The sequence below is a fragment of the Flexivirga aerilata genome, from assembly GCF_013002715.1.
Taxonomy (GTDB): Bacteria; Actinomycetota; Actinomycetes; order Actinomycetales; family Dermatophilaceae; genus Flexivirga; species Flexivirga aerilata.
In genome coordinates, this window is sequence record NZ_JABENB010000001.1 from 566,056 (window position 1) to 622,082 (window position 56,027).

Here is a 56,027-nt window from a genome sequence, read left to right on the forward strand (position 1 = left end):
CACATGATGAACTTCGCAGAAACCCGGCGGTCGATCACAACCAGGGAACGTGCACCCACCATCCCGTATGACGACAGCCGCGCGTAAACCCTTGGTGACCAGGCGTTCTCGCCGGCCCACATCCATCGGTTGGCTGGGTCCGCCGAGGACAGCGGGGATCAGGTCCGCGTCACAGGCGGCGCGGCGGGCGGCTCCGGCATCGAGCACGTCACCGCCCGGGGTGGTCGCCCCGCCGATGCCGTCGGTCAGCGACGTGAAGTCCATGGTCAGCAGGATCGTTGCCGCCGACCCGACCGGTGCCACCTCACCGGCGGCCACTTTCGCGCCCGCAGTGACCAGCTCCATCAACGCATCCGCGCGGCGTTTGCCCGGAGTGCGTTCATCACGGACGGTTTCGCCGGTGCCGGTGCCGGTGCCGACGCCGACGCTGCCGCCGGTGTCGTTGCCGGCCGCCAGGGTCGGCTCTCCAGTGCCAGGGTCCTCTACCGCAGCGCCTGAGCCGTTCGCTGTCGCGCCTTCGGCATCGGACCACGCTGGCGCGGCAGCTGGCCGCGGTGCGGACCCGGCCGTGATCGCCGCCTTCAACACCGCAGCATTCGCGGGCGCCAGCTCGGCGACCAACCTGGTCATCCCGGTAGCGGTCGTGCCCCACGTCAGCGTTTCGACCTGTTCGAGTTTCGCGTCCTGCGCGGAGAGTGCTTCGGTGGCGTAAGTGGCGAGGATCTTCCGGGTCAACGCCTGCACACCCTTGACCCCGAGCGCAGGGTCCAACTGCAGGAACCACGCCAGCACCTCACCCCGGTCGGCGGTCGGGATCACCGGCGTCACCTTGTCGGCATTGGTCAACGCGGCCCTTGCGGTCGAGACTGTGCACGACCCTCGTGCGACTGCTGTGGCGATGACCGCGTTCTTCCGCTCCCGGCACGCCTCCGCGACAATCGCGATCGACTTCGCCTCGACCGGTTCGATCGGCACCCCGGATGCTTCGGCGTGACGACATACCCATTGGGTGGTGTTCGCAGCGGTCGAGTCCGCGACCGTCCCACGGTCCACCGCATCAGCGGTGACCACCGCAGCCACCTGCGCCGACCGCCCGTGCAGGCGCAATAGCACCTGCGTCAGTGACTCCACCTGTCCGTCGCCGAGTTGGTGCACCACCTCCGGCACCTCATCCAGCAACACCGCGACCGCCTGCAACTGCTCCAGCACCTCCGGCCCGCGCCCCGGCTCAACCGGCACCCGCACCGCCCCAGCAGGCATATCCGGACGCCCGGGTAACGGCACAGCAGAATCGAGAGACATGGGCACGAATCTCCTTCCGCTGCAGTGGCTTTCGTCGTACATCGATCATACCTTCGATGCCTGACAGGTGGAAGGGATTTCGAACAGATTTTCGAGAAAGCTGCAGGCTCTCCGGGCCGTCCCTCAGCAATCCGAGAGCGCAGCGCGGCGCCGTGCGCGGAGCCGCGCGAAGCTCCCAGGGAGAGGGCCAGCCAGCCCACGGTGCGAAGCGCTACGCGCTACCCCACCGAGGACGGCGAGCGCAGCACACTCACCGTGGCACCTTCTCCAGGTCCGCGAGCCACACCGTGGCGTTGCCGTCACCCGGCGCGCGCCAGTCACCGCGGGGCGACAGCGAACCACCGGCGACGACCTTCGGCCCGTTCGGCATCGCCGACCGCTTGAACTGGCTGAAGCCGAAGAACCGTTTGATGAAAACCTCCAGCCACGAACGGATTTCGGCCAGGTCGTAGGCGACGTGTTCGTCGTCGGGGTAACCCGGCGGCCACTCACCGGCTGCCGCGTCGCTCCACGCGTGCTCGGCCAGGAAGGCGATCTTGCTGGGCCGCATGCCGTAGCGCAGCGTGTGGAAGAGGTTGAAGTCCTGGAGCGCGTAGGGCCCGATGCTGGCCTCGGTCGACTGCGGCTTCTCGTCCTCGCCGGCCGGCACCAGCTCGGGACTGATCTCGGCGTCGAGGATGGTCTGGAGCGTCGAGGACGCCTCGGCCGGGAAAAGCTTCGCGGCGATCACCCACCGGATCAGGTGCTGGATCATCGTCTTCGGGATGCCGGAGTTGACGCCGTAGTGCGACATCTGGTCACCGACGCCGTAGGTGTTCCAGCCGAGCGCGATCTCGGACAGGTCACCCGTGCCGAGCACGATGCCGCCGTCCTTGTTCGCGATCCGGAAGAGGTAGTCGTAACGCAGCCCGGCCTGGACGTTCTCGAAGGTCACGTCGTAGACCGGCTCCCCATCACCCGCAGGGTGCCCCATGTCCTTCAACATCTGGGTCGCGGCGGGCCGAATGTCCAACTCGTGGAAGGTGACTCCCATGTCGGCGGCGAGTTTGGTCGCCGCCGACTTGCTCGCGTCGCCGGTGGCGAAACCCGGCATCGTGTAGGCCAGGATGTCGGTGCGCGGCCGGCCCAGCTCGTCCATCGCGCGGGCTGCCACGAGCAGGGCGTGGGTCGAGTCGAGCCCGCCGGAAAGACCGAGCACGATCTTGGGCTGGCCGATAGCCCGCAGCCGCTGCTTGAGGGCGGACACCTGGATGTTGTAGGCCTCGTAACAGTCTTGCGCGAGGTGCTCCGGGTCGTCCGGGACGAACGGGAAACGGTCGATCTTGCGCATCAGCCCGATGTCGGTGCGCGGCGGATCGAGCGTGAAATTGACTGTGCGGAACTGGGTTTCGCCGGCAAACGTGCGCTCGTTGTCCGCGATCGACCCGTCCCGCAGGCGCTCCTGACGGATCCGGTCGAGGTCGACGTCGACCGTCGTGCGCTGCGCGGTGTCGGGGAAGCGCTCGGTCTGGCCGAGCAGCCCGCCGCACTCGTAGACCATCGTCATACCGTCCCAGGACAGGTCGGTGGTCGACTCGCCCTGACCCGCCGCCGAATAGACGTATGCCGCAAGGCATCTCGCGCTCTGGGCCTGCGCGAGCAGGTGCCGGTCGGCGGCTCGGCCGACCGTGATCGGACTGCCGGAGATGTTCACCAGCACGTTGGCACCGGCCAGGGCGGCGAGCGACGACGGCGGGATCGGCACCCACATGTCCTCGCAGATCTCCGCGTGCACGGTGAGGTCCGGCAGATCGTCGGCCCGGAAGATCAGGTCCGGACCAAACGGAATCTCGTTGCCGCCCAAGGTGATCGACTCACCATGCTGGTCGTCGCCCGGCGCGAAGTAGCGCTTGTCGTAGAACTCCCGGTAGTTGGGCAGGTAACTCTTCGGGGCGACGCCGATGACCTCGCCGCCGTGGATCGCGACCGCACAGTTGTAGAGGCGCAGGCCCTTGCGCAACGGCGCGCCGACGATCACCAACGGCAGCAGGTCGGTCGTGGCACGGGCGATGTCGGCGATACCGGCCTCCACCGCGTCGAGCAGCGCGTCCTGCATCACCAGGTCGTCGATCGCGTAACCGGTCAGGCTCATCTCGGGGAAGACCGCGAGCGCGACCGCGTCCTCGTGGCACTCCCGCACTTGGCGCACGATCGTCGCGGCATTGGTCGCCGGATCGGCGATCGCGGTCGGGAGCGTGCACGCCGCAACCCGGGCGAACCCCTGGTCGTAGGCCGAGTGGAAATTCATGCCGTCATACTCTCAGCACGCACTCCCACCCGGCCGGAGGTCTAGCCCTCGACCGCCTTGACCAGGGCTTCGTCGAAGGCCTGCAGGTCGTCCGGCTTGCGGCTGGTGATCAGGTTGCCGTCGACGACGACCTGCTCGTCGACCCAGTCGCCGCCGGCGTTGCGGATGTCGGTCTGCAGGCTCGGCCAGGAGGTGAGCCGCTTGTCACGCAGGACGTCGGCCTCGATCAGCGTCCACGGCGCGTGACAGATCGCGGCCACCGGCTTGCCGGAGTCGACGAACGTCTTGACGAAGAACACCGCGTCCTTGTCGGTGCGCAGCGCGTCGGGGTTGGCGACGCCGCCCGGCAGCACGAGCGCCGCGAAGTCGTCGACGGACGCGTCCTTGACCTGCTCGTCGACCTTCTGCGTGGTGGATTTGTCGAGGTGATCGAAGGTCTGCACCTCACCGGACTCGGGGCTGAGCAGGACCGGCTCGAAGCCCGCGTCCTGCACCGCCTTCCACGGCTCGGTGAGTTCGACGCGCTCGATGCCTTCGCCTGCGGTCAGAAAGGCGATCTTCTTGCTGTCGGCCATGGTTGTTCCCTACCTTCTCGCGATGGGCGGGCGCCGCGCACGGGCGGCTTCGTCCCTCCACGTATAGCTCCGGCGGGCCACTCGCGTCGAGTCAGATCGCCTGACAATGCGGCAAGTTCACCCGTTCGAGTGAGGCCGGCCGGCTGTCCTGCTCGTCGGTGCCGCCGGTGCCGTCGATGTCGCCGATGTCGCCAATGTCGCCGGAGCTTCAGGTGCGACCCGTGCCCTCGGCGCCCGTCTCATCGGCAGCTCCGCCCGTCTCCGGGCACAGCCCGGCGGCGATCTTGCCCATCGCCCGCCGCAGCGCGCGCTGCTCGGCCTCGGTCAGGTTGTCGAAGACCAGCTCCCGCACCCGCTCGACATGGCCAGGCGCTGCGTCGACGAGCGCGTCGTACCCGGCGTCGGTGAGCACCGCCCGCATCACCCGGCCGTCGTCCGGATCGCGCCTGCGTCGTACCAACCCGCGCGCCTCAAGGCGGCGCATCAGGTGTGACAGCCGGGACTGCTCCGAGTTGGCGAACGCGGCGAGGTCGCCCATGCGCATGGTGCGGTCCGGCCGGTCGGCGAGACCGGCCAGCACGTAGTACTCCAGGAAGCTCAGACCGGAGTCGGACTGCAGTTGCCGCCCGAGTGCACCGGGCAGGGTGGCGAGCACCAGGTGGAGGGACCACCAGGTCTGCAGTTCCTCCGGGCTGAGCCAGCGCGGCGGATCGGCGGGGGACGGTGCGGGCATACCACGAGCATACCCATTGTTTGAAAGTTCATATATAGTCGCATGAACATTCAACTGATTGGACGGAGAATCTCGTGAACCTCGCAGTGTGGATCGTGAGCGGCGTGCTCGCAGCGGTCTTCCTGATGGCCGGGGCGGCGAAGCTGCCGGTGACCGCGCAGAAGCTGGCCACCGACCCCAAGCTCGCGTGGGCGACCGGCAAACCCGTGGCCCTGGTCCGCTTCATCGGCCTCGCCGAGGTCGCCGGCGCCCTGGGTCTCATCCTGCCCGGCGCCTTCGACATCGCCACCTGGCTCGTGCCGGTCGCCGCCGTCGGGCTGGCCGTGGTGATGGTCGGCGCGATCGTGACCCACGCGCAACGCAAGGAATGGCCCAACGTCGCGGTCAACCTGGTGCTGCTCGCGATGGCGGTCTTCGTGGCGATCGAACGCTTCGGGCCGCAGAGCTTCTGAGCCGCATATCGACAACTGCCCCGGCACACTTCGGCCGGGGCAGAACCGTCTTGCTGACATGCTGGCGGCATGCGCCTGCAACCGTGGATGAGAGTGAGTCTCGCGCTCTTCGTCGTCGGCTGGGGGGCCAACGAGTTCGCACCACTGCTGATCGTCTACCGACGCACCGACCACCTGTCGGAGACGCTGGTGACGGCGATGTTCGCCGCCTACGTGCTCGGCCTCGTGCCCGCACTGATCGTCGCGGCCCGGCTCGCCGGGCGCTTCGGGCACCGCGCGGTCATGCGGCCGGTGATGGTCACCGCCGGGCTGTCCTCGCTGCTCCTCGCCGTCGGTGAGTCGTCGCCGCCCCTGCTCTTCGCCGGCCGGGTCCTGTATGGCGTGTGCACCGGCGCCGCGATGGCTCCGGGCACGACCTGGGTGAAGGAACTATCGGCCGGAGCCCCCACCGGCACCGGCGCGCGACGGGCCGCGATGTCGCTGTCCGCCGGCTTCGGCGGCGGACCGCTCGTCACCGGCTTCCTCGCCCAATGGCTGCCCGCACCGAAGGTGCTGCCCTACCTGGTGCACATCGGCCTGACGATCGTCGCGGGCGCCCTGGTATGGCGCGCCCCGCAGACGGCGACCGTCGAGGAGGAGCACGTCGTCTCGTCCGGAGAGCCGTCGGTGGTGCCGGCCGCGCCGGTGCGCGGCTCCCGTCATACGGCTTTGAGGGGGCACTTCTGGTCGCGGGTCGCGCCGATGGCTCCATGGGTATTCACCTGCGCCACAGTCGGTTTGGTCATCCTGCCCAGTCTCATGCAGACCTCGATCGCAGGGTTTGCGGTGGCGTTCACCGGGATCATGGCCGGCATCACCCTCGGCGTCGGCGTGGTCGTGCAACAGCCGGCCCGCGGGATCGAGGCGGCGCACCCCGGTCTGGTCAGCGTGCTCGGCATGGCGTGCGCGGTGGCAGGAGTGCTGCTCACCGTCGTCGTGGTCGACCACCGGTCGGTGCCACTGGTGATCGTCGCCGGCGTGGTCCTCGGCTGCGGCTACGGCATGACGCTCGTCGGGGGCCTCACTCGCATCGAACACCTCACTCCCGCAAGCGATCTCGCGATGACCAACGCGGTGTTCTACTCCCTCACCTACCTCGGCTTCTTCGTGCCCACGATCGTGTCGATGCTGGTCGAGCGGTGGCCCGAGCAATGGGTGCTGCTCGGGCTCGCCGGCCTCGGCGTGCTCTCGCTCGCCGCCGCCGCGCTCGCCCAGCGCGCCGCGCGGCCGGCACCGACACGTGCGGCCGAGCTAGTCGAGTAGGCCGGAGCCACGCTGGTCGAGTTGAATGCTGGTCGAGTAGGCCGAGCCCCAGGGGCGAGGCCGTATCGAGACCAGCCCACCGGCGCTGGTTTCGATACGCGCTCCCCCGCTTCGCTCCTCCGCGCTACTCAACCAGCATGCGTTCGCTACGCACGCCACACCCGCTGGTCGAGTAGGCCGAGCCCCCAGGGGCGAGGCCGTATCGAGACCAGCGCCACCGATACGCTCGATCCATGGAGGAGCACCTCACCCACCCCGACGGGATCGTCGTGACCCCGCAGAAGCATTGCGGCACAGGGGTGCTCACGCTCGGCGGATCCAGCGGGCGCATCGACGACGGACGCGCGCGGGTCTTCGCCGAGCACGGCGCGCTGGCGATGTCGATCCGGTGGTTCGGCGGCGAGGGTCAACCGCAGGGCCCGCGCCTCATCCCGCTCGAGACCTTCACCACGGCGCTCGACCGACTCGCCCCGCACTGCGACCGGCTCGTCGTCGCGGGCACGTCATTCGGCGCGGAGGCAGCCCTCCTCACTGCTGCGTATGACGAAAGGGTCTCCGCCGCAATCGGTTTCGCACCGAGCAATGTGGCCTGGTCCTACATCGACCCGGACGACACGCAGGTGTCGCACTGGACCTGGGACGACGAGCCGGTGCCCGCGGCGCCCTTCGACACCTCCTGGCAGCCGGACACCGACCCGCCGGCATTCGTCGGCGGCTATCGGCGCAGCCTGGCGGCGGCCGACCCGGAAACCGTTGCGGCAGCGACGATCCCGGTCGAGCACATCGACGACGTGCTGCTGGTCGCAGGCGGGGACGACCACGTCTGGCCGGCGGTCGACTTCTCCGCCGCGATCGCCGAACGACGTCGAGCACACGGCCGCGACACCACGGTCGTCACGCTCCCCGCGGCCGGACACCGGACCGTCCTGCCGGGAGAGTCGGTGATCAACGCCGGCATGGCCCTCCAGCGCGGCGGCACCGAGCAGGCCGACCGCGCACTCGGCGAACAGGCGTGGCCGGCCGTGCGCGACATCCTGCGGCTGCCGGCGCGCGGCTGACGCTGCGACTGGCGGCGGCCGCCCGGCTGACCGACCGCCTCAGCGCGACCGAGGCGCGAAAACCGGCTGTTCGCGCTGCAATCCGGCCTTCCGGGCGATCTTGGCATTGCGACCCATGAGCAGCTTGGTCTGCTCCCAGCGCTCCTTGGCGAAGGTGCGACGAGGGGAAGAACCCCACCGGCTGTCGAAGAGCTTCTTGGCGGCCGCGAGTGCGTCCGGCGACCGCTGCGCGAGTTGCCCGGCCAGATCGCGAGCTGCGGCATACGGCTCGGGGTCGACCTGGCCGACCAGCCCGAGTCGCGCGGCTTCCTCGCCGCTGATGATCTCAGCGGTCATCGTCAGTCGCTTCGCGGTCTCGATGCCGACGAGTTCGGCGAGTGCACGGACCCCGGTCATGTCCGGGATCAGACCCCACTTGCCTTCCAGCACAGACCATTTCGCGTCCGGGGCGGTGACGCGCAGGTCCGCGCCGAGAGCGATCTGCACACCGCCGCCATAGCAGTGGCCATGCACGGCGGCGATCACCGGCACCGGCACCCGGCGCCAGGCCCAGCACGCCTCCTGGAAGACGTTGGTGCCGCGCCACGGCCGGGGCACCATGCCGAGCGGCAGCTGCTTGGGGTCGGCGCTCACCGTCTTGAAGTCCAGCCCCGCACAGAACGAGTCGCCCGTCCCGGACAGGATCACCGCGCGCAGCGACCGATCCGCACGCAGCCGGTGCGCCGCCGACGCGAGGCCGCGCAGCATCGGCATCGTGAGGCCGTTGAGCTTGTCGGGCCGGTCCAGCCGTACGTCCGCGGTGCCGTCACTGACCGCGACGTCGATGTGTGCACTCATGGCCCCGATAGTAGGGCCGTGGCTCACGAGGCCTCGTCGACCATGCGCTGCAGCATGCGCGCCTGATGCCGGTAGGCACCGAGTTCGTGACTGACGACGGTCACGAACGGCGCCAGCATGATGAGGATCAGGCTGACCGCGAGCGGCATGCCCGCCATCGCCACGACCACTGCCGCCACCAGGAAGAGAGCAGTCACCCCCAGCTGCAGGAAGTGCAGGGCGTCACCGGCGCTCAGCAGCGCGTCGTGCAGCACGAAGACCATGCCGAGGTAGACCGCGACGGGCACCGCGAGCAGCAGCGTCGTGGTGACGTGCCCGATCTTCGCGTGGTGTTCGAGGTAGAGACCCGCCACGTGCAGCCCCGCCCCGGTCGCGGCGATCGCGATGAAGATCGGGATGTGCCCGTAGCCGAAGAGGTAACCGCGCCGCGGCCGGTACTGCAGGATCGTGCCGAACGGGGTGATGAAGTAGACCCACCAGATGCCGAAAGGTGAGCCCGACCCCGGCGACCACGACCGCGACCGCGTTGCCGCTCCACTGAGCGCCGGACTCGCCGCCGAGCAGCCCCTGCGACGAGGCGACCGTGCCGACGACCCCCTCGCCGAGGGTGATGATCGCAAAGAGGCTGTAGCGCTCGGCGATGTGGTGCGGGTGCCACGGCGTGCCGTTGGCCTGCCCCTGGGACAGCACCGGCAGGAGCAGTTCGACGATGCCGAGCACGAGCGCGCACACGAAGGTGACGGGCAGCGACATCGGCGACCAGGCGACGATCACCCAGCCGACCTGCGCGACCAGCACCCACCGGATGTGCCGCATCGCGACCCCGCTGTATGACGACTGGCGCGCCGCCCGCCACCACTGCGCGGCCATCGCGACGCGCATCACGATGTAGCCGATCACCATCAGCCGGTTGTCGAGGTGCTGCCCCTCCGCGACCGAGTTGAACATCGGTGGCAGACCGAGTGCGAAGACGACGACGCCGACCATCGACACCATCGTCAGGGCCCGGTAGAGCCAGTCGTCGGTGTCGAAAGCCGACGCGAACCAGGTGAAGTTGATCCAGGCGACGCAGATCGCGAACATCGCGAACAGGAAGGCCAGCAGGGCATTTGCGATGTGCCCCTCGGCACTGAGCTCGGCGAAGTGCGACGCCGCCGTGCCGACGGCGACCACGAAGGTGAGGTCGAGGAGCAACTCCAGCGGCGTCGACGCGCGATCGCCCTCGTCGGGGTCCCGGCCCCGCATCGGCGTCAGCCGGTGCACCAGGTCGGTCGGCGACTGGGGATTGCTCATACCCCGGATCCTTCCAAACGGTGTCCCGTCAGGTGGCGCTTCGCTGCGGCCGATCGCGTCAGGCGGGTTTCACCGCGACCGGCTTGCCGTCGACCCATTCGTAGGGCGTCATCTCGGTCAGGCCCGGTGAGTAGGCGTGGATCGTCACCGCGTAGTCGTCGCCGAGGTTGGTGACGTTGTGGAGCTGCCCGGCTGCGATCACGTGCTCGTCGCCGGGTGCGAGATCGCGCACCTGCACCGAGCCGCCCTTCCAGAGCTCGTCGCCGAGGTCGCCCTCGACGACGACCATCGCGCCGCTCGCGTCGCCGTGGTCGTGCCACCCCGTCGTGCTACCGGGCGGCCAGGTCATCACCCACACCTCCAGGTGCGGGGTCTGCGCCAGCGGGTGCCTCGTGCGCTCGTCGCCGGACCGGTCGACTGCGCTGGCGGCGCCGGAGTCACCGGCGAAAAGCTTTGCGACCCGGAGCAATTGGGCTCGGGTGAAATTGCGAACACCGGGAGAGGTGGTGGTCATCGAGGTCTCCGTAGGGAAGTGGCGCGCCATGCGGCGTCGGTGGTCTGTTGCGGGTGAGCGGGTTGGGCTCAATAGCGACAGACATGCCACGTGACGGGTCGCCGGTCGGCGATCCGCGTCTGCTGCGTGGCAATCGAAGACATGCCCCCAGCAGAACACGGCCGACGACCGATCTCCAAGCGGATTACCCGCAGTCTTGTCATCCGAAACGATCGTCCCGAAAGGTGGACCACCATCGCCGGCGTATGACGGCAGTCCCGCCTGCCGCGGCTGCGTCGCCCCCGGCCGGCGGCTCCCGCTCCGTCTACTCGGGCAGCTCCAGACGCAGCGGATCGCCGAACTGCCCGGCGAAGGCGAGCCGGTCGAGCGGCCGGCGCTTGCGGGGTCGCTCCTCGCGCTCGACGTTCGCCGGGTCGACGTCGGTGCGTTCGGCGGGCGGCAGCCAGCGGCCGACGGCGATGCCGCTCAGCACCTGCCACTCGGCGGGCACCGCGAAGCTGGCGGCGACGGCGTCGTGGTCGAAACCGCCGAACTGGTGCACCGACAGGCCCATGCTGACCGCCTGCACGCACAGGTGCGCGGCGGACTGGCCGAGGTCGTAGGCGGTGTAGTCGTAGGTGCGCAGACCGCCCTTGGGGTCGTCCGGTTCGGCACCGACCTGCCGCAGGCCGATCAGGATCGCGCTGGCGGCCGGCACCCACTGGGCATTGCCCCGGCTGAGCGCTGCCACGATCCGCTGGTGAGTGGCGTCCCCGCGCCGGCCGACCAGAAACCGCCACGGCTGGGTGTTGCCCCACGACGGCGACCAGCGTGCCGCCTCGAGCAGCGCAGCGAGGGCGGCGTCGTCGAGTGTGTGCGCCGGGTCGAAGACCGACGGCGAACGCCGGTCGCGCAGCAACGGATCGATCTGCGGGATCGTCATCTGCGCCATTCAACTCCTCGTCCCGGAAGGATCGGCACCCGCCATACGTTGCGGAAGATGACAACGGCGGGCGGGACCTCGCTCGCCACCCTTCCTAGGAGCTGACTCACGTGGCCACCACGACTTTGACGACCGACACCTTCACCCAGGGAGTGACCGGCGACGACATCGTGCTCGTCGACTTCTGGGCCGACTGGTGCGGTCCGTGCAAGATGTTCGCCCCCGTCTTCGAGGAGGCGTCCGAGCAGCACCCGGACATCACCTTCGCGAAGGTCGACACCGACGCCGAGCCCGCGCTCGGCCAGGCGCTCAACATCACCTCGATCCCGACGCTCATGGCCTTCCGCGAGGGCATCCTCGTCTTCGCCCAGCCCGGCGCCCTCCCGGCGCGCGAGTTGAACTCGCTCATCGACCAGGTGCGCCAGCTGCCGATGGACGAGGTGCGGGCCAAGCTCGCCGAGGCCGAGAAGGAAGACGGCGCGAGCCCCGACCCGCAGTGATCCCAGGCTGACGATCCGGGCGGTCAGACCTCCGGGCCGCCCGGGTTGCACCTAGTCTCATAGAGCGTCCGGCCCGGGACGACCGGACGCCACGGCTCGAGATTCCAACTCGTCTTCGCCGGTTCGGCGACCCGCGCCAACTCCCAGTGGCAGTCGAATTGTGCTCGCATCCCTGGAGTTTCGGCATCCGGAGCCATCCGCACGACCTCGGCCCAGGCGGCGTCCTCGGCTGCTGCCCCGCTCGTCGCCCGGCGGCCGCTCGGTGTCGGGTGCACCTGCAGGCTCCGCCCGCTCGGCAGGCTGACCCACACCACCTTCCCGATGTATGGCGGGGGCGCGTCCTCCGGCGCGCTTCCGGTGCCGGCTGGGCTACTCACCGCCGGACTGCTCACCGTCGGGGCCCCGTCCGACCCAGCGCGATGCCGCTGAGACGGGCCCGCTCGGCGATGTGTGCCGAGCCGTCCCGCACCCCGCGGTCGCCAGCACCAGCACCGCGACCCCGATCCCCCGCATGCCCGTCATTGTCCGGCACCTGATGTCCGGCACCTGGCGTCGGGCTCCCGCGTCCGGCACCCATGCGGGAGAATGCCGGCAAGTCGCCAAGTTTCGGGGAAGGAACAGCCCGTCGTGACCCTGCTCCGGGGGCCGGACGCCCCAGCCGCACGCACGTTGGTGGACATCTTCACCGAGACCGTCGAGGAGTGCCCCGACGCGCCCGCGATCGACAGCGGCCAGACGGTGCTGACCTACTCCGAGTTGCACGAGGAGGCGCTGGAGGTCGCCACCGAACTCGCCGGCCTCGGCATCGGGCCGGGCCACAAGGTCGGGGTCCGGATCAACTCGGGCACCACTGACCTCTATGTCGCGATCCTCGGCACTCTGCTCGCCGGCGCGGCATACGTGCCGGTCGACGCCGACGACCCCGACGAGCGCGCCCGCACCGTCTTCGGCGAGGCACACGTCTCCGCTGTGATCACCGGTGACCTGGACATCAAGCAACCAGCGGGCTTTTCGGCGACCGACGCCGAAACCGAGGGTGCCGAGCCCACTGCGCCGGAGGTGACCGACGACGCGTGGGTGATCTTCACCAGCGGCTCCACCGGCAAGCCGAAGGGCGTCGCGGTCACCCACCGCAACGCGGCCGCGTTCGTCGACGCGGAGTCGCGGCTCTTCCTGCAGAGTGACCCGATCGGCCCCGACGACCGGGTGATGGCCGGTCTCTCGGTGGCGTTCGACGCCAGCTGCGAGGAGATGTGGCTGGCCTGGCGCTACGGCGCGTGCCTCGTGCCGGCGCCGCGGTCGCTGGTCAAGAGCGGCATGGACCTCGGGCCCTGGTTGGTTGCCAACGACATCACGGTCGTTTCGACCGTGCCGACGCTGCTCGGCATGTGGCCGGCCGACGCCCTCGCCAAGGTGCGCCTCCTGATCCTCGGCGGCGAGGCCTGCCCGCCGGAGGTCGGCGTGCGCTACGCGACCGACACCCGGGAGGTCTGGAACACCTACGGACCGACCGAGGCCACGGTCGTCGCGTGTGCGGCGCGACTGGACGGCAGCGACCCGGTGCGCATCGGGCTGCCCCTCCCCGGCTGGGACCTGGAGGTGGTCGACACGGAGGGGCGACCGGTGCCCGAAGGCGCCTCCGGCGAGCTCATCATCGGCGGCGTCGGGCTCGCGCGTTATCTCGACCCGGAGAAGGACGCCGAGAAGTACGCCCCGATGCCGACGCTCGGTTGGACGCGCGCCTACCGGTCCGGCGATGTCGTGGTGAAGGACGAGGTGGGCCTGATCTTCGCCGGCCGGGCCGACGAGCAGATCAAACTCGGCGGCCGCCGCATCGAGCTCGGCGAGATCGACGCCGCGCTCAGTGCGCTGCCGGCGGTGTCGGGTGGTGCGGCCGCCATCCGGGCGACCGGTGCGGGCAACAAGATCCTGGTCGGATATCTGCTGACCGAGCCGGGATTCGAGCTCGAACCCGCCCTCCAGCAGCTGCGCGACGAGCTGCCCGCCACGATGGTGCCCCGACTCGCCGCGGTCGACCACCTGCCCACGCGCACCTCCGGCAAGATCGACCGGGACGCCCTGCCCTGGCCGATCGCGACTCTCCGCGCGGGCGGGCCCGACACCGCCGACCCGCTCACCGGCACCGCCGCACACGTCGCGGAGCTCTGGCTCGACCTGCTCGGCGCGGTCGTCACCTCCTGCAAGGACAACTTCTTCGACCTCGGCGGCGGCAGCCTCACCGCGGCACAACTGGTCTCGCGGCTGCGCGAGACCCAGCCCGAGGTGACCGTCGCGGATGTCTACGAGTTTCCGACCGTCGAAGGCCTTGCGGCACAACTCGATTCGATGTCAAGCCCGGCCAACCTGCGCGAACGCGACGTGCCGCCGACGCCGCTCAAGACTCAGTTCGCCCAGCACGCCGGCCTGATCGGCACCCGCTGGCTCGCCGGATTGCGTTGGGGCACGTGGCTGCTCATCGGACTGCGCCTGGCCGACCCCTTCACCTCGCGCGATCTTCCGGTCGCGCCGTGGTGGGTGCTCGGCCTGCTGTGGCTGGTCTTCCTGACCCCGCCGGGCCGCATCCTGCTCTCGGCAGCTCTGGTGCGCGTGGTCCTCGCGGGGCTCCGACCGGGCAACTACCCGCGGGGCGGCAAGGTGCACCTGCGGCTCTGGCTCGCCGAGCGCATCGTCGACGAGGTCGGCGCCACCCGGCTCAGCGCAGCGCCCTGGATGCGGCTCTACGCCCGCCTGCTCGGCGCCCGCATCGGGCGGGACGCCGACCTGCATACGATCCCGCCGGTGACCGGCATGCTGCGGGTCGGGGCCGCCGCGTCGATCGAGCCCGAGGTCGACCTTGCCGGCCACTGGCTCGACGGCGACCGGCTGCTCGTCGGGCCCATCGTCGTGCGTGGTGGGGCACGCGTCGGCACGCGTTCGATGCTGACACCCGGCGCGGTTGTCGGCCGGCGCAGCGAAATCTCTCCCGGGTCAGCGGTTTTCGGGGAGGTGCCCGACGACCAGGCCTGGAGCGGCGCGCCCGCGGCGAGGGTGCGCAAGGCGCGCGGGCCGTGGTCCGACACCCGCCCGCCGCACCGGCCTGCCTTCTCGTTCCTGTATGGCGCGACAGCCGTCTCGATCACGCTGCTGCCGGTGATCGCCACCGCCGCCGCGGTGGCCGTGGCTCTCGCCATACTCGGTGATCGAAGCCTTGCGCTGATGGCCGTGCCGATGGTGGTCGCGGGAGGTCTGACCGGCATCCTCGTGCTCGCCCTGCTCATCTGGATCCTGGTCCGGTTGCTGGCGATCGGCCTGACTCCCGGGCATCACCCGGTGCACAGCAGGCCCGCGCTGCAGGCGTGGGGCACGCTCCGCGCGCTGGACGAGGCGCGCGGCTGGCTCTTCCCGCTCTACTCCAGCGCGCTCACCCCCGCATGGCTGCGCAGCCTCGGCGCCAAGATCGGCAAGGACGTCGAGGCGTCGACCGTGCTGATGATCCCGGCGCTGGTCAACGTCGGCGACGGCGCCTTCCTTGCCGATGACACCCTCGTCGGCCCCTACGAACTCGGCGGCGGCTGGTTGCGCGTCGAGCGGTCGAAGGTCGGCAAACGCGCCTTCGTCGGCAACTCCGGCATGACCGCCCCCGGCCGCAAGGTGCCGAAACGTGGTCTGGTGGCTGTGCTTTCGGCTGCGCCAGGCCGCACCGACAAGGCGAAGTCCGGCACCTCCTGGCTCGGCAGTCCGCCGGTCAAGCTGCGCCGGCAGTCGAGCAAGAGCGACACCAGCCGCACCTACCAGCCACCGCGCAAGCTCAAGGTCGCGCGTGGCCTGGTCGAGGTGTGCCGGCTCATCCCCTGGCTTGCCGGGTTCGCACTCGCCGGCGGCGCTGCCGCCGCGCTCATCGCGATCGGCAATGCGTGGGGCTGGTGGGCGATCCTGGTCCTCACCGGCCCGGTGCTGCTCGCCGGTGGCGCCGTCGCAGCCGCAGCGGCCACCCTCGCGAAATGGTTGCTGATAGGCAGGATTCGCGACGGCGAGCACCCGCTGTGGAGCTCCTTCGTATGGCGCAACGAACTCGCCGACACGTTCGTGGAGATGCTGGCCGCCCCGTGGCTGGCCCGGCCCGCACTCGGGAGCCCGGTGCTCGTCTGGTGGCTGCGGTCGATGGGCGCCCGCATCGGCAAGGGTGTCTGGTGCGAGACCTACTGGCTGCCCGAGGCTGATCTGATCGAGCTCCAGGACGGTGCGACGGTCGGCCGCGGCTGCGTCGTGCAGACACACCTCTTCCACGATCGTGTGCTTTCGATGGACACTGTGCGACTGTTGCGCGGTGCCACCATCGGCCCCCACGGGGTCATCCTGCCGGCCGCGACCATCGGCCGGCACGCCACCGTCGGACCGGTATCGCTTGTGATGAGAGGAGAATTCGTGCCCGACAAGACGCGCTGGATCGGCAACCCGATCGGCCCGTGGGTCGAGGACGAGACCAGCGAAGTGGGTGCGGGGTGAGCGTCGCGACCGGTGTCACCGCAGACCCCTATCTGCCCGGGCACGGTGACCCGTCATACACGGTCCGGCACTACGACCTCGACCTCGACTACGCCCTGGAGAGCAACTCGCTCAAGGGGCGCGCCCAGCTCACGATCGAGGCGCTCCAACCGATCCGGCAGCTCACCCTCGACCTGCACGCCCTCAACGTCGTCAAGGTCACCGGCCCCGCCGTTGGTCGCCACAACCATCGCGCTGGCCGGCTGAACATCCAACTCAGACAAGAGCTTTCGCCGGGTGAGCTGACGACCATCACGGTCGCCTACCGCGGCGTCCCGCGGACCGTGCCCGACAAGATCGGGGACGCCGGCTGGGAGGAGCTCACCGACGGCGTCATCGTGGCCTCCCAACCGGGCGGCGCGCCGAGCTGGTTCCCGTGCAACGACCGCCCCGACGCGAAGTCGACCTACCGGCTGACGGTCACGGTCGCCAACGACTACCTCGTCGTCGCCGGAGGCGAGCGCACCGGCATGCGGCGACGAGCCGGCCGCACCACCTGGACCTACGAGCAGCGCAGCCCGATGGCCACCTACCTGGCGACCGTCCAGATCGGTCGGTATGACGAGATCCCGCTGCCGGGCCCGGTCCCGCTGACGGCGGCGGTGCCGCCCGCCCGGCGGACGGCGTTCGAGGTGGCGTTCGCCGACCAGGCGGCGATGGTCGACTTCTTCAGCCGCTGCTTCGGGCCCTACCCCTTCGACAGCTATCGAGTCGTCATCACCGACGACGCGCTCGAGATCCCGCTCGAGGCGGGCGGACTGTCGATCTTCGGCAGCAATCTGCTGAGCCGGTCGTGGGACGCCCAGCGGCTCATCGCCCACGAGCTGGCGCATCAGTGGTTCGGCAATGCGGTCACGCTGCGCCAGTTGCACGACATCTGGCTGCACGAGGGTTTCGCCTGCTACAGCGAGTGGCTGTGGTCGGAGGAGATCGGTGGGCCGACCGCCGACGCCCGCGCCCGCGAACACTGGTCGCGACTCATCGGCCGCCGCTTCACCCGCACACTGGCAGATCCGGGCATCGCGCAGGTCTTCGACGACTGGGTCTACAAGCGAGGCGCGCTCACCCTGCACGCCATCCGCCGCGCGATCGGAGACGGCCCGTTCTTCGAACTGCTGCAGACCTGGGTGGCCCGCAACCGGGGCGGCAATGTCACCACGGCCGAATTCGTCGCGTTGGCAGCCGAACTCGGGCATCTGCAGGTCGAGGCGATCGTCGACACCTGGGTGTACGAGCGCGCCCTGCCGGCACTCGCCTGAGCCGTCGGGCCGGTGGCGGGCCGCTCAGTCCCACGGGGTGTCCGTCCACAGCGCCCACGCGGACCGCAGACCGGTCGCCCGGTGCGCGATTAGGCTTGAGCGCATGCGCCCCGTCATACGTCTGACAGCTGCGGCCGGTGGGCTGCTGCTCGCCGGCTCACTGGCCGCCTGTGGCAGCTCGCCGACGGTCAGCGTGACGTCGGTCAGCGCCGGTGCGACGCGGCCGAGCTCGGCGGCCTCGAGCGAGGCGGCTTCGAGCCAGGCGACGGCGGCGCCGACCGCGAAAACCGTGGTGCACCAAGCGCGTTCGTCAGCGGCGACCGCCACCTCGGCGCACCTGCACGCGGTCATCGCGGTCGAGACCGGCGACGAGACGGTCGATCTCAAGGGCACGATGGACGGCTCCAACCAGGAGTTGACGATCACCTACCCGCGCGAAGGCACCGCCACCGTGCGCACCGTCGACGGCAAGTACTACATCAAGGGTGACCGCACCTTCTGGCGCACGGCCGCGGCCGCCGACGCCACGTCCGCGGCCCGCATCGCCGGCAAGTGGGTGCAGACGCCGGCCGAGACCGCCCGCCGGCTCAACGGCCTGACGCTGCGCAGTTTCATCGACGAACTCATCGGGCCGCAGACGATCAGCGAGAGCGACCTGGAGCAGGCGACGACCACGCGCTCCAGCGGCGGGAGCACCCCGGCCTGGCTGGTCGACTCCGGCCAGGGCGACACGCTCAAGGTCAGCGCGGACAGTGCGCATCACCTGCTGGAGGCGGCCGGGCCGACCGACGGTGGTCGCGGCACGGCGACCATCGACGGCTGGGACTCCCAGCCCCGGATCACCGCGCCGGCCGGAGCCATCACGCTGCCGGGGGTCGGCGGCGGGGGCGGGGGAGGCAGCGGCAAGGGCGGCTCCGACACCAGCACCGAGGACGGCCGCACCACCTGACCCGTCCCCGCTCCCGACCCCGCCCGACCCCGCCCGGATCGAGCGGCACAACAACGCACTGACAGGCCCACGAAATCGGGGTGATTTCGTGGGCCTGTCAGTGCGGTTGTGTGCCTGTCGGTCAGACGCCGGCGAGCACCGGGTCGTCCTTGTCGCCACCGTCGCCGTCACCGTCGCTGCCGCTGTCGGCGGCTGCGTGCCGGCCCCGGCCGGGACCGGAGGCCAGGCCCTCGCCCTCGACGTCGACCTTCGGCAGGATCTTGTCCAGCCACTTCGGCAGCCACCAGGCCTTGTCACCGAGCAGGTACATGACGGCGGGGATCAGCGTCATACGCACGATGAAGGCGTCGAAGAAGACCGCTGCGGCGAGCGCGAAGCCCATCGACTGGATCAGCGCGTTGTCCTGCAGCATGAACGCGGCGAACACCGAGATCATGATCGTCGCCGCGGCGGCGACCACGCGTGCTCCGTGCCGGAACCCGTCGATGATCGACTCCCGCGCGTCGGCGCCGTGGACGTAGGCCTCGCGCATCCGGGTGACCAGGAAGACCTGGTAGTCCATCGCGAGCCCGAAGACGATCCCGATCAGGATCACCGGCATGAAGCTGACGATCGGTTGTCCCTCGACGATCCCGAACATGCCGTTCTGGAAGACCGCGACCGTCGCGCCGAGAGTCGCCAGCACCGACAGCAGGAAGCCCAGGGTCGCGGTGAGCGGCACCAGCACCGAGCGGAACACGATCATCAGCAGGATGAACGCCAGCCCGATCACGATCGCCAGGTATGGCGGGAGCGCGTCGGTCAGCCGCTGCGACACGTCGGTCTGGATCGCGGTCTGACCGGTGACCCCGACCGTGGTGTTGGTGCGCTTCTCTATGGTCGACTGCCCGTCGCGCAGCGCGTTCAGCAGGTCGACGGTCGACGTGTCGTCGGCACCGCCCTTGGGCGTGACGAGGATCTGCGCACCGGTCTGGTCCTTGTTCATCCCGACGATCTGGGCGTTGGCGACATTCTTCTGCGCGCCGGCCCACTGCAGCACCGAGCCGAACGCGGCCGGACGCTGCTTGGCGTCGGTGATGTCGGAGGCGTCGGCCACGATGAGCAGCGGGGCCTGGCGGCCGGCGCCGAACGCCTCGGTCACCAGGTCGGCGGCCTTGCGCTGGGTGGTCGACGTTGCCGCGGTGGAGTCGCTCGGCAGCGCCAGCTGCATGTCCTTGATCGGCCCGGAGAGAGCGCCGAGCAGCACGACGACGAGCGCGACGACGATTGCCGGCTTCTTGCCGATGAGGCGGGCCCAGCGGACGCCGTTGTTGGTGGTGCGGCCGTCCTCGGCCAGCTTGTCCTGACGCTTGCGCAGCTGACCACCGAACGCCTTCGACTTCAGCAGGCCGAGTATGGCGGGAAGCAGGGTCAGCGCGACCAGGACCGCGAAGGCGACGCTGCCGGCGGCGGCCAGACCCATCGAGGTCAGGAAGGGAATGCCGACCACCGAGAGGGCGCAGAGCGCGATGAGCACGGTCAGGCCGGCGAAAACGACTGCGCTTCCTGCCTTTCCGACGGCAAGACCGGCGGCGTGCGCCCTGTCGTCGGACTCCTGCAACTCGGTGCGATAGCGCGCGAGGATGAAGAGCGTGTAGTCGATGCCGACCGCCAGGCCGATCATCGTGGCGAGGATCGGGGTCGTGGTGCCGATGGTGGTGAAGCCGGTCGCGAACTGGATCGCCAGCTCGCCCATGCCGACGCCGATGAGGGCGGTGACGATCGGCATACCGGCGGCGACCAGCGAGCCGAAGGTGAGGAACAGCACGAACGCCGCGACGATGATGCCGAGCAGTTCACTGCTGCCGCCCGGTGGCTCGACCGCCTGCATGCCGGAGCCGTTGACCTCCGCCTTCAGGCCGGCGCTGCGTGCGCCGTCCAGCGCCGAGAGCACGTCCTGCTGGGTGGATTTCTCCACGTCGGCGACGGTCTTGACGTCGAACTTCCACGAGATCGTGCCGGTGCGTCCGTCGGCCGACAGCGGCGAGACCGCCTGGGCGTTCTTCTTGGCGGCCGCCTGCTCGGCGGCGCTCGGACCGGCCGCCTTCATCACCTGCTGCTCCTGCGCCTGCGCCGCGATCACCGGGTTGACCGGCTTGTTCCGGGCGTCGGTCGGCATCTGCGGCAGCTTGTCGAGGCGGGCGATCAGCTGATTGACCGCGCCGGAATATTTGGCGTCGGTCAGCTTGCTCCCGCTCGGCGCCTGCACGACGACGGTCGCCGTCGCCTCGTCCTGGGCGTCGCCGGTGCCCGGGAAGAGCTTCTGCTGCATGTCCTGCGCCTTGAGCGACGGGATGCCCGGGATCGAGAACGTGTCGACCATCGGCTTGCTGACGCCGATCGCGAGTGAGCCGAAGCCGACCAGCACGATCAGCCAGCCGACGAGGAAGAGCGGCCAGCGCCGGTAGGCGGTGTGCCCGAGCCGGTAGAGCAGGGTTGCCATGAAGGATCCTTTGGGTGTGACTTGCGTGGGTATGACGATGCGTCGCGAAAATGCTTGGTAAAGCTGGTGATTCGGTCTACTTCAGGAGCTTCCGAGCGATCTTCAGGTTGTCGAGGTAGATGTCGGCGAGCTCGCGCTCATCGCCCTCGCCGAAGTAGTGCAGCGAGACCTCGAAGACGCTCGCCAGCATCGCGAGGAGCAGGTGCGACCGTGGGTCGTCGGGCCTGATGCCCTCGCGCTGCTGGATCAGGCCCTGCAGACCCCCGATGAAGTCCTGGAAGAGGTCGGCCGTGGCGATCAGCAGCTTCGGGTTGCGCTCGAAGCACTGTCGCGTCATGCGCAGGTCTTCCCGGGTGAACTCGTCACCGGCGGAGGCCCGCAGCGTGGCCAGCACCAACTCCGCCAGGTCGGCTACGGACTCCCCCGTGGGTCCGCCGGCGAGATAGACGTCGATGTCGTGCTGGTCCAACCACGGGCCTGCGCCGATGGTGGCCTCGAGCTTGCTGTCGTAGTAGTTGAAAAGAGTCCGGCGCGACACCTCGGCGCGCTCCGCGAGCTCGTCGAGAGTGAAGTCGTCGTAACCCTTTTCGACCGCGAGCCGCTGGGCCGCCCGGGTGATGCGATATGCGGTCCGCAGCCGCTTGTCCGTCATCTTCGCCGCGACGAGGTGTCGCGGGTCGGTGTCGGTGGAGCCGCGGAATCGCATGGCCATCATGTTGCACTTTGATATGCCAAAGTGCAAATTCATTGGAGTGTGACGTCCGCCTCATCTCGCCGGACGGGCGAGCGGCGCCCGCCGGCGCGAGTGGACTCCGTCGGCGCGTCCCGGTTGGATCGGGTGGACAGTTGGGACACCATCGATGAGGCGCGCGCACCTGCGCCGCCGGAGTCAAGGAGGGACACATGTCTACGCCCACGGGTGGATCGTGGAACGACGACAAGTCGTGGAACGACGACAAGCAGGGCCAGGGCGAGGGCAGCCGCGCGCCGTACGGTCAGCAGGGTCAGCAGCCGGGCCAGCAGAGTCAGCAGAGTCAACCGGGTCAGCCGGGCCAGCCGGGTTACGGCGTGCCCCAGGGGCAGAGCCTCGGTCAGGGGTTCGGCCAGCAGTCGGGTTATGACCGGCCGACGCAGCAGCAGCCGGCCCCGGCATACGGGCAGAGCCAGCAGGCCGGGCAGCAGCAGGCGAGCGAGCACCAGGCCGGCCAGCAGGCACACCAGGGCAGCCACGGCCGTGGCTTCGGTCAGCAGGCCCAGCAGGTCGGTTCGCAGTTCGCCTCCGACGCCGGGCAGGTCGCGGCGGGCGCCGGCGACGGCATCGGGGCGCTGTTCTCGGACCTGCAGTTCAAGAAGTCGCTCACCGAGAAGATCGCCGGGCTGACCTTCCTCGGCGTGATCATCTGGGCGGTGCTGAACTTCCTCAGCAACCTGTTCTACAACTTCGGCAGCCAGGACTTCGGCGGCCAGTCGGTGAAGAACATGAGCACCGGCTCGGCGCTGATGCACACCCTGGCCGACCTCGTCTGGCTGATCATCGTCGTCGCGATCGTGCGACTGCTGCTCGAGGTGGCGATCAACATCGCGCGCATCGCGCAGCGCAGCAGGAGCTGACAGCTCCCCCCAGCGGCCGGTCCCGAGTTTTTCGGGGCCGGCCGTTTCGCATCCGCCGGGCGCGTCACCGCCTCCGTGTGATACAACATATCCGAACATTTTCGAACGTTGATCCGTGGAGACCCGCATGGAGCGCACGACAGGTCGGCTCGCCGACGGCCGCGAGATCATCTGGTATGACGCCGACGGCACCGGCCGGGTCGCCGCCGCCGACCAGCGCGACCTGCCCGCTGCGGTCACCAACTCCCAGCTGCGGCGGGACCCGCTGACCGGTGAGTGGATCGCGATCGCGTCGCACCGGCAGAGCCGCACCTACATGCCGCCGGCGAACGAGTGTCCGCTGTGCCCGTCGCGCGACCACCTGTCCGAGGTGCCGTCGACCGAATATCAGGTGGTGGCCTTCGAAAACCGTTTCCCGTCATACAGTTTGGCGGCGGAGGGTGGCGAGACGGTCGAGACCGGCCTGGAGCAGACGCGGCCTGGGCACGGCCGGTGCGAGGTCGTCTGCTTCACCAGCGACCACAACTCGACGTTCGCGGCTCTGCCGCCGCAGCAGGCACGGCTGGTGGTCGACACCTGGGCGGACCGGACGACCGCGCTGTCGGCGATGCCCGGCATCGAGCACGTCTTCCCGTTCGAAAACCGCGGCAAGGAGATCGGTGTCACCCTGCAGCACCCGCACGGGCAGATCTACGCCTATCCGTTCGTGCCGCCGCGCGCGTTGCAGGAGCTGACGCAGGCCGAGGACTACCGCGCGCGGACCGGGCGGTCGCTCTTCGGGGACGTCATCGAGCGCGAAATCGCTGACGGCGCAAGGGTGGTCGCGAGCAACGACGAGTGGGTTGCGTTCGTGCCCTATGCCGCACGCTGGCCGATCGAGGTGCATTTCTACCCGCGCCGGCAGGTGCCCGACCTCCCAGCACTGGACGACGCCGCACGCGACGGGTTCGTGCCGATCTACCTGGACGTGCTGCGGCGCTTCGACCGCCTCTACTCCGAGCCGACGCCCTACATCGCGGCCTGGCAGCAGGCGCCGGTGCGCGCGCACCGCGACGAGGCGTGGCTGCACCTGGAGCTCTACTCGATCCGTCGCGCCGAGGGCAAGGTGAAGTTCCTCGCCGGATCCGAGTCCGGGCAGGGCGCTTTCGTCAACGACGGGCTGCCGGAGGCGCTGGCCGATCGGCTGCGGGAGGTTGCTTCATGAGCGTCGTGCGCACCCCTGCCGAGATCGATGTCGACGCGCTGGTCGCGCGCTTCGCGCAGCTGTATGACGGGGCGCCCGCCGGCGTCTGGGCCGCGCCGGGGCGGGTGAACATCATTGGCGAGCACACCGACTACAACGGCGGCTTCGTGCTGCCGATCGCGTTGGCACAGCACACGATTGCCGCGGTCCGGCAGCGCGATGACGAGAGGGTGCGGGTCGCGTCCGCGTCGATGGACGGCGGCGCACCGGTGGAGTTCGAGCTGTCCGACATGGCTCCGGGCGGCGAATACGGTTGGGCGTCATACGTCGTCGGCGTGGGGTGGGCGGCGCGACAGCGCAGGCTGCCGGTGACCGGCATCGACATTGCCCTGGACTCGAATGTTCCTCTCGGCGCTGGGCTTTCGTCGTCGGCGGCACTCTCCTGTGTGACCGCACGGGCCTGGTCGGACCTGCTCGGCTGGGGCATCGACGACGAGACCGTGGCCGACCTCGGGCGCGACGCCGAGAACCACATCGCCGGCGCGCCCACCGGCTTGATGGATCAGCTCGCGTCGGTGTGCGGCTGGGCGGCGCACGCGATGCAGATCGACACCCGAGCAGTCACCGTCAACCAAATCCCTTTCGATCTGGGCAGATTCGGGCTCTCGCTCCTCGTGGTCGACTCGCACACCGAGCACTCGCACGCCGGAGGCGAATACGCCGAGCGTCGCCGGTCCACCCAGGAGGCCGCCCTCCGGCTCGGCGTCGCCGAGTTGCGCGACGTGCCGTTGGAGAGTCTCGCCACCACGCTCGACAAGCTGCCGGACCTCCTGCGCCGGCGCGCACGGCACGTGATCACCGACTCCGCGCGGGTCGAGCAGGTCGCGGCGGCACTCGCCGCCGGTGACGACCCGCGCCGCATCGGCTCCCTGCTCAACGACTCACACGCGTCGATGCGGGACGACTTCGAGATCACCGTGCCGTCGGTCGACACGATCCAGGCCGCCGCGGTGGCCGCCGGTGCCTACGGCGCCCGGATGACCGGCGGCGGCTTCGGCGGTTGCGTGATCGCGCTGGTCGACGGCGACGCCGCCGAAACGGTGGCGCAGGCGTGTGCTGCCGCCGCCGAGCGTGGCGGCTTCCCGGCGCCGACGGCCTTCGAGGCAGTCCCGAGCACCGGCGCGACCCGCCTGCGCTGACCCCCCCTCTTCGCCGAGAGGCCCACTTATCGCCGAGGGGACCACTTATCCGGGCGGTTCACCGGGGGGATATGTGGTCCTGTCGCCGGTAAGTGGGCCTCTCGGCGAGGGGTGGCAGAGGGCGGTCACGTAGGGTCCATCGGGTGACCTACGCCGTGTGTTTCGTGTGTTCGGGCAACATCTGCCGGTCGCCGATGGGGGAGGTCATCCTCCGGTCGATGCTGGAGGACGCCGGGCTCGGCGACGAGGTGACCGTCGACTCCGCAGGCGTCGGGGGCTGGCACGTCGGCGAACCCGCCGACCCACGCACCGTCGCCGCCCTGCGACGCGGAGGCTACGACGGCAGCACGCACCGGGCCAAGCAGATCGACGCGTCATACCTGACCGAACGCGACCTGATCCTCGGCGCCGACCGCGGCCACGTGCGGGAGATCCTGCACCTCGCCGGCCAGGGCACGGCCGACGCGGACGTGCGCCTGGTGCGCGAATTCGACCCGGTGGCAATGCAATCCGGCGATCTCGAACTCGACGACCCCTACTACGGCAACGCCGCCGACTTCGACAGGTGCCGCGACGAGGTCGAGGCCGCGTGCCGCGGGCTGGTCGACGAGATCACCCGACAGCTGCGCTGACGCTGCGGCATACCGGCTGCGTCATACCAACGGCAGGTCGCCGCGCGCGACGTCGCTCGCCCATTGCAGGACGAGCAGGTCGTCGAGGTGGCCGGTCGGCAGCCAGTCGGGCACGACGTCACGTTCGGTCACCAGGTAGTGCAGCGCGGCGATCACCACCCGGGGGCGCGGGTCGGAGGTCAGCACCGCCCGCCGCTCGGCCGTCAGGCCCGGCTCGGTCAGCTCCTCCAGGTGGGCCTCCACCATCGCCCCGGCGATGTCCACGTGCACCCCGCGGGGCGAGCTGGTGAGTGACCCGACCGCGAAGACCTTGCGCTCGACGTCGGCGAGCAGCTGCCGCAGCCCCGCGGCGTCGCCGGCCAGCTGCGCCGCGACCTCGCGCGACCGCCGGAACGACGCCGACGCGAGCAGCCGAGCGAGCCCTATCCCCTCGATTGCATCGCCCATCGATTCTCCTCCCACCTCGCCACCGTAGGCCGGACCGGCGGCCGAGTAACCGATTTCACCCACATTGGACGAACACCGGGCCGCCGGGCGACCTGCGGCCGCCGGACGATCGGCCCCGCGCAGCCCGGGTATGCCGCGCGGGCGCCTAAGCTTCGACGCATGGCAACCCGGAACACTCCCTGGCCCGCGGGCACACCGTGCTGGATCGACTGCGCATTCGAGCCCGAGCACCGCGGCATGCACCACGCGCGCGACTTCTACAGCAAGCTCTTCGGCTGGCGGATGGAGGAGGGCCCGAAGGAGACCGGGGGTTACACCACCTGTTTCAAGGACGACGAGCCGGCCGCGGCGATCATGCCCAAGACGGACGAGCAGCAGCCGACCGCGTGGGTGACCTACCTGGCCACCGACGATGTCGACGCGACCGTCGCCAGGGTGCGCGCGGCGGGCGGTCAGGTGGTCGTGGAGCCGCAGGACGTGCTCACCGCCGGGCGCATGGCGTTCTGCGTGGATCCGACCGGCGCGTTCTTCGGCCTGTGGCAGGCGGGCGACCACATCGGCTTCGGCATCGTCAACGAGCCCGACACCGTCACCTGGAACGACCTGATGACGCGCGACCTGCCGGCGGCGAAGGCGTTCTACGCGAGCGTCTTCGGCTACACGTATGACGAGCGTGGCGACGCGTATGCCGTCATACAGCTGCCGGACGGCACGGTCGTCGGCGGCATGCACCAGGCCGACCAGCTGGACGCCGACACCCCGGCCAGCTGGCTGGTGCACTTCGCGGTCGCCGACCGGGACTCCTCGGCGCAGATCGCGCAGGAGCTCGGCGCCGCGATCCTGATGACCTACGACACGCCGTTCGGACCCGAGGCACTGCTGCAGGGCAAGCACGGCGAGGTCTTCACGGTCTTCTCGCCCGCGGCGGACGCGCCCGCGCAGTAGCGCGGCCGCCGGCGCCGACCCGGCCGCCCGGCGCGTGGGCAGGTGCCGATGGCGTTCTGGGAGACTTTGCCCATGCGTTCGCTTGCTGACTCCACCCCGCCCATCGCGCTCGGGGCGCTGGACGGTCGTTACCGTGCCGCCGTCGCCCCGCTGGTCGACCACCTGTCGGAGGCCGCGCTCAACCGGCAGCGGGTCAACGTCGAGGTCGAGTGGCTGATCCACCTGACCACGGCCGGCGCGGTGCCGGGCGTCCGCACGCTCACCGACGCCGAGACCGCCGCGCTGCGCGACATCCCGGCGCAGTTCGACACCGCCGATGTCGCCGAGCTCGCCGACATCGAGCGCGAGACCGTGCACGACGTCAAGGCGGTCGAGTACTACCTCAAGCGGCGACTGCCGCAGATCGTCGGCGCCGACGACGCGGTCGGGCTCTCCGAGCTGGTGCACTTCGGCTGCACCAGCGAGGACATCAACAACCTGTCCTACGCGCTGATGGTGCAGGGCGCGACGCGTCAGGTCTGGCTGCCGCGGGCGAAGGCCCTGGTCGATCAGATCGCAGCAATGGCAAAGGAACTCGCCGATGTGCCGCTGCTCGCGCACACCCACGGGCAGCCGGCGACGCCGACCACGATGGGCAAGGAGCTGGCCGTGCTCGCGCACCGGCTCCGCCGGCAGCTGCGCCGCATCGAGGGCGCCGAATATCTCGGCAAGATCAACGGCGCGACCGGCACCTATGGCGCACACGTCGAGGCCGTGCCGGACACCGACTGGATCGAGACGTCCCGCACGTTCGTGGAATCCCTTGGCCTGCAGTGGAATCCGCTGACCACCCAGATCGAGAGTCACGACTGGCAGGCCGAGCTCTACAGCGACATCGCCCGCTTCAACGCGATCCTGCACAACCTCGCGACCGACGTGTGGACCTACATCTCGATGGGTTACTTCGCCCAGTCCCGCGGTCAGGGCACGGTCGGGTCGAGCACGATGCCGCACAAGGTCAACCCGATCCGCTTCGAGAACGCCGAGGCCAACCTCGAGGTCAGCAACGGCCTGCTCGACGTGCTCGGCCGCACGCTGGTGACCTCGCGGTTGCAGCGCGACCTCACCGACTCGTCGATGCAGCGCAACATCGGCACGGCATACGGGCACTCATTGCTGGCGATCGACAACGTCGGCCGTGGCCTCTCCGGCCTCGACGCGGTGCCGGCGGCAATGGCGGCCGACCTCGACGCCAACTGGGAAGTGCTCGGCGAGCCGATCCAGTCGGCGATGAGAGCCCTTGGCGCACAAGGGGTTCCGGGCATGGAGCAGCCCTACGAGCGACTGAAGGAGCTCACCCGCGGGCGGCGCATCACCGAGGCCGACCTGCGCGACTTCGTGAAGGGTCTCGGCCTGCCTGCCGAGGTCGAGGAGCGCTTCCTCGCCCTCACCCCGGCGACGTATGTCGGGCTCGCCCCGCAGCTGGTGCGCTACCTCGACGCCTGAGCGCGTCTGCCCCGCCGGCCGAGTCTGACGATCCGATTCACGTCTGACGGCCGAATTCGACCGTCAGACGTGAATCCGGCCGTCAGGGTCCGGCCCATCATGGCTGGTCGCTGACCAAACATTGACTCGCTCTTGACCGAGCGATCACCCGATCGTCGATTCGGCACGGCAGGCTCGTGCGCATGAAGACACTTCTGCCCCGTCTCGGTTACACCATCGCCGCCGCCTCGCTGGTCGCCGGAGTCGGCATCGCCGGCGCCGAGGCGCCCGCCCGCGCCGCCGGCACCCTCCCGTCCTGTGCGCTGTCGTCCCTGCCGCCGGAGGCGACGACCACCGCCAACCTGATCAAGCAGGGCGGCCCGTTCCCCTACCCGAACAACGACGGCGTCGTCTTCCAGAATCGCGAGGGCATCCTGCCCCAGCAGGCGGCGAGCTACTACCACGAGTACACCGTCAAGACCCCGAACTCCACCACCCGCGGCGCCCGTCGCATCGTCACCGGCGGCACCCCGCTGACCAGCCCGCCGAACTGGTACTACACCGGCGACCACTACGCGTCCTTCTGCAAGATCACCGGCGTCTGACCGAGCCGCTCCCGCGTCCGGTCCGACGGCCCACCTGCTCACGCGGGTGGGCCGTCGTCGCGTCGCGGCGGGTTCGCGACTCCCGACATACCCCCTCAGGGTATAGTCGTGGTGCATCGATTCGGACCGAACGGCAGGAACGGCAATGGCGGGTTACACCGGCACCAAGGACGACTACCTCAAGCGGCTGCGCCGCATCGAGGGCCAGGTCCGCGGCATCCAGCGGATGGTCGAGGAAGACACCTACTGCATCGACGTGCTGACCCAGGTCAGCGCGGTCACCAAGGCCCTGCAGACCGTGAGCCTCGGCCTGCTCGAGGACCACGTCGGTCACTGCGTGGTCGACGCGGCCCGCGACTCCGACGAGGCCGCCCAGGTGAAGGTGCGCGAGGCGTCCGACGCGATCGCGCGACTCGTCCGCAGCTGACGCTTCCCCATCGCGTATGACGGGAGTCCCGGCATACGCGCCATTCCACGAGAACGGAAGGCACCACCATGACCCAGACCGACATCACCGTGCAGGGGATGACCTGCGGCCACTGCGTCAACGCGGTCACCGAGGAGCTCAAGACCATCGACGGCGTGCGCGACGTCAGCGTCGAACTCAACGCCGGCGGTGACTCGCCGGTGCGCATCACCAGCGACGGCGACCTCGACCCGCAGGCGATCGCGGCCGCGGTCGACGAGGCGGGCTACCAGATGGCCGGCTGAGGCACGGCATACAGGTATACGAGAACGCTGCGGCCCGTGTCAGGGCCGCGGCGTTTTGTGGTCTCGATACGCGGCGGTGGTCTCGATACGCGGCTCGTTCCTCGCCGCTACTCGACCAGCGAGTGTGTCAGAGGACGACGGTCTCGCCGTCGCAGCGGAACGACACCGACATCAGGCCGGGCGTGCCCATCGGGGCGATGAAGTCGAAGGTGATCTCCGGCTCCCAGTCGTCGCGGTCGACGCCGGGCTCACCGACGAGGCCGAGCCATTCGCGCACCCGCTCGGGCGAGCCGGCAATCTGCAGGGACTCCAGCGCCGCGTCGGTGGCACCGTCCTGCGACGGGTGCTGCTGACCGGGGGTCCACTCGATGAAGAACGGCACCTGCGGGTCGGACATCGTGCCGCGCACCCCGAGCTGCTTCCAGGTGACCTCGACGCCGTCGGGCCGGTGCCGGTTGCCGGGCACCGCGGGACGGCCCACGAGCTGCTCGGCGATCGAGATGTCCTCGACCTCGACCACCCAGCCGAGCCAGCCGCCGCCGGCCTCGGAACGGGCCCGCACGGCCTGTCCGAACGGCGCCTTGTCGGACGCCGGGTGGTCCAGCACCTCGACGACCTCGAGGAAGCGGTGGTCCAGCAACGGGACGATGGAATTGCGCGTGCCGAAGCGCGGGTGCAGCCCGCCGTCGATCGGCTCGACACCCAACATGTCACCGAGCCGCTTCGCAGTCGCGACCAGTCCGTCAGGCTCTGCGGCAAAGACCAGGTGATCAACTCGCATGTCAAGCATCGTGCCACCATCGCGCGAGGCGACTAAACGCGGGTCGCCCGCTGGCGCACCGCCTCATACAGCACAATCGCCGCCGATGTGGCCACATTCAGCGAATTTGCCTTGCCCACCATGGGGATTCGCACTGTGACGTCTGCCCGATCGAGCACTTCGGGGGTCAGTCCCTCCTTCTCGGTGCCGACCGCGACGGCGATCGGCCCGGTCAGGTCCGCATCGGTGTGTGCGATGTCGGTGTCGGGCGTCGCGGCCACCACCCGGATGCCGCGCGCCCGGGCCCAGTCGAGGGTCTCGGTGGTCGTCGCCGACGCCACCGGCACCGAGAAGACGGTGCCCTTGGAGCCGCGCACGACGTTGGGGTTGCCCCAGTCGGTCACCGGGTCGGCGGCGATCACCGCGTCGACGCCCGCGGCGTCCGCGGTGCGCAGCATCGCGCCGAGATTGCCCGGCTTCTCCACGCCCTCGGCGACCAGCAGGAACGGGTCGTCCGGCAGCGACAGCCCGTCGAGGGTCGTCCCCACCGCGGGCACCACGGCGAGGAAGCCGTCGGCGCCCTCCCGATAGGCGACCTTCTCGAACGCCGTGCGGCTCAGCTGTATGACGCTCGCCCCCGCCCCGCGGGCGGCCTCGACGACGTCCCGCTGCGCGGCCGGGTCGAGCATCAGCTCCGGGCAGTAGAAGAGTTCGCGCGGTCGCACGCCGGCGTCGAGTGCGAGACCGAGTTCGTCATACCCCTCGAGAAGGGTGAGGCCGGCCTGCTCCCGCCCGCGTCGCCGGCGCAGCGTCTGCAGCGCCTTGAGTCGCGGGTTGGCCGGCGAGGTGATGATCGGGTCGGACATCTCAGACCAGCTGCCGGAGTATGACGGCAGCCCCGTCCTCCTCGACCGGTGCGGTGACCTCGTCGGCGACCGCCTTGACCTCGTCGGGTGCCTGCCCCATCGCGACGCCGCGCGCCGCCCAGGCCAGCATCTCCAGGTCGTTGCGGTGGTCGCCGATCGCGATGGTGTCGCCCGGCTCGACCTGCAGCTTGCGCCGCACCTGCTCCAGCGCCGATGCCTTGGAGACGCCCTCGGGGTTGATGTCCAGCCACGCGGTGTAGCCGACGGCGTAGTTGACCCCGTGCAACCCGAGGCGCTCGACCAGCTCGACGAAGTCCTCCGCGGTGCCGCTCGGGGAACGGAAGGTGAGGCGGGTGGTCGGTTCGGCACCGAGCTCCTGCCACGACACGACCTTCACCGGACCCATCAGCTCGCCGTCGGGGAAGTCGGCGCTCACCTTGGTGCCGACGCCCGGCTCCTCGATGCCGACGACCGCGTCCGGCCAGGCGTTCTCCAGCACGTCGAGCACCGGCGCAGGGTCGAAGGTGACCGTGTCGATGACTTCCCAGTCGCTCCCATGGACCCGGGCGAGCACCGCGCCATTGGACGTGACCGCGAATCCCCTTGGCAACTGCAGAGTTTCGAGCACCGGCACGATACCGAGCACGCTGCGTCCGGTCGCGATCACGACATGGTGCCCGGCGCGCGCGACCGCCTGCACGGCGTCGCGCACTTCGTCGGACATCCGCCCGTCGTGATGCAGCAGGGTGCCGTCGATGTCGAGTGCGACGAGCTTCTTGGTGATCACGCCCCAACCTTAGGGGTCGGCTGGTTGGGGTCGGCTGGTTCCGGCCGGGTGTGCGTCGGGGTGGGGCCGGGCGGGTGGGGGCCGGGCGGGTGTGCGTATGCCGCGACCGTCGCGACTTCTGCACGCCCCGCCCCATTTCGCGTGCGTACGACGCAACCGTCGCGACTTCTGCACGCGGCCAGCCCCGATCCCGTGCGCAGCCCGCGACCGTCGCGACTTCTGCACGCCGCCGCACCATCTCGCGTGCGTACGACGCGACCGTCGCGACTTCTGCACGCCCCCGCCACATTTCGCGTGCACAGCCCGCAACTGTCGCGACTTGTGCACGCCGTACCGGCTCACCCCGTGCACACCCCGCGACCGTCGCGACTTCTGCACGCGCCCAGCCCCGATCCCGTGCACACCCCGCAACCGTCGCGACTTCTGCACGCGCCCAGCCCCGATCCCGTGCACACCCCGCAACCGTCGCGACTTCTGCACGCGCCACCGGCCGACCCCGCCCGCACCCTCGACCCTTGCCGCCGGTCAGTCGCGCTCGGTGAGCGCCTGCCGGAAGCTGACCTTGTGGCTGGTCTGCATGAGCGACGAGCGATACATCCGCTCCGCGGTGCGCAGGATGAAGTAGGCGCCGACTGCGGCAATCCCGAGCGATGCCAACGGCTCCCACCAGGCGGCGTCGCCGGAGACGACCCGGGCCGGCATCGCGATGGTGGAGAAGAGCGGTACGAAGGACAGGAGCTTCAGCAGGCCGCCGGTGGCGAGGATGCCGCCGAGGAAGATCGCCATCACCAGCGTCGTCATCGGTGCGGACGTGGACTGCACGTCCTCCATGCGCGTCGCGAGCGCGCCGACCACCGCCCAGAGGCTCGCGAGGGCGAGGAAGCCGATGAGGAAGAAGGGCAGGAACCAGCCGATGCCTCCGGCGAGCGTGCCGAGCAGCGCGGTGTTGTCGGTCACGATCAGCCCGCCGACCGCGACGGCCGAGAGCAGCGCGACCTGCACGATGGCGAGCACCGTGTTGCCGACCACCTTGCCGATCAGCAACTGCCGCAACGGGATTGCCGAGGCGATGATCTCGACGATGCGGTTCTGCTTCTCCTCCACGACGCTGTTGGCGATCGCCATGCCGAAAAGCAGCGCGGCCAGGTAGAACAGGAAACCGAACGCGACCGCGGAGACGCGTGCCTCGGTGGTGTTGTCGTCGCCCTTCGGTTGCAACAGGTCGTAGGGCAGGGTCGCGCCGCGCTGCAGTGCCTGCAGGCTGGTGCCGGCGGCGGCCGCGTTGCGGGCGATCGCGTCGGTGCTCACCGTCTGCCCGATGTAGGTCGCCAGCTCCGCGTTGCGGCTCGACTTGCCGACCAGCCGCCAGCCGTCCCCCTGGGGCACCAGTCCCGCGTCGACGTCGCCGTCCTTGACCGCCTGCTCCACGGCCCGGGCGGAGGGCAGCGACTTCGCCTTCAGTTCCAGGTCCGACCCCGCCGCGTCGGCGGCCTTGCCGGACTGTGCGACGAGGGCCGACCCGGCCGGCGATGTCACCGCGACCGTCTTGGCCGACGACTTGCCACCGACGAAGACCTGTATGCCGAGACCCACGACGATCAGCACCAGCATCAGGCCGGTGGAGACCAGGAAGTTGCGGTCGCGCAGCTTCACCGCAATCTCGCGAGCGGCGACGATGCGCCATACGGAACGCAGCTGCGCGGATGCCGTCGTCATGCGGTGACCTCCCGGTAGATGTCGGCGACGCTCGGGACCAGCTCGGCGAGCTCGCGCACCGAGCCGCGGCGCATCGCCTCGGTGAGCAGCCGGTCGGTGTCCTGCGGCGATGCGAGTTGCACGATCGCCCGGTCGCCGGCGACGTCCACCACCTGCAACCAGCCGAGGTCGCGCACCCACCCGGCGTCTCCCCCGGTCACCAGCCGGTGCCGGACCGGACCACTTCTCCGTAGCTCGTCCGCGGCGCCGTCGGCGACGACCCGCCCGCGCGACAGGATCACGATGCGGTCGCACAGCCGCTCCACCAGGTCGAGCTGGTGGGAGGAGAAGAGCACCGGCACGCCGTCGCGGGTGAACTCGCGCAGCAGCTCGACCATGTCGTCGACCGCCCGCGGGTCGAGCCCGGAGAAGGGCTCGTCCAGCACCAGCAGTCGCGGGCGGGCGATCACCGCGGCGATCACCTGCACCCGCTGCTGGTTGCCCAGCGAGAGCGACTCGAGCTTGTCCTTGGCGCGCGCGGCGAGACCGAAGCGCTCCAGCAGCAGCTGCGCGCTGGCACGGGCGTCACCGGCCGAAAGTCCTTGCAGCTGACCGAGATAGACCAGCTGGTCGACCACCGGCTGCTTCGGGTAGAGACCGCGCTCCTCCGGCATGTAGCCGAACATGCGGCGTTCGGCGGCGGTGACAGGGGCGTCGTTCCACCGCACGTCACCGTCGCTGATGCCGAGCACGCCCATGATCATCCGCATGGTCGTGGTCTTGCCCGCGCCGTTGCCGCCGACGAAGCCGACGAGCAACCCGTCGGGCACCGCGAACGACACGTGGTCGACCGCGGTCACCTCCCCGAATCGCCGGGTCAACCGATCCACCTGCAGCATCGTTCGCCTCTCCTCCGCCTGGCGGCCTGAGTCAGAAAATTGGGGCCGATGCCCTCGACGCTAGAGCTGACGGAGGTATGACGGATCACCCGCGCGGCGGAGATGCGGCGACCCGTCAGTCCCCCGGACGGAGGAGCCCGGCCTCGTAGGCGAAGACCACCGCCTGCACCCGGTCGCGCAGGTGCAGCTTCGAAAGGCAGCTGGACACATGGGTTTTCACGGTCGCCTCCCCGAGGAACAAGCGGCCGGCGATCTCACCGTTGGACAGGCCGCGGCCGACGAGCTCGAGCACTTCGAGCTCGCGTGGGGTGAGCCGGGAGAGCGCGCCCGCCCGTGCGGGGTCGGACTCGGCCGACGAGCCCGCTGCCGTCATACGCTCGATGACGCGGCGGGTGACCTCGGGGGCGAGCAGCGCGTGGCCGTGCGCGACCGCGCGGATGGCGTCGACCAGGTCGTCCGGGTCGGTGTTCTTCAGCAGGAACCCACTGGCGCCGGCCTGCAGCCCGTCGAAGAGGTAGTCGTCGCGGTCGAAGGTTGTGAGCAGCACGACCTGCCCGGTGCCCTCGGCGACGATGCGCTCGGTCGCCGCGATGCCGTCGAGCACCGGCATCTGCACGTCCATCAGCACCAGGTCGGGCCGCAGTTTGCGTGCCAACTCTACGGATTCGGCACCATTGGCAGCCTCGCCCACGACCTCGATGTCGTCCTCGACGGACAGCATCATCGCAAAGCCGCTGCGCACCAGCCGCTGGTCGTCGACGACGAGCACCCGCAGCGGCGCCGCGTGCGGCTGCTGCTGGCTCACCGCCGCTTGACGGTGCCGCCGACGCCGGCGGCGAGCATCGCGACGCCCATCACCAGCACCAGCCAGAGCCCCCAACCGGAGGTCAGGGAGGTCTCGAAGCCGGTCGGCATGCCGGACGTCTTCATCGCGTCGGCGAAGTCACCGCTCTTGTTGCCGATCCAGATCAGGCGGTAGACCGCCAGGCCGATGATGACGAGACCACCGACGGCCGCGGTGATTGCGGCGGGCAACGCTGCCACCCGGCGACCGAGCCCACGGATCACGCCGAGACCCGCGACGAGCAGCGCGACCAGCGAGACAACCCAGCCCTCCCAGAGGCTGTCGCCGTCGTTGCCGGTCGCCGACGGTGAGGCGTCGCCCGAACTGCCGGAGCTGTCGGAGCCGCTGCCCTGCTCATCGCAGGCACCCGCGCCGGCGCCGGTGCCCTTGCACGACTGGTGGTCGAACGCGTTGACCGACGAACTGATCGACAGGTTCGTGCCCAGGTAGGACCCGCTGACCTTCGCGGTCGCCCAGGTGCCGAAGCAGCCGATGAAGGCGAGGATCGCGATCGCGACCGGGATCCAGCCGAGCAGCCGGGCCGGCTGGGAGAGCGTGGTCGGCGCGAGCGGGAAGCACGGCTGCGCGCCCGGCGGGAAGTAGGGCTGCTGCGGCTGCTGAGCGCCGGGCTGCTGAGCCGGCTGTCCCGGCTGGGCCTGCTGACCCGGCTGACCCGGCTGACCGAACTGGCCCGCCTGGCCATACTGACCCGTCTGGCCGTACTGGCCCGGCTGCCCGAACTGCTGCTGATGCTGGGGTGGCGGCGCCTCCGGCCCGCTCCCCGGCCCGTACTGCGGCTGCTGGGGCTGGAGCGGCGGCTGGTATCCGCCCTGCTGGCCGGCGCCCTGACCGAACCCCTGACCGCTGCCCTGGCCAAAACCCTGCCCGAGTGACTGCGGCGGCGCGGGCGGCCCGGCATACGGCTGCTGGCGTTGTTGCTGCGGAGACTGTTGTTGGTGCGGTTGCTGCTCCTGTTGCACTGGCCGTCCGTCGGGGCCGATCACCGGCTGCTGGGTGGTCTCCTGCTCGGCGCGGCGCCGACGTTCGTCGTCGGGCGCTCCCGGGGCGCCCGGGGAATGGTGGGACATGCCTTCCTCCCGCTCTGGTATGTCGCTCGGCTCACTCTAATCGCACGGCCGGGCGCTGCCCGGCCGCGAACGGCAGGCGCACCCGCACCCGATAGCCCGCCGTCGGGCGCGGGCCGATCTCGGCCTCGCCGCCGTGCGCCGCCACCCGCTCCCGCATGCCGGTCAGGCCGAGCCCGGTGCCGCCGGAGCCGGGCACCGGGAGGCCGCCGTCGAGGACCTCGATCTCGGCATACGGCTCGCCGTCCCGTCGGTCGAGACGGGCCACGACCTGGGCACTGCGCGCGGTCGAGTGCCGCCGCACGTTGGCCAGCGCCTCCTGCGCGGTGCGATAGATGCTGAGACCGATCGCCGGCGGCAGGTCCCCGGCGAGCGGCGGGTCGGCGTCGACGAGCCGGAAGTCGACGTCCAGCCCGGCCGCGCGGTATTCCTCGACGAGGCGCTCCAGATCGGCGAAACCCGGTGCCGGTGCCCGGGTTTCGTCACCGTCGGCACGCAGCGTGCCGAGCAGCGCCCGCATCTCGGTGACCGCCGAACGCGAGGACTCCTCGATGCCCGCCATCGCGGTGCGCGCAGCGTCCGGCCGTTTGTCGAAGACGCGCCGCGCCGCACCCGCCTGCACCCCGATCAGCGAGACGTGGTGGGCGACCACGTCGTGCAATTCGCGGGCGATGCGGAGGCGTTCGGCGACGACCGCCTGCTCGCGCAGGGCCCGCGCCTGCTCGTCGATGGTCCGGGCCTGCGCCTCGAGCGCTACGCGGCGGCGGACGTTGCGCCATTCCAGCAGCCCGAGCAGCACCGAACCACCGATGTAGAGGCTGTTGGCGAGGATGTTGATGACGATCCGGCCGGCCATCGGCGACAGCAGTCCGGCGAGGTGCCGATCGGGCAGCTCGGCGTGCACCAGCGTCCACACCACCCAGACCGCGAGCGCGGCGAGGCAGAGCCCGATGACCAGCACGCCGCGCCGGCGGTCGCGGCACCAGGCGGTGGCCGAGTAGATGCTGAAGAAGTAGACGAACTGCACCCCGAGGGTCATGGTCACCAGGCCGCCGACCTCGCCGAACAGCACCCACGAGCCGACGGTGACCACCACCGAGCACAGCGGGAAGCGCCGCCGCCAGATCACCGCGACGCACGGCACGGCGAGCCCGGCATACTCCACCCACGTCGGCGCGGTGTCTCCCCGCAGCATGCCCACCGAGCGGCTGGCCTCGAAGGTCAGCGCCGCGACGCAGAACCACAGCGCCGCGATGGGCAGGTCCGTGCGCAGCCAGCGCTTCGGCAGCGGGCGCACCCACGGGTCGCCCACACCGAAGAACTGCATCACCCGGGTCATCACCGGGCCACTGTATGGCGGCAGCCGCGCCCGCCGGATCCGTCGCGAGACGGAGGGGTCGCGCCGCAGCGGCGCCGTCGCCCTCGCGTTACAGCGGCTTGAGCACGTCGGTGCCGAGGAACGGCTGCAGCGCGGCCGGCACCTTCACCGAACCGTCGGCCTGCTGGTGGTTCTCCAGGATCGCGACCAGCCAGCGGGTGGTGGCGAGCGTGCCGTTGAGGGTGGCGACCGGCTCGGTGCGGCCCTCGGGCGTGCGGTAACGGATGCCGAGGCGGCGCGCCTGGTAGGTGGTGCAGTTGGAGGTCGAGGTCAGCTCGCGGTAGCGCCCCTGCGTCGGCACCCACGCCTCGCTGTCGTACTTGCGGGCCGCCGAGCCGCCGAGGTCGCCGGCGGCGGTGTCGATGACCCGGTAGGGCAGTTCGACCTTGGCGAGCATCTCCTTCTCCCAGTCGAGCAGCCGCTGGTGCTCGGCCTGCGCGTCTACCGGGTCGCAGTAGACGAACATCTCGACCTTGTTGAACTGGTGGACCCGGATGATGCCGCGGGTGTCCTTGCCGTGCGAGCCGGCCTCGCGGCGGTAGCAGGACGACCAGCCGGCGTAGCGCTTCGGGCCGCCGGAGATGTCGATGATCTCGCCCTGGTGGTAGCCGGCGAGCGCCACCTCGGAGGTGCCGGTGAGGTAGAGGTCGTCGGCCGGCAGGTGGTAGACGTCCTCGTGGGCGTCGAGGTAGCCGGTGCCGTCCATGATCTCCGGCCGCACCAGCGTCGGGGTGATCATCGGGATGAAGCCCTGCTCGACCGCCTGGTTCATCGCCAGGTTGAGCAGCGCCAGCTCGAGGCGGGCGCCGACGCCGGTGAGGAAGTAGAACCGGGCACCGCCGACCTTCGCGCCGCGCTCCATGTCGATCGCGCCGAGCTTCTCGCCGAGCGCGAGGTGGTCGAGCGGCTCGAAGTCGAACGTCGGGGGTTCGCCGACGTGTTCGAGTACGACGTAGTCGTCCTCACCGCCGGCCGGCACGCCGTCGAGCACGATGTTGTCGAGCTTCTTCAGCAGCCCGGTGAACTCCGCGCCCTCGTCGTCGGCGGCGGCCTCGCGGCGCTTCACCTCGGCGGCGAGCTCGGTCGCCTTGGCACGCGCCTCGTCCGCCTCCGCCTGTATGGCGCTGACGTCGCCGCCCTGCTTCTTGGCGGCGCCGAGCTTGCCCATGATCGCGCCGACCGACTTGCTGACCGACTTCTGCTGCGCCCGCAGGCTCTCGAACTCCGACAGGGACGCCCGCCGCTTCTCGTCGGCGTCCAGCACCTGGTCGACGAGGCTCTCGTCGGCGCCGCGGGCGCGCTGGCTGGCGCGGACCAGGTCGGGGTTGTCACGCAGAAACTTAATGTCGATCACGAGGGGCAAGGCTACGCGGCGCGACGGCCGGGACCGCAACCCGATAACGTCACCTCGAACCGACCGGTAACGTCTGGTGATCGTGAGGAGTGCTGCCGTGCGTCGAGGTGCGGTCATCGTCAACCCCACGAAGGTCGCCGACACCGCCCAACTCCGGGCCGAGCTCGCCGCGATCTTCCGGGAGCACGGCTGGGCCGACCCGCTCTGGTGGGAGACCACCGTCGAGGAGCCCGGGCGGCGACAGGCGCTCGAAGCCGTCGACGCGGGCGTGGACCTCGTCGCGGCGCTGGGTGGCGACGGCACGGTGCGCTGTGTGGCCGCGGGGGTGCTGCCGTCGCGGACGCCGGTCGCCGTGCTCGCGTCGGGCACCGGCAACCTGCTCGCCCGCCAGCTGAAGCTCCCGGTCGGTCACTTCGAGCGGGCGCTCCGCGTTGCGCTCGGCGGCGTCGACCACGAGATCGATGTCATGCGGATCTCGTTGGACGAGAACGGTTCCGGCCAGTTCGACGCGGAGGAGATCGGGCTCGTGATGTCCGGCATCGGCGTCGACGCCGACATCATGGCCGCGACGACCGAGGAGCTGAAGGGCCGGATCGGCTGGCTGGCCTATCCCGCGGCCGGCCTGCGTCAGGTGGTCCACGACCTGGTGCCCGCGACGATCTGCTTCGACGACGGCGTGAAGCTCGAACGCGATGTCACCAGCGTGCTGGTCGGCAACTGCGGCATGTTGCAGGGCGGGATGAAGCTGATGCCCGACGCGGTCGTGGACGACGGTCTGCTCAACGCGGTGGTGGTGCGGGGCAGCGGGCTGCGCTGGCTGCCGGTGATCGCCAAGGTGCTCACCCGGTCCCGGCGCAACTCCGTCGCGCTCACCCGCCACCTGTGCCGCGAGGCGGTCGTGTCCGTGGACCGGCCGGCCGGGGTCGAGGTCGACGGCGACGTGATCGGCACCGCGCGGGCCGTCCGGTTCGCGGTCGACCCGGGCGCGCTGGTGCTGCGCCTGCCCCAGTGACCGGCCGGCACTTCCGCTTCGCCAGCACCCACCGGGTGGCTGCGCCGCGGGACGACGTCTTCGCCATACTCGCCGAGAGCGAGACGTGGGATCGGTGGTGGCCGCAGATCCGCTCCATCACCGCGTATGACGAGACCCGCGGCGCGGTGCACATCCGCAGCGTGCTGCCGCTGACCCTCCGGCTGGAGCTCACCTCCGAGGTCGCCGACCGCGAATCCGGTGTGTTGCGAGCGTCTTTGGCCGGCGACCTGATCGGCTGGTCGCAGTTCGTGCTGACCGCCGACGGCCCGGCGGCGACGCTGCTCGCCTACACCCAGGAGGTCGACCTCATGGTCGACGGCCTGCTCGGGCGGGTGTCGACGTGGCGTGCGATGCGGCCACTGCTGATCGCCAACCACGCGGCGATGATGCGCTCCGGGATGCGCGGGCTCGAGCGCGCGGCCGCTCACCCCGGTCAGTTCCGGGGCTGAGCGAGAGCCGGGCCGGCGTCGCCCGAGGTCTCGCGACATCGAGGTAGCACTCGCGGTCGTCATGGCGGCGGCCGAAACGACAACGAGTGCTACCTCGGCGCCGCGCAGGTCGTATGACGGGAGCCGCGATCGGGCCAACCCCTCGGGCCGCGCTCAGGAGACGGGCTTGGCGTCGCCCCACTGGTCGTCGAGGCCCAGCACCACGCTCGCGATCCAGGCGATGCCGGCGGCGGTCTCCTCGGGGGTGCCCGAGGGGTGGATGACGTGGCTGAGCACGGTGCGCACCACGACGTCGACGCCGACGTCGAGCTGGGCGCGGGTGAGCCGCAGGTCGAAGCGGAGCATGCCCTCGGTGATGGCTTCCTTGGCGAGGGTCAGCAGCGCCTCGCTGTCGGTGGTCAGCAGCGGCAGCAGCTCCGACTCGGCGCCGTGCGAGCCGGCGATCACCGCGTGCAGCAGGGGGTTTTCCAGGCTGAGCCGCAGGACGTTGAGCGCGGCGTCGTGGATCGCGCCGACCGGGTCACCGGGGTTGGCCGTGAAGCCGTCGAAGACCCGGCCCAGGAAGACCTGCAACTCGCCGAGCACCAGCTGCTGGGCGAGGGCGGGCTTGCTGCCGAACTCGTTGTAGACCGTCTGCCGGGAGACGCCGACGTCGTCGGCGAGACGCGACATGGTGACCTTCGACCAGCCCTCGCTGATCGTGAGCCGGGAGGCCGCCGCGAGCAGTTGCGAGCGCAGGGTCGCGAGGTCGGAGCGGGCGGGGGCGGTCACGCGCACCAGTCTAGGCGCGGCGCTGGTCTCGGTCTCGGCCTCCTCGACCGGCTGGGCGCTCACGCGACGACCGTCTCGGCTGCCGCCGCCTCGGCGAGCGCGTCCTCAAAAGGCGCCTGCCCGACGATGTGCCGGCGGTAGCGCATGATCTCGCGCTGCCCGTTGATCGTGAACGCGCCGACCACCCGGTCGCCGCGCCGGTAGAGCGCGAGGAACCGCTCCACCTCCGGCCGTATGACGCGCACCTCGTCCGCGGTCGGCACCCCGACGAACTGCAGCCGGTGCCCGTGCCAGTCGGACCAGAAGTAGGGGACGGTCTGCAACGGGCGGGCGGCCGACGGGTCGAGCAGGTGCCGCGCCGCGGCGGCGCCCTGCTCGGCGGCGCTCGTCCAGTGCTCCAGCCGCAGCACGTCGTCGCCGAAGACGGCGTGCGGTGAGTGCGCGACGTCGCCCGCGGCATACACCCCGGGCGCGCCGGTGGCGAGGGTGGCGTCGACCAGCACCCCGCCGTCGGCGTGCAGCGGCAGCCCGGAGTCGCGCAGCCAGGCGGTGGCCGGGCGGGCGCCGATGCCGAGCACGACGAGGTCGGCCGGCACGTGACTGCCGTCGCTGAGCGTCAAACCGGTGACGCCGCAATCGGATTGGTGCACCGCGGTGACCTGTGTGCCGACCCGCAGGTCGACACCGGCGGTGCGGTGCAGCGTGGTGAGCACCTCCGCGACGGCACCGCCGACGGAGCGGGTCAGCGGCTGCGGCGCGGCCTCGATCACCGTGACCGGCAGGTCCCGCGCACGAGCCGCCGACGCGACCTCGGAGCCGATGAAGCCGGCCCCGATGACCGCGACCCGCGCGCCGGCGTCGAGCGCGGCCCGGATCGCGAGCGCGTCCTGCGCCGTGCGCAGCGGGTGCACCCCCGCGACGCCCGCGCCCATCGGCCAGTGGTTGGCCGTGGCGCCGGTGGCGATGATCAGGCCGTCATAGCCGATGCGCTCCCCGCCGACGATCACCTCGCGGCGGTCGACATCGAGGCCGGTCGCCGGAGTGCCGAGCCGCAGCTCGACGCCGAGTTCGTCCCGCAGGTGCTCCTCGGCGTGAAAGGGCAGCACCTGCGCCGGGTTGTCCGCGCACAGCAGGGCCTTGGACAGCGGCGGCCGGTCGTATGGCGCCGAGTGCTCCGCCCCGATCAGCGTGATCGGGTCGGTGCAGCCCGCCCGTCGGGCGGCCTCGACGGCACGCAACCCGGCGAGCGATGCTCCCACTACGACCAGTCGCACGGCGGATCAGTCCTGCAGGGTGAGCGCGAGCACGGGGCACGCGTCGACGGCGGCCTGCAGGTCCTGGCGGCGCGACTCGTCCGGTGACGGGTCGTGGATCACGACGTGACCCTCGGGCCCGACCTCGAAGATGTCCGGGGCCATCGCCTCGCACATCCCGAGGCCCTCGCACTGGGCGAGATCGGCAACGATCTGCATCACGCCACCTCGGTCTTGGACACCGGCACGAAGTCGAGCTTCTCGCGGACACCGCAGTCGGGGCAGCACCAGGTGTCGGGGATCTGGTCCCACGGGGTGCCGGCCGGGAAGCCTTCGCGCGGGGCGCCGACGGCCTCGTCGTAGACGTAGCCGCAGCCGGGGCAGCGGCCGCCGTGGCTGCCGCTCTGGTCGTGGGCGGACGCGTCGACGCGCAGCGACTCGGTGGTGCGCGGCGTCGGGTCGACGACCTTGCCGTACTTGGCGAGCACCTTGTCGCGCTTGCGCGGCGAGATGTTGGCCTGCGAGATGTCGCCGTCGAAGTGCGCGAGCACCCGCGGGTCCATCACGCGTCGCCAGACGGCGGGCACGATCGCGAGCACGATCATCCCGGCATACCCGGTCGGCAGCACCGGCGACTCCTTGTAGTCGCGCAGCGCCTGGTAGCGCCGGGTCGGGTTGGCGTGGTGGTCGCTGTGCCGCTGCAGGTGGTAGAGCAGCACGTTGGTCGCGATGTTGTTGGAGTTCCAGCTGTGGCTGGGGTCGACCCGCTCGTAGCGCTCCTTGCCGGCCGGGCCGACCTTCTTGCGCAGCATGCCGTAGTGCTCCATGTAGTTGACGACCTCGAGCAGCGAGAAGCCGACGACGGCCTGGATCACCAGGTAGGGGAAGATGCCGACCCCGAGGAAGGCCATCAGCACGCCCCACAGCACGGCGGTCATCAGCCAGGCGTTGAGCACGTCGTTGCCGATGTGGAACGGGTGGGTGTTACGCCGTGCGTAACGCTTCTTCTCGAGGTTCCAGGCGCTCTTCAGCGAGCCGCTGACGGTGCGCGGCCAGAACTGGTAGAAGTTCTCGCCGACGCGGCTGCTCGCCGGGTCCTCCTGGGTGGCGACCCGCACGTGGTGGCCGCGGTTGTGCTCGATGTAGAAGTGGCCGTAGGCGCTCTGCGCCAGGGCGATCTTGGACAGCCAGCGCTCGTGGCTCTCCTTCTTGTGGCCGAGCTCGTGGGCGGTGTTGATGCCGATGCCGCCGACGCAGCCGATCGAGATGGAGACCGCGATCTTGTCGATCACGCTGAGGTCCCACGGCTGGACGAACCGCTCGCCGAGATGCGTGGAGACCCAGTCGGAGCCGCCGGTCAGGCTGAGGATGTCACCGACCGGGTTGTGGCCCGCGACGAGCATCATCACGCCGATCAGACCGAGGTACTGCAGCGGCAGGTACATGTAGACGACCCACCGGTAGTAGCGGTCGTTCTCCAGCGCCTCGATCACGTCGTCCGGTGGGTTGTCCTGGTCCAGACCCGCGACGAGGTCGATCGCCGGCACGATGCCGAGGATCAGGATCGGCCCGGTCCACAGCAGCACCGACCAGCCGGTGAGCGCGTAGAGCACGTAGATCGCCACGAACGCCGACGGGATCACCAGGCCGATGAGCCAGAGGTAACGCTTCTTGTCCTTCCACCCTTCGGTGGAACCGTCCGGCACGGTGCCGGATGCATCCAATATCGCCATGGTGTGACTCCCATCACGTTTGCGGTTTACAAAAGAGTGCCGTTTGTAAACCGGGGGTGTCAAGGGGTATGCCGCAGGCAATCTGCGACGCCCTACGTTCACGTAACCCACAGGTTCGACGTGCAGCGTTCCGGTCGCGCCGGGGAGTCCGGCCGTTCATAATCGAAAGCCAGGGCGCGCCCCGCCGGGGGCCGGGCGCGAAGCGCAAGAGATCAAAAAGATCGACAGATCGAAGTCAACAAATCGAAGAGCAGAGGACCGATGAGCTACCAAGGCGGCGCGCACCGCGCCCCCCGACCGAAGGGCATGACCGCGATCGTCGCGGGCTGCCTCATCGCGGCCGGCGGCGTGGGGGCCGCAGCCTGGAGCATGCGGCCGGGCACCTCCGACAACGCGGCGACCTCGTCGTCGATCAGCGCCGACGCCCCGGGCGACAGCGGTGCGGCGACCGGCTCGTCAGCTTCCTCAGGATCCTCAGGGTCCTCAGGGTCGGCCTCGGGCTCCTCCGCGTCGGGCTCGCGCGGAGGATCGTCCGCCGCGACCAGCTCCTCCGGATCTGGCGGGTCGTCCGCGCAGAAGTCCGGCGGCTCGTCCACGCGCGGGTCGTCGCAGTCGAAGGCCACGGTGGTGCCCAACCCGACCGGGGAGAGCAAGCGCGAGTCGGTCGCGAATCCCGCTGGCGCGACGTGCATTCCGTCCAGTCTGACGGTGTCCTCGGTCGGCATCGCCGGCGAGAACGTCGTGCCGATGGGCACCAACTCCCAGGGCCAGATCTACCCGCCGGCGCGCACCACGATGTGGTACAACCGCTCGGCCCAGCCCGGCCAGAACGGCATCGCCGTGATCGCCGGTCACGTCACCTATGACGGCCCGGACAACTTCTACAACCTGCGCAACGTCGGGGTGGGGTCCGCGGTGTCGGTGACCTGCACCAACGGCAAGACCGTCGACCTGCGGGTGACCGGCAAGGAGTCGGTGCCGAAGACGAAACTGACCACGGACCAACGGGTTTGGGGCGGCAGCGCCACTCCGGTGGTCACGCTGGTCACCTGCGACAACACCTCGCGGATGATCAACGGGCACTACCTCAACAACTACGTCGTCTGGACCCGCCCGGCCTGAGCCGGCGTATGACGGCGGCGGCGCCGACGCACGGCCCCGGCCCCGCGCTGCCGGGTCAGCCGCGCAGCCGGTCCAGCCAGTCCCGGGCGTCCGAGAACGCTTCATTGGCAGCGGTTTCCGGCACCGACGCCATCTTGCCGTCGGCACGCGGGTAGGAGCCGAGGAAGCGCACGTCCTTGGTGACCCGCCGCAGTCCCATCAGCGCCTCCCCGACCCGGTCGTCGCGGACGTGCCCCTCGAAGTCGATCGAGAAGCAGTAGCTGCCCATCGCCTCACCGGTCGGGCGCGACTCCAGCCTGGTCATGTTGATGCCGCGGGCCGCGAAGTGCTCGAGCAGCTCGAGGAGGCCACCCGGGTGGTCGCTGCTCTGGAAGAGCACCACGGTCGTCTTGTCGGCACCGGTCGGTGCCGGGCTGAGACCGGGGCGCGAGACCAGCACGAAGCGGGTGACGGCCGCGGCACGGTCGCCGATGTTCTCGGCGAGGACGGCCAGGCCGTGCGCCGCGACCGGGGCGCAGACGGCTGCGTCATACGACGGAGGGTCGGAAGTGGTTGCGGCAGAACGTAATTCGGCTGCGGCGCCGGCAGTCGAGAGGGTCGGCACGTAGACCGCGTCCGGCAGGTTGGCCGCCATCCAGCCGCGCACCTGCGCCCAACCGTGCGGGTGGGTGCCGACGGCGCGGACCTGATCGATGCCGACGCCCTCCGGCGCGACGAGCACGAAGGTGATCGGCACCAGCACCTCGCCGATCACCTGCAGCGGTTCGCCGACCGACAGGGCGTCGAGGGTGGCCGTGACGCCGCCCTCGACGGAGTTCTCGATCGGCACCATGGCGGCGTCGAGCTCGCCGGAGCGGACCGCGGCGAGCGCGAGGTCGACCGACGGGCAGGCGACCTGCTCGGCGGTGGCGGCCGGCTCCCAGGCGAGCAGCGCTGCCTGGGTGAAGGTGCCGTCAGGTCCGAGATATCCGTACTTCATCGGGTTCATTCAAGCTCACGCGTCCGGGCGGTGAGATCGGCCGTCCGGACCGTGGAACCGGCGAGGACGGAGCTACCGGCCGAAGCGCTGATACGCGGCCTGCTTCGTGACTCCGAGTGCCGCGCCGATCACTGTCCAGGAGTCCCCCGCCGCGCGCGCTGTCGCCACCGCCTCACGCAACTCGCGCTCCGCCGCCTCGACACCCTCCGCGGCGGCCACGATGCGACGGAAATGTGTGGCATCGCGAGCCGGGTTGCCCGCCGGTTCGAGTTGGTCAAGTCCGGTGTCGTCGTGCTTTTGCTGGACAGCCATGTCGTCACCTCAAGTAGTCGTAGAACCTGGTCCGCAATCCGTCCGCGTGAATGATCCGGGTCGGACCGTCGACCGGGACAGCCAGTTCCAACAGTCGTCCGCTGGCGTCCGGGCCGATCACGAGCAACCGCTCCTCTCCCTGGTAGTCGAACTCGATCAGGCGCAGTGCGTTTGCCCATGCGTGTCGGATGTCGACGTCAGGGATCCCGTGCTTTCGGGCGGACGCGGATATCTCCACCGGGTAAAGATACTCTTTACCCATACCGATCGTCAAGATTTCATTTACGATGCGGTGAGATTGGCCGTCCGGACCGTGGAACCGGCGAGGACCGCACAGGACACCGCGAAGGCGCCCGCGGCGACGGCGAGGGTGTCGCGCTCGCCGACCTGCGTGGCGAGCAGACCGGCGAGCGGCGCGGCCACCACGATCACCGCCCGGTTGACGGCGCGGCCGGTGGTGTTGGTGCGCGCCTGCTGCTCGTCGGGCGTCACGGTCTGACGTAGGTCCCGAACGACGAGACGGTCTCGCCGATCCAGAAGCGGGTGAAGGCGGCCGGCAGCGGCGCGGCCCCGGCGGCGCGCTGCGTCATACCGGCCCTCAGGCGTCCGCGCGATCGGAGCGTGCCGAGGCGAGCGCCTGCTGCTCCTCCGGGGTCAGGGTGATCTCGGACCGCCCGGCGACCACGCCCTTGGCGTAGGTGCGCGACTCGCCGCGGGCGTGGATCGACGACAGCACCAGCCCGTCGCCGGCGTCGTCGACGATCGCCGCCGAGAAGGACAGCCGGCCGCCCATGTCGCCGAACGCGTCGTAGCGCACGACCGCCACGTGCCGCAGCCCGGCCGCGACGTGCTCGCCGATGCCGTCGACCCGGCCGTCGAGGCGGGTGACCCGGTCGTCGAGGGCGTCGATGCGGCCGATGTGCATCCGCATGGTCGCGGCCGCGTCCCGCTGCGGGCCCTCTCCCCAGAGCACCCGGAACTGTCGCTGCACCGCCCGCAACCGCAACCAGGCCGCGGCCGCACCGGCGAGCGCCAGCACCGCGAGGATCAGGGCCGGCACGGCAACGGTCGTCGTGGTCACCCGCCCGAGGTTAGCTCCCTGAGGGAGTGACGAATCGCACGATGTGGCGCACAGCAGGTGGCGCACAGCAAGAGCGCGGCGGGCGTAGCGCAGAATGGGCCTTCATGTTCCGACGATGGCTGGCCTGGGTGCTGGGCTGCGCCATTGCCGGAGTCGCGATCTCCTATCTGATCTCGTGGATCGTCGCCTGGCCCGCCGCCAAGCCGGTCAGCCAGCCCGGGCCGCTGATCGTCGTCTCGCAGCCCACGCTCTCGTGGGATCAGGTGAGCCCGACCCGCACACCGACGCTGTGGAGACTCGCCACCGAAGGAGCCGCCGGGTCGCTCGCAACGCGCACGCTGACCCCGCACAGCTGCTCCAGCCAGGCGTGGCTGACCTTCGCCGCGGGCACGCGCACCACCTACGGGCCGGCGGTGCCGATGACGCCGCCCGGGCAGAAACCGCTGCGCTGCCCGTCGCTGCCCGCGCCGACCCCGTCGACGACCGGGTTCACCACGAGCGGGGCGACGCCGACCCAGTCCTCGCCGGCGGTTGCCGGGACGGGGCCTGCGGCATACGACCAGAGCGCGTGGACCCGGTGGCGCTCCCTCGCGCTGAAGCGTCCGGTGCCGGCCGACATCGCGTCGATGGGCACCCGGCTGCCGCGCGCCGGCCAGTGCATCACCGCCGCCGGCCGCTATGCCGGGCTCGCCGCGGCCGACCAGACCGGCCGCATCGCGCACTACTCGCCGAGCGCCGTCGGCGTCGACCCGACCGCCTGCCCGGTCACGCTGGTCGACCTGCCAGCGCCCAACGACACCGAGCTCGGCAAGCTGCTCGCCCGCGCTCCAGCCAACGCCACCGTCGTGGTCGCCGGCCTGGCCGACGACACCGGACCGGAGGTGCTGCACACCGTGGTCATCTCCGGGCCCGGTGTGCCGCACGGCCTGCTCACCTCGGTGTCCACCCAGCAGCCGGGCATCCTGCAGACGACCGACCTGTCCGCGCTGGTGCTGGACCGGCTCGGCGCCGCCGCCCCGCACCTGCCCGAGGGCCGCCCGCCGATGGTGCAGCCACGCGCCGCCGGCACCAGCGCGATCACCGACGCGCGCACGATCGCGCTGCAACTGCGCATCGAGCACGGGCTCACCGGCGACTTCATCGTGCGGTTCGTCGCGGCGATGGTGACGTTGTTCGCGGTCGGGGTGGTGTGGTGGCTGATCCGCCGCTACCGGGCCCGCCGCCGCGGCGTCCCGGCCGAGCGCAGCCGGCTGCTGCGTGGCTGGTTCGCCGGGGTCGGCGCGCTCACCGCGTCGATGCCGGTGGCGACCTGGCTGGTCGGGCTGGTCCCGTGGTGGCAGGCGTCCGAACCGCGCACCGCGCTCGGCTGGAGCATCGTCGGCATCGCCATGGTCATCGGGCTGCTCGCGCTCGCCGGGCCCTGGCGCCGGCACCCGCTCGGACCGCCGCTCTTCATCGCGGCGGTCACCGGATCGGTGCTGCTGCTCGACGCCGTGCACGGCACTCCCTTGCAGCTGACCTCGATCATGGGCCTCCAACCGGTGTATGGCGGGCGCTTCTATGGCATGGGCAACGTGGGCGGGGCGCTGCTTTCCACCTCGGGGCTGCTGATCGCCGCGTGCCTGGCGGGCGTGCTGCAGTCCCGCGGGCACCAGCGCCTCGCGGCGGCCACCGTCATACTCATCGCGCTGGTGACGCTGCTGATCGACGGCACGCCGATCTGGGGCGCGGACGGGGCGGGGCCGCTCACGATGTTCCCGGCGTTCGCCTACCTCGCGCTCAACGCCGCGGGGATCGCACTGACCTGGCGGCGGGCAGCGCTGATCATCGGCAGCGCGGTCGTGATCGTCGGCATCGTCGGAGTGCTCGATTACCTGCGGCCGCCCGAATACCGCACGCACCTGGGCGATTTCGTCTCCCAGGTGCGCAACCACGGGCAGTTCACCGGCGTCGAGCGCATCGTCAAGGCAAACTGGACGATGCTCACCAGCACCTGGTACACCGCGCTGGTGCCGCTGATCCTGGTGCTGGCGGTCGTGGCGCTGCTGGCACCGTCGCGGCGGCCCGGCAGCCTGATCGCCGACCTGGTCGACCGGGTGCCGATGCTCGGCCAGGGTCTCGCCGCGATCACCGTCTGCTGGCTGCTCGGCTTCGTCGCCAACGACTCCGGGGTGTCGATCCCGCCGACCGGCATGCTGCTGCTCGCGCCCCTGCTGATCCTGCTGGCGGCGCGGATGAGCTCGGAGACGCACGCCCGGCGCCGGCTCACTGGCACGCTCGCGCATCGCCGCCCGTCCCCGGAGCAGGCGGACGAGTCTCAGGTGGACGAGCCGGGTGCGGCGGCGTCCGACGCACCCTCGGCCTGAAACCTCATCCGTGCAGCGCGACGTATGGCGCGACGACCAGCAGCGCCGCGACCAGGCCGAGGCGCAGCGACCGCACGGGCAGGGCGCGGGCGATCCGCCAGCCGAGGAACACCCCCGCGAGCTCGGGGATGCCGACCAGGGCGGCCAGCGGCCAGTCGATCGAGCCCTGCAACGCGTAGCCGACCGAGCCGACGCCAGCGATCAGGACCGACTGGGCCTGTGCGGCCGCGAGCGCTTCGAGCATGTCGACGCCGGCCGCGACGAGCAGCGGCACGGTCAGCATCGGGCCGCCGATGCCGACCACTCCCGCCGCGACGGCGACCGCTCCCCCGACCCCGCCGACAACCCAGGCCGACGGGTGCGGGCGGACGTCGGTCATGCGGGCCGGGTGACCGGCGACGCTCACCCGCTCGCGCATCAGGACGAGCCCGGCGACCGTCGCCATCAGCGCGGCGAGCGCGAGGTTGAACCAGTGTGGCGACATCAGCGAGTTGACCAGGATGCCGAGCGGCGTGCCGAAAACCGCTGTGCCGCAGAGCAGCTGGGCGGTGCGGCGCACCTGCGGGCGACGCAGCTCGCCCGAGCGGAGATAGGCGCCGGTGCCCGCACAACCGGTGGCGACATGGGTGACGAGTGCGGTGCCGGCGACCTGGGCCGGTGTCAGCGCGGTCAGCGTCGCGAGGCCGATGGTCGGCAGCACGCCGCCAGGACCGATGGCACTGATGCCGATGCCGCCGAGCAGACCGAAGAGCGCGAGCAGGGTCGCGGTGAGCGCGGACATCAGCGGTCCCGCTCGATCGTCGCCTCCAGCGCGATGCGGTCGGCGCGCACGAGCAGTTGCTCGGCGTCGACCGGCCGGCCGCCGGGCAGCCGGGTCAGCCGGTCGATGCGGAAGACCGGGTCGCCCACGCCGATTTCCAGCAGCGTCGCGAGCTCGGCGTCGGCGACATCGGCGTGCACGACGAGCTGCGCGCTGCCGAGCCGGGTGCCGAGGGACTCCTCGAGCAGCTCGAAGACGTCGGTGCCGGCCAGGTCGGCGGAGAGCAGGGACGCGCCGACGTCGGCCGGGAAGTAGCTGACGTCGAGCGACAGGGGCTCGGTCTGCAGTGAGCGCAGCCGGCGAATGCGGACACCGCCGTCCTCGGGCGCCTGGTCGAGCCGGGCGGCGACATCCTTCGGCAGCCGGCGCAACCGGCGCGCCTCGAGCGCCTCGTTGCGGACCTCGCCCTGCTCCAGCAGCGTCTCCCCCAGGCCGGCGAGGCGGTCGAGGCCGTGCCCGAGCTTGGGCGTGCCGACCCGGGTGCCCACGCCGCGCTTGCGCTCCACCAGCCCGTCGGCGACGAGCAGGTCGAGCGCCTCGCGGACGCTGTTGCGGGAGGCGGTGTATGCCGCCCCTAACTCGCTCTCCTCGAGCCGGTCGCCCGGGCGCAGGTCGCCCGCGGCGATCCGCTCGCGGAGCGCCTCGGCGATCGGTTGTGCGCGGTCGCGGCGTGGGTCGGCGGAAGTCCAACGGGCAGTCGGCATCCGGTCAGACTAGACGTTCCGCCACACCTCCGCCAGCGTTGCGCCGGAGTTACGCCAGGATGTGGCGGCGCGCTAACGGATGGTGATCTGGCGCGACACCAGGCCGGCGCGGGCCCGACGTTCGGCGTCGTCCAGCGGCCGGTCGGCGACCGAGGAGAGCGCCTCCTCGAAGCGGGCGCGGAGCGCGGCGAGCGGCTCGTCATACGAGAGCGGCTCGGCGGTGGCGTCGACCTCCCAGACCGGCACCAGCAGCCCGCTCGTGCGGAACGCGCCGAGCAGCCGCCCGTCGCCGAGCGCGCTGTCCCCGGCGGCGTGCAGCCGGGCGAGCGCCGACGTGGCGGCATCCTCGTCGTGCGGCAAAACCCAACGGACATAGGTGCGTTCGCCGATGCGGCACCAGTAGGCGGTGTCGGCCGCGGGAAGCGCGACGGTCGGCGCGACCGCCTCGTTGGCCTGCTGGAGGGCGGCCGAGGTCGCGTCGTCGAGCTCGTCGGCAGCAACCCAGAAGTCGAAGCCGTCGTGCAGCTCGAGCTCGAACGGCCCGTCGACCAGCAGGTCCTGCAGCCGCGGCGTGTCGGCGGTGACCGGGGGCGTGCTGGCGATCGACGCGCCGGGCTCGGCGTCCGCGGCGGCGAGGAGCGCGGCGGCGAGGTCGCGACTCAGGTCGCCCGAGCCACCGCCGATCTGGGTGGCGACGAAGAGCTCGCCGTCGTCGCGGTGCAGCGCCGCCCACGCCATCGGCAGCACGGTCGCGATCGTTGCCGACCGCTCGCCGTCCGGCCCCCGGAAGCGCACCGGCACCGTCGCCGCGGGCAGGATCTCCCGCATCGCGACCAGCTCGGTCTCACCGGTCAGGTCCGCAAAAGGCCTGGCAACAAACGGGACTCGTGCTGCACGTGCGGCCTTCTTGTCCGCGCCCTTGCGACGCGATGCCTTACCCATGAGGCATCACCCTAATCGCCGCCCGTGGCACCCTCGGCGGCCGCACGGATCGCGTCGGTAACCGCCGCGAGCGCGAGCAGCCGCACCACGTCCACATGCGCAGGTATGACGCCGGTCGCGGCGGCGACGAACGCGTCCCCGTCGAAACGGGTGTGCGGCGGCGTCAGCGACCGGGCCAGCCCGTCGTGCGCGCCCTGCGCGACGATGTGACAGCCGACCTTGTCCAGTCGCGCGTTGGTGACGACCACCCCGATGGTCGTGTGCGTGCGATCCCCTGCGGCCACGGCGGCGGCGCCGTCGGTCCCGCCGCCGTCCGTCCCGCCGCCGTCCGCCCCGCCGAACCCGAACGGCTCCTGCAGCCGGGCCACCGCCTCGGTCGAGACCGGTGCGTCGCCGAGGTCGATGTCGCCATAGGCGTTGACGGCGACGAGCGCCCAGACGACGACGTCGCCCATGCGTCGCTCGGCGGCGCTCAGGCCGCCGGGCCGGGCGCCGTCCGGGCCGCGCCAGTGGCTGGTGTAGGCACCGGTGCCGGCGCCGAGCTGTCCGGTCAGCGGGGCGTCCGTCGAGACGGAGGCGGCCGCGGCATACCCCTGCTCGGGACCGGGGCGCACGGTGGCATCGCCGACGGCGAGGTCGAAGAGGCCGAGCGCCGACACGATCGGCACGGGGCCCGCGGGGGTCGGCACCCCGCGGCCGGTCTCCTCCATCCGGCGCATCACGCCGTCGGCGGCCGCCAGCCCGAAGGCCGACCCGCCGGTCAGCAGCAGCGCGTCGATGGTGGTGACCGACTTGTCCGGCTCGAGGAGGGTCAGCTCGCGGGCGGCCGGTGCGCCGCCGCGGCACTCGTAGGACGCAACGGTGCCTTCGGGCAACTCCACGACCGTGCAGCCCGTGCGCGCGTGCTCGTCGGTCCAGTGCCCGACGCGCACCCCGTCGATCGGGATCGGCATCTCAGACCCGTCGCCGCGAGGCGCCGCCGAGCGCGACCCACACCATCGTGTGGCCGTCGTCGTCGCTCACGCCCCACTCGTAGGCGAGCGACCGCACGATGCGCAGCCCGCGGCCGCTCGGCGCCCAGTCGGCCTGGGGTTTGGGGTGCGGGCGTTTGCCGGACCCGCCGTCGGTGACCTCGATCTCGACCCGCGGGGGGCGCGCGCGCCAGCGCACCCGCACGTTGCCGTCGGGCATCGGCCGGCCGTGCAGGATCGCATTGGCGACGAGCTCGGCGACGACGGTCTCGGCCTCTTCGGTCACCTGCTCCGGCATGCCGCCGGCGGCGAGGTCACGAGTGATGTCGGCCCGCACCTGCGGCACGGAGTCGGTGGTCCAGGGCAGCCGCACCGTGCGCACCCAGGGCTCGGTGCCGTGCTTGTCAGTCACGCGTCGGCCTCTCTTGTCGTAGGGCGCCAGGCCTCAACCCTATGCATCTACAGCGCGTATGCCGCATCGACCATCTCGCGCACCAGTCCCGGTTTGTTGCTGATGATCGCGTCGACGCCCAGGCGCAGGCACAGCTCGATGTCGGCCTCTGCGTCGACGGTCCACACGTGCACCTGGTGACCGTAATGGTGTTGTCGCGCAACGAATTCCGGGTTGCGACGCACGATGCCCATCCGTGGTCCGGCGATCGCGACATTGGCGGGGAGCCCGTCGCGGAAGAACGGCGACGTGCCGACCTCGATCAGCTGCACGCGCTGCACGTGGGGCGCGAGCTTCGCCATACGCTGAATTGCCTTGGAGGAGAAGGACATCATCCGCACGGTCGGCTTGTCGGGCGCCGGCCGCAGGAGGTCGAACTCGGCGAGCACGGCGGCCAGCCGCCGCTCGACCTCCCCGGCATAGCGGGTCGGATGCTTGGTCTCGATGACGAGGTCGGGCCGGCGGTCGCTCGCCAGCACAGTGCGGATCAGCTGCCGCAGGGTGAGGATCTGCGCGTGGTGCCGGTCGGGGATCTCGTCCTCGTCCCCGTGCGCCTTCTTCCAGCTGCCCCAGTCGAGGCCCTCGAGCTGGGCGAGTTCGAGCGCCGACACCGCGCCGCGACCGTCCGAGGTGCGGTTGACCCGGCGGTCGTGCACCAGCACCAGGTGGCGGTCGGCGGTGAGTCGCACGTCGCACTCGACACCGTCGGCGCCCTCGTCGATCGCCCGCAGGTAGGCGCCGAGCGTGTGCTCGGGTTCGGAGAAACTGGATCCGCGGTGGGCGATGACCTTCGGTGGGCCGCCCCCGAGCGGTGAGCCGACGTTGCGCACGGTCCCATCGTCGCAAAACTAGCCGGGCGTGCGTCGGCGGCCCGCTGGCGAGAAGGCCTGGCACGAGGACGCTTGCCTTGGAGCGCGCTCAAAGCTCTAGCGTCGTCGGCATGGCCACCGAAGAGCTGTTGCAGAAGGCCCTCGACGCGATCGGCGAACCCGACAGTCCGCTGATCAAGGAGGTCTTCGACCGCCTCGTCACCGCCGACCTGCCGGACCGCCCGATGAGCGTGCAGGAGGTCGCCGACCTGCTCGACGCCTCACCGCACACGTTGCGCTACTACGAGCGGATCGGGCTCGTCGAGGTCGACCGTGACGCGTCCGGCTACCGCACCTACGACGCCGACGCCGTGCGGCGCCTCGTCTTCCTCACCCGAATGCGGTTGTCCGGTATGCCGATTCGCGACCTGCAGCACTACGTGTCACTGGTCGACCAGGGTGACGACACCGTGCCCGAACGGCTGGAGATGCTCCTCGAACACCGCGACACCATCCGCCGGCAGATCCGTCAGCTGACGCTGTCGCTGGCCGCCACCGAATACAAGATCGCCACCTATGGAGGACAGACCGCACCATGAGCACCTCATCGCACTCTGACGCCACCTCGATCCCCCGCCGCCGCATCGCCGATCTCGACGTGTCCGCCGTCGGGCTCGGCTGCATGGGCATGAACTTCGCCTACGGCGCGACCGCCGACGACGAGAGCGAGGCGATCGCCACCCTCCACGAGGCGCT

At 70.6% G+C, this 56,027-nt stretch carries 59 protein-coding genes and 1 pseudogene (2 of these 60 only partly in view); 22 read left to right on the top strand and 38 right to left on the bottom strand.

The features are described 5' to 3' along the window. The 4 genes from HJ588_RS02665 to HJ588_RS02680 all read right to left on the bottom strand — a co-directional run. Positions 1–1,302: the 5' portion of an HNH endonuclease signature motif containing protein gene (locus tag HJ588_RS02665; protein ID WP_171151693.1), read on the bottom strand. It extends 171 nt beyond the left edge of the window; the window shows 1,302 of its 1,473 coding nt (coding positions 1–1,302); its start codon is at positions 1,300–1,302; its stop codon lies beyond the left edge, outside the window. A gap of 250 nt (positions 1,303–1,552) precedes the next feature. Then, on the bottom strand, positions 1,553–3,589 hold the full coding sequence (locus tag HJ588_RS02670) for an NAD(+) synthase (RefSeq protein WP_171151694.1): 2,037 nt from the start codon (positions 3,587–3,589) through the stop codon (positions 1,553–1,555). A 41-nt stretch (positions 3,590–3,630) separates the two neighbouring features. Next, a complete protein-coding gene (locus HJ588_RS02675) occupies positions 3,631–4,164 on the bottom strand; it encodes a type 1 glutamine amidotransferase domain-containing protein (RefSeq protein ID WP_171151695.1) in 534 nt (177 codons plus the stop codon). A 208-nt stretch (positions 4,165–4,372) separates the two neighbouring features. Next, positions 4,373–4,897: a MarR family winged helix-turn-helix transcriptional regulator gene (locus tag HJ588_RS02680; RefSeq protein ID WP_171151696.1), complete on the bottom strand. Its 525-nt coding sequence runs from the start codon at positions 4,895–4,897 to the stop codon at positions 4,373–4,375. A gap of 74 nt (positions 4,898–4,971) precedes the next feature. Between HJ588_RS02680 and HJ588_RS02685 the strand changes: the two genes are divergently transcribed. From HJ588_RS02685 to HJ588_RS02695, 3 genes are all read left to right on the top strand, one after another. Then, a complete protein-coding gene (locus tag HJ588_RS02685; protein WP_171151697.1) occupies positions 4,972–5,349 on the top strand; it encodes a DoxX family protein in 378 nt (125 codons plus the stop codon). Between the two features lie 69 nt (positions 5,350–5,418). Beyond that, the gene (locus tag HJ588_RS02690; protein ID WP_171151699.1) at positions 5,419–6,651 is read left to right on the top strand and encodes an MFS transporter; all 1,233 of its coding nucleotides are present in this window, start codon (positions 5,419–5,421) and stop codon (positions 6,649–6,651) included. 233 nt (positions 6,652–6,884) lie between these two features. Beyond that, complete coding sequence (locus HJ588_RS02695; protein ID WP_171151701.1) at positions 6,885–7,709, top strand: acyl-CoA thioester hydrolase/BAAT C-terminal domain-containing protein; 825 nt, start codon at positions 6,885–6,887, stop codon at positions 7,707–7,709. 39 nt (positions 7,710–7,748) lie between these two features. On the opposite strand, the gene HJ588_RS02700 is transcribed toward HJ588_RS02695, so the two are convergent. The 5 genes and pseudogenes from HJ588_RS02700 to HJ588_RS02715 all read right to left on the bottom strand — a co-directional run bounded on the left by HJ588_RS02700 (position 7,749) and on the right by HJ588_RS02715 (position 11,284). Continuing rightward, complete coding sequence (locus tag HJ588_RS02700) at positions 7,749–8,546, bottom strand: crotonase/enoyl-CoA hydratase family protein (protein WP_171151703.1); 798 nt, start codon at positions 8,544–8,546, stop codon at positions 7,749–7,751. 23 nt (positions 8,547–8,569) lie between these two features. Beyond that, the gene (locus HJ588_RS19195) at positions 8,570–9,166 is read right to left on the bottom strand and encodes a low temperature requirement protein A (protein ID WP_246241882.1); all 597 of its coding nucleotides are present in this window, start codon (positions 9,164–9,166) and stop codon (positions 8,570–8,572) included. Further along, positions 9,093–9,839, bottom strand: a pseudogene (locus HJ588_RS19200) (low temperature requirement protein A); the annotation flags it as partial. The gene HJ588_RS19195 and the pseudogene HJ588_RS19200, both read right to left, overlap by 74 nt. Positions 9,840–9,897: 58 nt before the next feature. Further along, the gene (locus tag HJ588_RS02710; protein ID WP_171151705.1) at positions 9,898–10,353 is read right to left on the bottom strand and encodes a cysteine dioxygenase; all 456 of its coding nucleotides are present in this window, start codon (positions 10,351–10,353) and stop codon (positions 9,898–9,900) included. Between the two features lie 304 nt (positions 10,354–10,657). After that, the gene (locus HJ588_RS02715; protein ID WP_171151707.1) at positions 10,658–11,284 is read right to left on the bottom strand and encodes a nitroreductase family protein; all 627 of its coding nucleotides are present in this window, start codon (positions 11,282–11,284) and stop codon (positions 10,658–10,660) included. 101 nt (positions 11,285–11,385) lie between these two features. On the opposite strand from HJ588_RS02715, the gene trxA reads away from it, so the two are divergent. Next, entirely contained in the window at positions 11,386–11,775 is a 390-nt protein-coding gene (gene trxA, locus HJ588_RS02720) for a thioredoxin (protein WP_171151709.1), read from the top strand. Between the two features lie 23 nt (positions 11,776–11,798). Here trxA and HJ588_RS02725 read toward each other — a convergent pair whose 3' ends face one another. Beyond that, a complete protein-coding gene (locus HJ588_RS02725; RefSeq protein ID WP_212755257.1) occupies positions 11,799–12,152 on the bottom strand; it encodes a DUF2599 domain-containing protein in 354 nt (117 codons plus the stop codon). 208 nt (positions 12,153–12,360) lie between these two features. On the opposite strand from HJ588_RS02725, the gene HJ588_RS02730 reads away from it, so the two are divergent. The 3 genes from HJ588_RS02730 (at position 12,361) to HJ588_RS02740 (ending at position 18,528) form a co-directional block, all read left to right on the top strand. After that, the gene (locus tag HJ588_RS02730; protein ID WP_171151712.1) at positions 12,361–16,281 is read left to right on the top strand and encodes a Pls/PosA family non-ribosomal peptide synthetase; all 3,921 of its coding nucleotides are present in this window, start codon (positions 12,361–12,363) and stop codon (positions 16,279–16,281) included. Continuing rightward, a complete protein-coding gene (locus tag HJ588_RS02735; RefSeq protein WP_171151713.1) occupies positions 16,278–17,579 on the top strand; it encodes a M1 family aminopeptidase in 1,302 nt (433 codons plus the stop codon). The genes HJ588_RS02730 and HJ588_RS02735 overlap by 4 nt, the downstream gene beginning before the upstream one ends. A 103-nt stretch (positions 17,580–17,682) precedes the next feature. Beyond that, a complete protein-coding gene (locus HJ588_RS02740; protein WP_171151714.1) occupies positions 17,683–18,528 on the top strand; it encodes a hypothetical protein in 846 nt (281 codons plus the stop codon). A 121-nt stretch (positions 18,529–18,649) separates the two neighbouring features. Here the strand turns inward: HJ588_RS02740 and HJ588_RS02745 are convergent, their stop codons facing one another. Together HJ588_RS02745 and HJ588_RS02750 are read right to left on the bottom strand one after the other, a co-directional pair. Next, on the bottom strand, positions 18,650–21,010 hold the full coding sequence (locus HJ588_RS02745) for an MMPL family transporter (protein ID WP_171151715.1): 2,361 nt from the start codon (positions 21,008–21,010) through the stop codon (positions 18,650–18,652). Between the two features lie 76 nt (positions 21,011–21,086). Continuing rightward, positions 21,087–21,725 (bottom strand): TetR/AcrR family transcriptional regulator, encoded by a 639-nt coding sequence (locus HJ588_RS02750; protein ID WP_171151716.1) that lies wholly within the window; start codon positions 21,723–21,725, stop codon positions 21,087–21,089. A gap of 188 nt (positions 21,726–21,913) precedes the next feature. Here HJ588_RS02750 and HJ588_RS02755 point away from each other — a divergent pair, with 188 nt between their 5' ends. From HJ588_RS02755 to HJ588_RS02770, 4 genes are all read left to right on the top strand, one after another. After that, positions 21,914–22,621 (top strand): DUF4282 domain-containing protein, encoded by a 708-nt coding sequence (locus HJ588_RS02755; protein WP_171151717.1) that lies wholly within the window; start codon positions 21,914–21,916, stop codon positions 22,619–22,621. Between the two features lie 127 nt (positions 22,622–22,748). After that, positions 22,749–23,825, top strand: coding sequence for a galactose-1-phosphate uridylyltransferase (galT, locus tag HJ588_RS02760; RefSeq protein WP_171151719.1), 1,077 nt, complete (start codon positions 22,749–22,751; stop codon positions 23,823–23,825). Beyond that, a complete protein-coding gene (gene galK / locus HJ588_RS02765; protein ID WP_171151722.1) occupies positions 23,822–25,003 on the top strand; it encodes a galactokinase in 1,182 nt (393 codons plus the stop codon). Before galT ends, galK begins: the two co-directional genes overlap by 4 nt. Before the next feature lie 143 nt (positions 25,004–25,146). After that, on the top strand, positions 25,147–25,635 hold the full coding sequence (locus HJ588_RS02770) for an arsenate reductase/protein-tyrosine-phosphatase family protein (RefSeq protein ID WP_171151724.1): 489 nt from the start codon (positions 25,147–25,149) through the stop codon (positions 25,633–25,635). Between the two features lie 21 nt (positions 25,636–25,656). Here HJ588_RS02770 and HJ588_RS02775 read toward each other — a convergent pair whose 3' ends face one another. Further along, the gene (locus HJ588_RS02775) at positions 25,657–26,082 is read right to left on the bottom strand and encodes a DUF1232 domain-containing protein (protein WP_171151726.1); all 426 of its coding nucleotides are present in this window, start codon (positions 26,080–26,082) and stop codon (positions 25,657–25,659) included. Positions 26,083–26,241: 159 nt separating this feature from the next. On the opposite strand from HJ588_RS02775, the gene HJ588_RS02780 reads away from it, so the two are divergent. The 5 genes from HJ588_RS02780 (at position 26,242) to HJ588_RS02800 (ending at position 29,807) form a co-directional block, all read left to right on the top strand. Beyond that, positions 26,242–27,027 carry a VOC family protein gene (locus HJ588_RS02780; RefSeq protein ID WP_171151728.1) on the top strand — a complete coding sequence of 262 codons (786 nt, stop codon included), beginning with the start codon at positions 26,242–26,244 and terminating at the stop codon, positions 27,025–27,027. 72 nt (positions 27,028–27,099) lie between these two features. Continuing rightward, positions 27,100–28,512 (top strand): adenylosuccinate lyase, encoded by a 1,413-nt coding sequence (gene purB, locus HJ588_RS02785; protein WP_171151731.1) that lies wholly within the window; start codon positions 27,100–27,102, stop codon positions 28,510–28,512. A gap of 182 nt (positions 28,513–28,694) precedes the next feature. Continuing rightward, positions 28,695–29,096 carry a guanyl-specific ribonuclease gene (locus tag HJ588_RS02790; RefSeq protein ID WP_171151733.1) on the top strand — a complete coding sequence of 134 codons (402 nt, stop codon included), beginning with the start codon at positions 28,695–28,697 and terminating at the stop codon, positions 29,094–29,096. Positions 29,097–29,241: 145 nt separating this feature from the next. Next, complete coding sequence (locus HJ588_RS02795; RefSeq protein WP_171151735.1) at positions 29,242–29,523, top strand: metal-sensitive transcriptional regulator; 282 nt, start codon at positions 29,242–29,244, stop codon at positions 29,521–29,523. 68 nt (positions 29,524–29,591) lie between these two features. Further along, positions 29,592–29,807: a heavy-metal-associated domain-containing protein gene (locus HJ588_RS02800; protein WP_171151737.1), complete on the top strand. Its 216-nt coding sequence runs from the start codon at positions 29,592–29,594 to the stop codon at positions 29,805–29,807. A gap of 127 nt (positions 29,808–29,934) precedes the next feature. On the opposite strand, the gene HJ588_RS02805 is transcribed toward HJ588_RS02800, so the two are convergent. The 9 genes from HJ588_RS02805 to serS all read right to left on the bottom strand — a co-directional run bounded on the left by HJ588_RS02805 (position 29,935) and on the right by serS (position 39,475). Beyond that, positions 29,935–30,588, bottom strand: a complete 654-nt coding sequence (locus HJ588_RS02805) for a VOC family protein (protein ID WP_171151739.1) — start codon at positions 30,586–30,588, stop codon at positions 29,935–29,937. Between the two features lie 32 nt (positions 30,589–30,620). Next, a complete protein-coding gene (locus tag HJ588_RS02810) occupies positions 30,621–31,433 on the bottom strand; it encodes a TrmH family RNA methyltransferase (RefSeq protein WP_171151741.1) in 813 nt (270 codons plus the stop codon). A 1-nt stretch (position 31,434) separates the two neighbouring features. Then, a complete protein-coding gene (locus tag HJ588_RS02815; protein WP_425483526.1) occupies positions 31,435–32,220 on the bottom strand; it encodes an HAD family hydrolase in 786 nt (261 codons plus the stop codon). A 525-nt stretch (positions 32,221–32,745) separates the two neighbouring features. Continuing rightward, positions 32,746–33,936 (bottom strand): ABC transporter permease, encoded by a 1,191-nt coding sequence (locus HJ588_RS02820; RefSeq protein ID WP_171151744.1) that lies wholly within the window; start codon positions 33,934–33,936, stop codon positions 32,746–32,748. Next, entirely contained in the window at positions 33,933–34,814 is an 882-nt protein-coding gene (locus HJ588_RS02825) for an ABC transporter ATP-binding protein (RefSeq protein ID WP_171151746.1), read from the bottom strand. The genes HJ588_RS02820 and HJ588_RS02825 overlap by 4 nt, the downstream gene beginning before the upstream one ends. 115 nt (positions 34,815–34,929) lie before the next feature. Beyond that, positions 34,930–35,619, bottom strand: coding sequence for a response regulator (locus tag HJ588_RS02830; protein WP_343036568.1), 690 nt, complete (start codon positions 35,617–35,619; stop codon positions 34,930–34,932). Next, positions 35,616–36,746: a hypothetical protein gene (locus HJ588_RS02835; RefSeq protein WP_171150727.1), complete on the bottom strand. Its 1,131-nt coding sequence runs from the start codon at positions 36,744–36,746 to the stop codon at positions 35,616–35,618. Before HJ588_RS02835 ends, HJ588_RS02830 begins: the two co-directional genes overlap by 4 nt. Before the next feature lie 31 nt (positions 36,747–36,777). Further along, on the bottom strand, positions 36,778–38,082 hold the full coding sequence (locus HJ588_RS02840) for a sensor histidine kinase (RefSeq protein ID WP_171155306.1): 1,305 nt from the start codon (positions 38,080–38,082) through the stop codon (positions 36,778–36,780). A gap of 88 nt (positions 38,083–38,170) precedes the next feature. Further along, entirely contained in the window at positions 38,171–39,475 is a 1,305-nt protein-coding gene (gene serS / locus HJ588_RS02845; protein ID WP_171151748.1) for a serine--tRNA ligase, read from the bottom strand. Positions 39,476–39,572: 97 nt separating this feature from the next. On the opposite strand from serS, the gene HJ588_RS02850 reads away from it, so the two are divergent. After that, positions 39,573–40,487, top strand: a complete 915-nt coding sequence (locus tag HJ588_RS02850) for a diacylglycerol kinase family protein (protein ID WP_171151750.1) — start codon at positions 39,573–39,575, stop codon at positions 40,485–40,487. After that, positions 40,484–40,957 (top strand): SRPBCC family protein, encoded by a 474-nt coding sequence (locus HJ588_RS02855; RefSeq protein ID WP_171151752.1) that lies wholly within the window; start codon positions 40,484–40,486, stop codon positions 40,955–40,957. The genes HJ588_RS02850 and HJ588_RS02855 overlap by 4 nt, the downstream gene beginning before the upstream one ends. Positions 40,958–41,110: 153 nt before the next feature. On the opposite strand, the gene HJ588_RS02860 is transcribed toward HJ588_RS02855, so the two are convergent. The 5 genes from HJ588_RS02860 to HJ588_RS02880 all read right to left on the bottom strand — a co-directional run bounded on the left by HJ588_RS02860 (position 41,111) and on the right by HJ588_RS02880 (position 45,406). After that, complete coding sequence (locus HJ588_RS02860; protein ID WP_343036569.1) at positions 41,111–41,791, bottom strand: TetR/AcrR family transcriptional regulator; 681 nt, start codon at positions 41,789–41,791, stop codon at positions 41,111–41,113. Continuing rightward, positions 41,788–43,002 (bottom strand): FAD-dependent oxidoreductase, encoded by a 1,215-nt coding sequence (locus tag HJ588_RS02865; protein WP_171151754.1) that lies wholly within the window; start codon positions 43,000–43,002, stop codon positions 41,788–41,790. Before HJ588_RS02865 ends, HJ588_RS02860 begins: the two co-directional genes overlap by 4 nt. A 6-nt stretch (positions 43,003–43,008) precedes the next feature. After that, complete coding sequence (locus HJ588_RS02870; protein WP_171151756.1) at positions 43,009–43,200, bottom strand: ferredoxin; 192 nt, start codon at positions 43,198–43,200, stop codon at positions 43,009–43,011. Beyond that, on the bottom strand, positions 43,200–44,714 hold the full coding sequence (locus HJ588_RS19900) for a fatty acid desaturase (RefSeq protein WP_171151758.1): 1,515 nt from the start codon (positions 44,712–44,714) through the stop codon (positions 43,200–43,202). Before HJ588_RS19900 ends, HJ588_RS02870 begins: the two co-directional genes overlap by 1 nt. Positions 44,715–44,980: 266 nt before the next feature. Beyond that, positions 44,981–45,406 carry a hypothetical protein gene (locus HJ588_RS02880; protein WP_171151760.1) on the bottom strand — a complete coding sequence of 142 codons (426 nt, stop codon included), beginning with the start codon at positions 45,404–45,406 and terminating at the stop codon, positions 44,981–44,983. 16 nt (positions 45,407–45,422) lie between these two features. Between HJ588_RS02880 and HJ588_RS02885 the strand changes: the two genes are divergently transcribed. Then, positions 45,423–45,836 carry a sortase domain-containing protein gene (locus tag HJ588_RS02885; RefSeq protein ID WP_171151762.1) on the top strand — a complete coding sequence of 138 codons (414 nt, stop codon included), beginning with the start codon at positions 45,423–45,425 and terminating at the stop codon, positions 45,834–45,836. A 55-nt stretch (positions 45,837–45,891) separates the two neighbouring features. Here the strand turns inward: HJ588_RS02885 and pheA are convergent, their stop codons facing one another. From pheA to HJ588_RS02910, 5 genes are all read right to left on the bottom strand, one after another. Beyond that, the gene (gene pheA, locus HJ588_RS02890) at positions 45,892–46,824 is read right to left on the bottom strand and encodes a prephenate dehydratase (RefSeq protein WP_171151764.1); all 933 of its coding nucleotides are present in this window, start codon (positions 46,822–46,824) and stop codon (positions 45,892–45,894) included. 63 nt (positions 46,825–46,887) lie between these two features. Beyond that, positions 46,888–47,127: a hypothetical protein gene (locus HJ588_RS02895; RefSeq protein WP_171151766.1), complete on the bottom strand. Its 240-nt coding sequence runs from the start codon at positions 47,125–47,127 to the stop codon at positions 46,888–46,890. A gap of 4 nt (positions 47,128–47,131) precedes the next feature. Further along, the gene (locus HJ588_RS02900) at positions 47,132–47,401 is read right to left on the bottom strand and encodes a BrnT family toxin (RefSeq protein WP_246241745.1); all 270 of its coding nucleotides are present in this window, start codon (positions 47,399–47,401) and stop codon (positions 47,132–47,134) included. 8 nt (positions 47,402–47,409) lie between these two features. After that, positions 47,410–47,619 carry a hypothetical protein gene (locus HJ588_RS02905; RefSeq protein WP_171151768.1) on the bottom strand — a complete coding sequence of 70 codons (210 nt, stop codon included), beginning with the start codon at positions 47,617–47,619 and terminating at the stop codon, positions 47,410–47,412. A 106-nt stretch (positions 47,620–47,725) separates the two neighbouring features. After that, the gene (locus HJ588_RS02910) at positions 47,726–48,208 is read right to left on the bottom strand and encodes a DUF4446 family protein (protein ID WP_171151769.1); all 483 of its coding nucleotides are present in this window, start codon (positions 48,206–48,208) and stop codon (positions 47,726–47,728) included. Between the two features lie 104 nt (positions 48,209–48,312). Between HJ588_RS02910 and HJ588_RS02915 the strand changes: the two genes are divergently transcribed. Beyond that, entirely contained in the window at positions 48,313–50,574 is a 2,262-nt protein-coding gene (locus HJ588_RS02915; protein ID WP_171151771.1) for a hypothetical protein, read from the top strand. Positions 50,575–50,578: 4 nt separating this feature from the next. On the opposite strand, the gene HJ588_RS02920 is transcribed toward HJ588_RS02915, so the two are convergent. The 6 genes from HJ588_RS02920 to HJ588_RS02945 all read right to left on the bottom strand — a co-directional run bounded on the left by HJ588_RS02920 (position 50,579) and on the right by HJ588_RS02945 (position 55,292). Further along, positions 50,579–51,355 carry a sulfite exporter TauE/SafE family protein gene (locus tag HJ588_RS02920; protein WP_171151773.1) on the bottom strand — a complete coding sequence of 259 codons (777 nt, stop codon included), beginning with the start codon at positions 51,353–51,355 and terminating at the stop codon, positions 50,579–50,581. Beyond that, positions 51,355–52,098 (bottom strand): GntR family transcriptional regulator, encoded by a 744-nt coding sequence (locus tag HJ588_RS02925; RefSeq protein ID WP_171151775.1) that lies wholly within the window; start codon positions 52,096–52,098, stop codon positions 51,355–51,357. Before HJ588_RS02925 ends, HJ588_RS02920 begins: the two co-directional genes overlap by 1 nt. A 72-nt stretch (positions 52,099–52,170) precedes the next feature. Then, a complete protein-coding gene (locus HJ588_RS02930) occupies positions 52,171–53,040 on the bottom strand; it encodes a DUF5926 family protein (RefSeq protein ID WP_171151777.1) in 870 nt (289 codons plus the stop codon). Positions 53,041–53,051: 11 nt separating this feature from the next. Further along, a complete protein-coding gene (locus tag HJ588_RS02935) occupies positions 53,052–53,993 on the bottom strand; it encodes a P1 family peptidase (protein ID WP_171151779.1) in 942 nt (313 codons plus the stop codon). Between the two features lies 1 nt (position 53,994). After that, positions 53,995–54,423 (bottom strand): ATP-binding protein, encoded by a 429-nt coding sequence (locus HJ588_RS02940; RefSeq protein WP_171151781.1) that lies wholly within the window; start codon positions 54,421–54,423, stop codon positions 53,995–53,997. Positions 54,424–54,470: 47 nt separating this feature from the next. Continuing rightward, positions 54,471–55,292 carry a glycerophosphodiester phosphodiesterase family protein gene (locus HJ588_RS02945; RefSeq protein WP_171151783.1) on the bottom strand — a complete coding sequence of 274 codons (822 nt, stop codon included), beginning with the start codon at positions 55,290–55,292 and terminating at the stop codon, positions 54,471–54,473. Positions 55,293–55,402: 110 nt separating this feature from the next. Between HJ588_RS02945 and HJ588_RS02950 the strand changes: the two genes are divergently transcribed. Further along, on the top strand, positions 55,403–55,870 hold the full coding sequence (locus HJ588_RS02950) for a MerR family transcriptional regulator (RefSeq protein WP_171151785.1): 468 nt from the start codon (positions 55,403–55,405) through the stop codon (positions 55,868–55,870). Further along, positions 55,867–56,027: the 5' end (the start) of an aldo/keto reductase gene (locus HJ588_RS02955; protein ID WP_171151787.1), read on the top strand. Its footprint extends 853 nt past the window's final position; 161 of the gene's 1,014 nt are visible here — the first part of the coding sequence; the start codon lies at positions 55,867–55,869; its stop codon lies beyond the right edge, outside the window. The genes HJ588_RS02950 and HJ588_RS02955 overlap by 4 nt, the downstream gene beginning before the upstream one ends.

Coding starts and splice junctions, on each gene's coding strand:
- HJ588_RS02670 (WP_171151694.1), bottom strand. CDS start 3,589: ATGAATTTCCACTCGGCCTACGACCAGGGGTTCGCCCGGGTTGCGGCG.
- HJ588_RS02675 (WP_171151695.1), bottom strand. CDS start 4,164: ATGGCCGACAGCAAGAAGATCGCCTTTCTGACCGCAGGCGAAGGCATC.
- HJ588_RS02680 (WP_171151696.1), bottom strand. CDS start 4,897: ATGCCCGCACCGTCCCCCGCCGATCCGCCGCGCTGGCTCAGCCCGGAG.
- HJ588_RS02690 (WP_171151699.1), top strand. CDS start 5,419: ATGCGCCTGCAACCGTGGATGAGAGTGAGTCTCGCGCTCTTCGTCGTC.
- HJ588_RS02695 (WP_171151701.1), top strand. CDS start 6,885: ATGGAGGAGCACCTCACCCACCCCGACGGGATCGTCGTGACCCCGCAG.
- HJ588_RS02700 (WP_171151703.1), bottom strand. CDS start 8,546: ATGAGTGCACACATCGACGTCGCGGTCAGTGACGGCACCGCGGACGTA.
- HJ588_RS02710 (WP_171151705.1), bottom strand. CDS start 10,353: ATGACCACCACCTCTCCCGGTGTTCGCAATTTCACCCGAGCCCAATTG.
- HJ588_RS02715 (WP_171151707.1), bottom strand. CDS start 11,284: ATGGCGCAGATGACGATCCCGCAGATCGATCCGTTGCTGCGCGACCGG.
- HJ588_RS02730 (WP_171151712.1), top strand. CDS start 12,361: ATGCCGGCAAGTCGCCAAGTTTCGGGGAAGGAACAGCCCGTCGTGACC.
- HJ588_RS02740 (WP_171151714.1), top strand. CDS start 17,683: ATGCGCCCCGTCATACGTCTGACAGCTGCGGCCGGTGGGCTGCTGCTC.
- HJ588_RS02745 (WP_171151715.1), bottom strand. CDS start 21,010: ATGGCAACCCTGCTCTACCGGCTCGGGCACACCGCCTACCGGCGCTGG.
- HJ588_RS02750 (WP_171151716.1), bottom strand. CDS start 21,725: ATGATGGCCATGCGATTCCGCGGCTCCACCGACACCGACCCGCGACAC.
- HJ588_RS02755 (WP_171151717.1), top strand. CDS start 21,914: ATGTCTACGCCCACGGGTGGATCGTGGAACGACGACAAGTCGTGGAAC.
- galT (WP_171151719.1), top strand. CDS start 22,749: ATGGAGCGCACGACAGGTCGGCTCGCCGACGGCCGCGAGATCATCTGG.
- galK (WP_171151722.1), top strand. CDS start 23,822: ATGAGCGTCGTGCGCACCCCTGCCGAGATCGATGTCGACGCGCTGGTC.
- HJ588_RS02775 (WP_171151726.1), bottom strand. CDS start 26,082: ATGGGCGATGCAATCGAGGGGATAGGGCTCGCTCGGCTGCTCGCGTCG.
- HJ588_RS02780 (WP_171151728.1), top strand. CDS start 26,242: ATGGCAACCCGGAACACTCCCTGGCCCGCGGGCACACCGTGCTGGATC.
- purB (WP_171151731.1), top strand. CDS start 27,100: ATGCGTTCGCTTGCTGACTCCACCCCGCCCATCGCGCTCGGGGCGCTG.
- HJ588_RS02790 (WP_171151733.1), top strand. CDS start 28,695: ATGAAGACACTTCTGCCCCGTCTCGGTTACACCATCGCCGCCGCCTCG.
- HJ588_RS02795 (WP_171151735.1), top strand. CDS start 29,242: ATGGCGGGTTACACCGGCACCAAGGACGACTACCTCAAGCGGCTGCGC.
- HJ588_RS02800 (WP_171151737.1), top strand. CDS start 29,592: ATGACCCAGACCGACATCACCGTGCAGGGGATGACCTGCGGCCACTGC.
- HJ588_RS02805 (WP_171151739.1), bottom strand. CDS start 30,588: ATGCGAGTTGATCACCTGGTCTTTGCCGCAGAGCCTGACGGACTGGTC.
- HJ588_RS02810 (WP_171151741.1), bottom strand. CDS start 31,433: ATGTCCGACCCGATCATCACCTCGCCGGCCAACCCGCGACTCAAGGCG.
- HJ588_RS02820 (WP_171151744.1), bottom strand. CDS start 33,936: ATGACGACGGCATCCGCGCAGCTGCGTTCCGTATGGCGCATCGTCGCC.
- HJ588_RS02825 (WP_171151746.1), bottom strand. CDS start 34,814: ATGCTGCAGGTGGATCGGTTGACCCGGCGATTCGGGGAGGTGACCGCG.
- HJ588_RS02835 (WP_171150727.1), bottom strand. CDS start 36,746: ATGTCCCACCATTCCCCGGGCGCCCCGGGAGCGCCCGACGACGAACGT.
- HJ588_RS02840 (WP_171155306.1), bottom strand. CDS start 38,082: ATGACCCGGGTGATGCAGTTCTTCGGTGTGGGCGACCCGTGGGTGCGC.
- HJ588_RS02870 (WP_171151756.1), bottom strand. CDS start 43,200: ATGCAGATCGTTGCCGATCTCGCCCAGTGCGAGGGCCTCGGGATGTGC.
- HJ588_RS19900 (WP_171151758.1), bottom strand. CDS start 44,714: ATGGCGATATTGGATGCATCCGGCACCGTGCCGGACGGTTCCACCGAA.
- HJ588_RS02880 (WP_171151760.1), bottom strand. CDS start 45,406: ATGCACGTCGCGCCAGCGGGATTCGCGACCGACTCGCGCTTGCTCTCC.
- pheA (WP_171151764.1), bottom strand. CDS start 46,824: ATGAACCCGATGAAGTACGGATATCTCGGACCTGACGGCACCTTCACC.
- HJ588_RS02895 (WP_171151766.1), bottom strand. CDS start 47,127: ATGGCTGTCCAGCAAAAGCACGACGACACCGGACTTGACCAACTCGAA.
- HJ588_RS02915 (WP_171151771.1), top strand. CDS start 48,313: ATGTTCCGACGATGGCTGGCCTGGGTGCTGGGCTGCGCCATTGCCGGA.
- HJ588_RS02920 (WP_171151773.1), bottom strand. CDS start 51,355: ATGTCCGCGCTCACCGCGACCCTGCTCGCGCTCTTCGGTCTGCTCGGC.
- HJ588_RS02925 (WP_171151775.1), bottom strand. CDS start 52,098: ATGCCGACTGCCCGTTGGACTTCCGCCGACCCACGCCGCGACCGCGCA.
- HJ588_RS02930 (WP_171151777.1), bottom strand. CDS start 53,040: ATGGGTAAGGCATCGCGTCGCAAGGGCGCGGACAAGAAGGCCGCACGT.
- HJ588_RS02935 (WP_171151779.1), bottom strand. CDS start 53,993: ATGCCGATCCCGATCGACGGGGTGCGCGTCGGGCACTGGACCGACGAG.
- HJ588_RS02950 (WP_171151785.1), top strand. CDS start 55,403: ATGGCCACCGAAGAGCTGTTGCAGAAGGCCCTCGACGCGATCGGCGAA.